Below are 57,671 nucleotides of genomic sequence, written 5' to 3'. Positions count from 1 at the left end.
TTGATTGTACAAGAGGAGTGATGAAGAATTTGTCCGTAATACGAACAGATAAATGGCTAGAGAAGTCATATAACACACCAGAACTGATATTCAAGAAGCTTTCTCCTTACTTTGACCATTTATATCCTAAAGTTATCGCTAACCTCCTAATACAGAATGGAATGTATCAAAAGCCAGAGCCAGAATCGGAAGATTTATTAAAGAAGCTTCAACATAATAAGATCTGGGGAATAGTGAAACAGGAGGAACGATATCTAAAACAGGAATGGGAAGGCCCAAACTTGCCAATATTTATTTTCCCTTCTAATTCTTACAATCGTAAAATTAGGGAACATTATAATGGAAGAACCGGCCTCGCATTTCAAGATAAACTATTTTTATTTATATCTACTAAAACGACAAAAGAAGAAGTAAAAGCCCTATTCACCCATGAATATCATCATGCATGTAGACTATTACACGATCAAAAAAATGATGAAGACTATTCGTTATTAGATGTTATTATTCTAGAAGGATTAGCAGAAAATGCAGTTTATGAAAGATTTGGTAGAGAGCCGTTAGCCCCATGGACTTCCTATTACTCTGATTCAGAATTAGAGGATCTATGGTACAAAGTAATACTTCCAAATAAGGATTTGCCAAAGACCTCTAGGAAGGCTATTCAACTTTTATATGGAAAAAGCAATTATCCAAATATGATTGGGTATTGTGTAGGATATTATTTAGTTAAACAATATATTAGAAAAAATGGTAGATTAAGCAGAGATTTAATCCGTATTCCATCTGAAGAATTTGTACTCGATAACTAACATATAGGCAAATAAAATGTTTACCTAATATCTAGGTATCTATCCCAAACAAAAAGAATGAGCTTTCATATAGTATTAACAAACACTAAATAAACAGTGTTTTTAACTAAGGAGATATCCTTAGATTAATTGAAAAAGTACGTTAGGAGGGATGTAGAATGTCATTCGGATACGGTTGTGGTTATGGCGGCGGTTACGGCTACGGCGGAGGATATGGCTACGGCGGTGGTTTTGCGCTGATTGTCGTACTATTTATTCTTCTAATCATCGTAGGTGCTGCTTGGCTATAATAAAGGAAATACCTTCTGGACTACAATTAGGCGGGGATCTGATCCCCGTCCAGGTAGTTAAGGTTTAGGTTTATAAACGAAAAACTATATTTCTTCTAAGTTTAATGGCCATGAGGTGGGCCAATTGTTCAAATATAGCGAATAAAAGTATCCCTTTCAATAAGGGATATTTTTTTGTTTAGCTAGAAATATATACCACCTCTCCCCCTCAATTTACTAATTCCTCCAATATCATCCACTACATCCATGAAAAAGACAAATCTTCTTGAACTTTTTGTGAAGTATTTCTCAATCCATTGTAATATTTATTACAGCGTAATAAGATATGGTTGCAGCACTTTGTGAATAAAAACACAAATTTGTCCATTTTATGAACAGTTAACTAGCTAGAAAGGAGCAAGAAAAATGAAAATCAAATTGGCATTTATTTCATTTGCTATATTGATCACAACAATATTAGCTGGCTGTGAACCATTATTAGTTCTAGATCCAAAAGGACCACAAGCAGAAACAACAGCTAATGTAATATGGTTATCCATTTTTACTATGGCAGTAATTGTTATTGTAGTTATTGCAATGCTAGTCATCATGCTATTTAAATATCGAGCGAGTAAGCAATCAGAGGATTATGAGCCTCCTCATATTGAAGGAAATCCAATTGTAGAAGGACTTATTATCGGGATTCCCGTATTAATCGTTATTTTCCTTTCTATAGTGTCGGTAAAATCAACCTATGAAGTAGAAAGTGTTCCAGAAGGTTATGAGAATCAAGAACCGATGATTATCTATGCTGCTTCATCTAACTGGAAATGGCATTTCAGCTATCCAGAACAAGATATTGAGACATTAAATTATGTCATTTTACCAACGCATCGTCCAGTTGAATTCCGTTTGTATTCCTATGGACCAATTACAAGCTTCTGGATTCCACAGCTTGCTGGGCAAAAATATGCCATGGCAGATATGGTTACAAAGATTAATATTGTAGCCGAGGTCCCAGGAGATTACCCAGGTCGTAATTCCAACTTTAGTGGAAAAGGATTTGCTGAAAATACATTTACTGCGACGGCGTTATCACCGAGTGAGTTTGATAAATGGGTTGAAGACATCCATTCAACCGCTGAACCTCTAACTGAAGAGAAGTTCGATGAATTATTAGAACCTGGACACCTTGGACAAATGACCTTCACGGGTACTCATTTAGAATTTAATCCAGCTCCTGAAGGTGAGCATGCTGGACATCAACATCATCAAGGTTCCAGTGAAGACCATGATGATCATGAAGAACATGAAAATCATGAAGACCATTCCAATCACTAGAAAAAAAATTGATGAGTTAATTGTATGAAATTAAACAGAAATTCTCGAGAGGAGTTAACATAATGGAATTTTTTGATCGATTTGCCGTCCCCCATCCAAGCCCATTAATCTATGCATCAATGGTTGCAATTGGACTAACACTAATTGCCATTGTTGTTGGTATTACGTACTTTAAAAAATGGGGTTACTTGTGGCGTGAATGGTTAACCACTGTTGACCATAAACGAATCGGTATTATGTACATGATATCCGCATTATTAATGTTATTCCGTGGTGGAGCAGATGCTGTCATGATGCGTCTGCAAACTGCAGTTCCAGATAATACATTTCTAGATGCACAGCACTATAATGAAGTATTTACGACACATGGTGTTGTCATGATTTTCTTCATGGCAATGGCATTTGTTATTGGTTTAATGAACTTCGTTGTACCACTACAAATTGGTGCACGTGACGTTGCATTCCCACGTCTAAATGCGATCAGTTTCTGGTTATATTTTGCGGGAGCAATGCTATTTAACATCTCCTTTGTTGTTGGTGGTTCTCCAGATGCAGGTTGGACGAATTATTTCCCACTTGCAGGCACCGACTATAGTGAATCAGTGGGTGTTAACTATTACATGTGGTCTCTGCAAATTTCAGGTATTGGTACGTTAATGACAGGGATTAACTTTATCGTAACCATTTTGAAAATGAGAGCACCTGGCATGAAACTGATGAAAATGCCAATGTTTACTTGGTCTGCATTAATCACAAACGTTATTATTGTTTTTGCTTTCCCGGTACTAACAATAGCACTATTAATGGGTACCTTTGACCGTCAGTTCGGTACACATTTCTTTGCATCAACAAATGGTGGAATGGATATGCTTTGGGCCAACCTATTCTGGGTATGGGGACACCCTGAAGTATATATCTTGATACTCCCTGCCTTTGGTATTTATAGTGAGATTATTTCTACTTTCTCACAGCGTAATCTTTATGGTTACAAATCAATGGTCGGTTCGATGGTAATTATCTCGTTCCTATCATTCTTAGTTTGGGTTCACCATTTCTTTACCATGGGTCATGGAGCAATGGTAAATAGTATTTTCTCTATTACGACTATGGCTATTGCCGTTCCAACAGGGATAAAAATCTTTAACTGGCTATTAACTATGTGGAAAGGTAAAATTCGTTTCACCGTTCCAATGCTTTATTCTCTAGGGTTTATTCCATTATTCACAATTGGTGGAGTAACTGGTGTTATGCTTGCAATTGCAAGTGCAGACTACCAATATCACAATACGATGTTCCTAGTTGCTCACTTCCATAACGTGATTATTCCTGGTGTCGTATTCGCAATGTTAGCTGGTCTTACCTACTGGTGGCCGAAGATGTTCGGATTTATGCTTAATGAACGAATCGGAAAATGGGGCTTCTGGTTCCTATCTATCGGTTTCTGTTTCGCATTCTTCCCAATGTACATTACAGGACTAGACGGTCAAGCACGTCGTATGTACACATACTCTGAAGCAGCTGGATTTGGTCCATTAAACTTACTTTCCTTCTTTGGTGCAGGATTAATGGCGATTGCATTCGTGCTTATTGTATACAACGTATACTATAGCTTCCGTAACGCACCAAGAAATGTAGGGCAAGATCCATGGAATGCACGTTCACTTGAATGGGCAACTCCTAACCCAGTTCCGGAGTATAACTTTGCTGTAACACCAGTCGTTAACTCATCAGAAGCATTCTGGGATTCGAAGAAAAACGGACATACCTTATTTAAAGATAAAATCACAAAAATTCATATGCCGAATAATAGTGGATTGCCAATCATTATGGCGGGATTATTCTTTATACTTGGATTCTCCTTTGTCTTTAGCATTTGGGTTGGTGTCATTATTGCACTACTAGGAATTCTTGGTACTATGGCCTATCGATCATTCGAAATTGACCATGGTCACTATATTCCTGAAGAAGAAATTAAAGAAACAGAAAATAAATACGGAGGTGCTAAATAATGAAAATCGATCACTCGCAACCTCTTGAATATGGTACGCATCAGAACCAAATGAACATCCTAGGTTTTTGGATATTCTTAGGTGCTGAAATCATGTTATTTGGTACACTGTTTGCATCGTACTTCACTTTAGAAAACGGTGTTGGTAATGGTCCATCTGGTGCAGACATTTTTGAAATAACTCCTGTATTAATGGAAACCATTATTCTATTAACTAGTAGTTTTACAATTGGTCTTGCAACACATGCCATGCGTATAAATCATAAAAAAGCTACCATTACATTCTTAGCTATTACCCTACTACTAGGGTTATCATTCTTAAGTGTTGAAATTTACGAGTTTATTCATTATTACCATGTTGGGGCAACCCTTCAAACAAGTGCATTTACAGCGATTCTATTAACAACATTAGGGACACACGGTGCCCACGTTACGTTCGGTTTATTTTGGGGATTATTCATCCTTCTCCAAATTAAAAAGCGTGGATTCACACCGGAAACAACCAACAAGTCGTTTATCTTTTCCCTTTATTGGCATTTTCTAGATGTAGTTTGGATTTTCATCTTTAGCTTCATCTATTTGAAAGGAATGATGTAAACATGAAAGAATTATTTCCAGCAAAACAAGTGATAGGCTTTGTCTTTTCCTTAATCCTTACTGCTGTTGCGCTAACTGTTTACTTCCTTGACATGTCATTTGAGGTTGGTATGACGATACTATTAATAACAGCATTTACCCAAGCTGCGCTCCAATTAGTCTTCTTTATGCACGCTGGGGAATCTGAAGATAAGAATATGATCTATACCAATGTTTATTATGGAATTGCGATTGCATTAGTTACCATATTTGGGACATTGTTAACATTAATTTGGGGTTATATGTAAGAGAAGTGTTTGAATCCTAAAGCTAAATATTTATAACAGAAAAGAAGCTCTGTCTTATGACAGAGCTTCTTCTTTATTGTGCGGATGGTTCTGCTTATTTTTCTCCACTACTTCTTCCGTAGCAACTAGGAATATCCCCATAATGAAAATAAATACGCCGCCCATTACAACACCTAATCCAATCCCTGTTAACCATGCGTAACCGCTTCCAAAGAACCCATACAGAAAAGAAATGACACCTATTGTAATTAATGCACCACAAAGAATACTAATCGTTCTAACAATTTTCGCAGAATTTATCATAATAAATCCCCCTTCTATCTTATATTATTCACATCGTTCACAAATTTGTCAAATTTATTTCAAATTAAGAGAATCGCCTTTTTTAGTTATTGTTTGTACAAATAGCTCACTCCTTCTTCACAAGTTGTACATATTCTATTGTGAAATTCATTTTATCGAAAAGGAGTGAACTATTTTGATAAATTATTCTATTTCCCAATTGGTTAAACGAAACGAAAGAAAAATAGACCAAACATTACGAGAAACCTTACTAAATTTTTATCAACCATTTCATTCTATCCCTACTATTCTGCACAAGCCACTTGAGAATAACCTGAAGAAATATAAAAATTACTCCGTCGTAATTGAATTTGAGCCCCAATCGTATGAACACGGAATAAAAGATATTAAAACCACCAATTGCAAAAATCTCAAAGAATTTCCTATGATTACTTGCTGTTCAGCAAAAATGTCATTAAACAACCTTGAACAATTACTTGATAATTGTAAAGCAATTAAAAAGGTATATCATGACCGAGAATTCACAGCACTACTAGATGTAGCTACCCCATCAATAGGATCGAGTACACTTCATCAATCAGAATATACCGGGCTTGGTAAGACGATAGCTATTATCGACACCGGTATACATCCACACGATGATATAAAGGATCGTATTACGGGTTTTATAGACCTAATTGGTGGCAAAAAAGAGCCTTATGATGATAACGGACACGGTACCCACTGTGCTGGAGATGCAGCAGGAAATGGCTTATCCTCCATTAATAGAAAGTATGAAGCACCCGCACCCGAAGCTAAACTGGTTGGTGTGAAGGTGCTTGATAAGAGAGGTGCAGGATCTTTATCAACTGTAATTCAGGGCATTCAATGGTGTACGCAAAACAAAGAGCAATACAACATAGATATAATTTCCCTCTCTCTAGGCTCAGAGGCAATTGAATCAGCCAGTGATGATCCAGTAGTGCAGGCAGTTGAAAAAGCTTGGGAAAATGGAATTGTCGTTTGTGCAGCGGCAGGAAACTCCGGTCCCAGAAATGGTACAATAGCTAGTCCAGGAATAAGTCCTGCAGTCATTACCGTTGGTGCAATTAATGACAATAACACGATAGACCGTTCGGACGACACTGTTGCTGAATTTTCAAGTCGAGGACCAACCATCGATAATTTTATAAAACCTGATTTAGTGCTACCAGGTGTTAATATAGTATCACTTAGAGCACCTGGGTCTTATCTGGACCGGGCTAATCGATTTGCTAGAGTTGGTTCAAACTATTTTTCCCTATCTGGTACCTCTATGGCGACACCGATATGTGCTGGGGTCGTTGCGCAATTACTTCAAAAAGAACCCTACCTTACCCCAGATCAAGTAAAGGATAAATTACTCATGGCATGCACTGATATGGGACAACCACCTACTGTTCAAGGATACGGATACTTGAATGCAGTAAATTTACTACATTAACCCTCCTTCTATCTGAACTACTTTAGGTATCTGCAAGGATAAAGATTTAGCAGATACCTATTTTTATTAAAAATTGTTTGTATTTTGCGAAACCTGCGATACAATAATAACGTATAATAGGTAATCGGAGTTTTAAATCTACAGATAGGATGATGCATATGACATTATTTGGAGTTGATATCCAAACCATTTATTTAACAACACTTATCATATCTGGATGTCTAATTGTTCTTTATATCTTTTTTGGGGACGTGTTAGATGCTGTTAGTGAAGGGATACCCTTCCTTAATCCCACTCTTATACTAGCCTTTTTTGTTTTCCTTTCTTCATCTGGTTATGTTCTGGAATTAGTAACATCCATCTCAAGTTTAGTAATACTCCTAATCTCTATAAGCTTCGCATTAATAATGGATGTATTATTAAATTTCTTCGTATTAATTCCTCTTGCATCAGCCGAAGAATCATTAGTTCTAACAGAGGAATCACTTAAAGGACGAGTAGGAAAAATTATTATCTCCATACCAGAAGATGGATTTGGAGAGGTTGTAATTGATGGTAAAGGTGGCATGATTACAAGACCCGCAGCAAGTTATGAAAACACGCCTATCCCAGAAGGAACCGAAGTATTAATACTGAATAGTCAAGAGCGCGTTTTATATGTCGTCCCATATGATTTAGAATCCGAGTTGTCTTAGTCTAATACGGGATATCCGTGTTAAATAATTTTTAGGGGGAACGTTAATGGAAGAATTAGTCAACGGAGTGACGATTATTATTGCAATTGCCGTCTTTCTTGTCATTGCACTTATCGGGGTATTTATTAAGAAGTACCGTACAGCTGGGCCAGATGAAGCACTTATCGTTACTGGTAGTTATTTAGGAAATGGGAAGACGGTACATACAGATGAATCTGGAAACAAAATTAAAATTATTCGTGGTGGCGGTACGTTTGTACTTCCGGTATTCCAACAGGCAGAGCAACTAAGCCTATTATCAAGTAAAATAGATGTTACAACTCCTGAGGTCTATACGGAGCAAGGTGTACCCGTTATGGCTGATGGTACTGCTATTATAAAAATTGGTGGAACTATTAATGAAATCGCTACTGCTGCAGAACAATTCTTAGGTAAGACAAAAGAGGATCGAGAAAATGAAGCCAAAGAAGTTCTAGAAGGACATTTACGTTCCATTCTTGGTTCTATGACTGTAGAAGAAATCTATAAAAACCGTGAAAAATTCTCACAAGAAGTACAACGCGTTGCATCTCAAGATTTAGCTAAGATGGGATTAAACATCGTTTCCTTCACAATCAAAGATGTTCGAGACAAAAATGGATACTTAGAATCATTAGGTAAACCTCGAATCGCACAAGTAAAGCGTGATGCAGACATTGCTACTGCAGATGCAGAGAAAGAAACACGTATAAAACAAGCAGAGGCTTCTAAAGAAGCGAAAAAAGCTGAACTAGAACGTGCAACTGAAATTGCAGAAGCAGAAAAAGAAAATCAATTAAAAACAGCAGAATATCGACGTGAACAAGATATAGCTAAAGCACGTGCTGACCAAGCATATGATTTAGAAACAGCTCGTGCACAACAAGAAGTAACAGAGCAAGAAATGCAAATTAGAATTATCGAACGTCAGAAACAAATTGAACTAGAAGAGAAAGAAATTCTTCGTAGAGAAAAACAATATGATTCAGAAGTTAAGAAAAAAGCAGATGCGGACCGTTATGCAGTTGAGCAGGCAGCAATCGCTGAGAAGGCTAAGCAAATTGCTGCAGCTGATGCTAATCAATATAGAATCGAATCTCAAGCGAAAGCAGATGCGGAAAAAGTTCGTGTGGATGGTTTAGCTAAAGCAGAAGCGCAACGTGCACAAGGTGAGTCAGAAGCAGATGTTATTCGTCTTAAAGGTCTTGCAGAAGCAGAAGCTAAACGAAAGATTGCCGAAGCATTTGAACAATACGGTCAAGCGGCGATTCTTGATATGGTTATCCGTATGCTTCCTGAATATGCGAAAGAGATTGCTAGTCCACTAGGAAACATTGATAAGATTACCGTTGTTGATACTGGTGGAAATGGTAAAGATGGTGGTGCAAACAAAGTTACAGGCTATGCAACAGACTTAATGGCATCATTACAAGAAACCCTTAAAGCATCCTCTGGTATTGATGTTAAGGAACTACTAGAAGGATTAGTCGGCACCAATAAACTGACTATTGCCGATCGAGATGGACTCTCTTTTGAACTAACTGAAACAGATAATCCATCCAAGAAATCCGTAGATAATGTCGAGGAAGAAGTTTCTAATTAGTACAAGGTTTCTCAGAAAGCTTTTAATATTTAAAACTAAGGTTAACCCCGTACAAGTGTTAATGTCGTACGGGGTTATTTTTATAAATACAAAAAAGCTTATTTTATTTACACTCCAAAACTGAATCCTTTAACTTTTATACTCTTGCTGTTTTTCTTCTTCTACCACAACCACATGTTTTCTTTACTCTTTTTCGTTGTGGTTTAGGAGAGGACGTATTCTCTACCTTATTTTGTTTCTTCATTTATAATGGTCCTCCTTCACTTAAAAGTCATTCTGCAAGTCGCTGTACAATGGACTCTATAATACTTGCGGCACCCGCTACCGCAAGTATTAATAATAAGACTTCACTAAATGTTGGCCAAACATATAATAATCCCAGGAGTATTGCTGTACACCAAATACCCGTACACCAATGACAGCTTAGCAACTCGCCAAACCAATTACGTAATCCTTTCCCTTTTATTTCAACATAAGTAATCTCATTTCCATCTGAATCCATTTCTTTTATTTCTTCATGGAACGGTTTGCGTAAGAAACTAGTAATTTTATCAAAAACAATCAATCGGGTTAGTCGAAATGATGCTAATGATAGGATTAAAAAATCTAACCAGCCATTAATCATGTTTTTTATCCTCCTATTTCTTTCTTAATGAGCTGAATTAGGAGAGGATTACTAATAAAGTAGCTTAATATAAAATATTATATTGATTCCTAGTGTAACGTGACACCACTAAACACCTAATTCCAAGGAATAACTAAACTTCAGCCAAATTAAAAGATATTACTCGGTCAGTTTCCGGGTTATAAACTACATTTCCTCTTATCTTCAGTTCCTCTTGAGCACGATGTAGCTCATAATCAAATGTCTCTTTTATTCTATTTGCGGATATTTCGGTTTTACTAACAGCTCGATAATCTGATACATCAAATCCTCGGTATGCCGTTTGCACGAGTTCTAATAAATATTTCCCCCATCTTTCTTCTTCTAGATCAGGAGAGGGAATAATTTCCACATTTAGATTACCTTGATCTAGATTCACACCCAATGTTTCAAAAGCTCGTCGATGTAAATTAATACGATTATTCGGAAATCCTCTTACTTCATCAACGATAGTTGCAATAACCTCTCTACCATTAGCTGGATTTCTAACCTTTAATGCTTCGCCACAGTGATACGGCGAATTTTCCCCTACAGCTACCGTCATATAGTTATTCGTGGACCAAGGAATACCACATTTTGTCACTTGACCACCAGTAGTCCAAGTAGCTTGCCCGTGGATTACCTGTTGACGGTTATACGTTTCAAAATAGTTAAATTCATTAGCTCTAGCTGTAGATTTCGGATAGTACAGATAGGGATACTGTGTGTATTGGTACATATGTGAACTTGGATTCATATATGGATTGTAATAATACATCTCGAATCTCTCCCTCGTGTAATTTATCAATCACGTATGTCTAAACGTCCTGTCATACAATAACCTATAATACAAGGATATGAAACTAAATGGTTGGCCTGTTACATTTATGGGAAATAATAAATTAGAAGGAGGAATTAATATGAGTGAACAAACATTATACATTAAAGAGGCTATAACCAAACGAGGTATAGATAAAGTGGAACAAATTTTAAATCAATTACATGGAGTCGAAAGAGTTTTAGTCGATACAAGTGATGGTGAAGTAAAAGTAGAATTTGATGATAAAGCAATTTCCAAGGAAAGAATTGTCATGACTTTAGTTGAACACGATCTCACAATTTTGCATTAAAAAGAGTGTAGCGTTAAACTGTTACCAGTTTTTGTCGCTACACTCTTTTCTCTTTAGGCTAGTATATCATGCAAATTATGCTTCTCAATATAACGCTTAGCATAAGAACATTCTGGTACAAGCTTAACGCCTTCCTGCTTAGCATAATTTACCATTGCTTCAACAAGTTGGCCTGCTATGCCTTGCCCCCTAAGCTCGTCTGAAACAAACGTATGATCAACAATCAAATTTGAATTGGTGTCTTTTTGAAATGTTATTTCTGCCTTAGGCATATCCTCACTTTCACCAATATATAATTTGCTTTGACCATGTTTTATTTCTTCCATGATTACACCCTTTCACCTATTAGTTTGTTAGGTTTAATTATACGATTATTCATACTCCTTTTCAAAATCAATGGTACTCCTAACCGTATCGATAGGTCTTACTAATTTCTCAATTTCTTCTCGCTTCGACTCAAAGAAAGGTGGAAGGGATAATTTCTCCCCTAATGTTTCGTATGGTTCATCGCCCATAAAGCCTGGGCCATCCGTCGCAAACTCAAACAATATTTGTGGTGCAACATTTACATACAATGAACCGAAGAAGAATCGGTCAACAAAACCTGACGACTGGAAGCCAAAGCTATGAACACGATTCATCCAAGCATCTAACTCCGAACGATCATGGACACGAAAAGCCGTATGGTGAACCGTTCCATAGCCTTGACGAGCTCGAGGAAGTATCGGATTGTATTCCACTACTACTTGGGCACCATTTCCTCCTTCGCCAACTTCAAACAAGTGAAAAGCACCTTCACTACCAATTTCTTTAAATAAAAGTACCTTCTCTAACATTTCTTTAAAATAATCAAAGTTAGCTACTCGAATAAAAATTGGCCCTAAACCAGTAATCGCATATTCTAACGGGATTGGTCCCTTTTGCCAAGGTGTGCCTGATTCTACGCCAACATTATGTTCATCAGAAATTAGCTGATAATGCTGATCATCGAAATCAACAAATGATATATGCTTCTTCCCAAATTGCTCTTGTATTCCTTTATGCTTTACTCCCAAACGGTCAAAACGTTTCACCCAATACGTTAATGCTTCATCTGTTGGTACGCGAAACGATGTTTTATATATTTCATCTGTTCCATGAACACCTTTTGGAATACCAGGGAAATCGAAGAACGTCATATCTGTTCCAGCACTTCCCTTATCATCTGCAAAAAACAGATGATACGTACGAATATCATCTTGGTTAACCGTTTTTTTCACTAAGCGCATACCTAATACATACGTAAAAAACTGATAATTTTCTTCAGCACTACTCGTAATAGCCGTTACATGGTGGATACCTTTTAACTGATTCATTACTATTCCCCCTGTTTATACCTCGAAATAATATAACTTTAATTAAAATATCTTTAATTCAAAATAAATGTACCATACATCATACATCGTGTCAATTAACTGCTTCTCTTTGGTTATTCGTACGCTATGAACGTTTAACTTTTTCAATTAAGTAATGAACAAATTGATCATCCCTTACTAACCAGGCCTCATAATTTCGTTTTAAATAGTTCTCAGCATCGATAAAATTCGAAAAGGATTCAGAGAGTTTTTGATGATTATGTTCTAGAAACCACGAATCATTCTCTTGGTATAAGAGATATAATGACTCCGATTTACTACTATAGAGTGTGCCAAAGGAGTTTCCTTTTACATTATAACGATTTCTTTTGGCATCCTCCCTTAAAGGCTCCAGTTGGAATGTTTCCTCCACAAATGATCGATAGACTGCCTCTGTCATCGTACAACCAGAAGCTTTTGCATGTCCACCACCTCCGTATTCAGATGCAATCTCCGCTACATCAATATGATCATGGATAGTACGAAACCCCATTCTTCGACTACCGATATTTACAATTGCGATGTAATCTAGATGGGGACAGCCTTTTCCTAATTCATTACCAAGTTCTGAATGATAGGATTCAGCAAATACAACTCCTGCATAGTGGTCTCCAACCTTATGCTGGATAAGTTCTCTTCTCTTTCTGCGAATATACCGCTCTATTTTATCGTCTTCCATGACGAGTATCTTCTTTTCAAAATCATCAAAAAAGAAATGTTCATTGTCTTGTAGACGTTCAATCATTTTTTCTTCAAATTCATCTATTGAAACTAAATAAAATAACGCATTTAAACGATGTGCCTCATGGTTTTCATTCTTTTCCCATTCCCATGTATCATATTGCCTTACCAATTCGACAAACTCATCAATTGCTGGCTTCGCTTCAAGGTAGCCTTCCTTTACCAAAAACTCATAGAATAAAGAAGTAGCAGAGTTCAAATTACCATTTTCGTTTTCTACTATGACATGTCCCCAGTTATAAGCATTAAAATGTAATGCTGTTTTATGGTGATCAATTAACCGAAGCTTTCCGCCGCTTTGATAAAACTGTTCTAACCGCTTTTCATTTTCCTCATTAACTGATAGGTCTGTTATAAATAAATAGGTGTCCATATTACCACTATCTAGAAACCAAGCTACTTCCCTATCCAATCCCCCAACTGAGTTAAACCTGACCTGTACTTGTTTACCAAAGGCAAGCTTGGCTAGAATACCGCAACCGACACCATCTAAATCATTATGGGAAAGTAGTTTGTACATTTGTATCACCTCGATGGTAGTATGCTTTAACCTGTTCAAAATTATAGATAGGTTGAGAAAGAATGAAAAAATAGAACAAGGGAAAATTAGTATCAAATGATGTCAGGAGGATAAATGGATGAACTATTATTATCTGAAACCCTTTATCATAAAACTTGTATTGACCACGGCAATACTATGGATTGTTTTAGGATTAATTTATCATGTAAGCCTCATGAACATATTGATTATCAGTATTATGATAAGTACATTGGCATTTTTAGGAGATATTTTCATCTTACCTAACGTCCGTAACTTTTGGGCAACCATTGGTGATTTTGGCTTATCATTTGTTGGCATCTATGTACTGGGACTATGGTTAACCGAAGATAGCACTTTCTTGACTGATGCAGCATTAATCTCAGCAATTGGCATAGCTATTGGTGAGGTTTTCTATCACCGTTATTTAAAGGACAATATATTTCACGCCAAAACCAGATCTTCACCACAAAATATAAGAACGTTTACTGATATGCAAACAGAGTTTAGTAAAGAGTTAGATCATCCTGATGATAAAACTCCATAGTTACATTCTCCTCGTAAGGTTTTATTAAATGATTACAAAGCACATTTCTCCTATCCTTGTCATAAATGTCCACGCTCGTTAAAACGAAATTCCATAGGATAGCATTGAATAAAGATAAAGGAGGGAATGTTAGTATGGGGTATAGTGGAGGCTATGGGAATAACTTTGCGTTAATTGTAGTTCTATTCATTTTATTAATTATTGTAGGTTCTGCCTATGTTGGTGGTGGATACTAAGAAAAAACCTGATACATTGTTTTTAACTGTTCAGGTTACCTGGTTACACAAGAAGGGTGGTTATCAGGCTAAAGCCTATCAACCACCCTTCTATCATAATCAGTTATTAATTTCTTCTAATAATGTTTCTATTTCGGTCATTACTTCTCCAGCTCTTTCCCACTCACCTTGTGAAAGTGCATTTTGATAGGCATCGAATAATTCGGATAGCTCTATTAGCGTATCCTCTGCATTTAGAATAGGATTCGTATCCTCCCCACCCTCAACACTTTCATTAGATTCAGTTGGATCTACTTCCTCATCTGATTCATGATTAGGATCCACTAATTCAAGAATCCGGTCTAAGGCTTTTTCAAAGGTTTCTTCCATCACAATATAATCACCATATGCTACCACCACTTGTTTTACTTCTGGAAGTGATGTTTCATTGGACGATTCAATATAAATCGGTTCCACATAGAGAATCGTATCTTCAATTGGAATGGCTAGTAAATTTCCTCGAATAACCTCTGACCCACCTTGAGACCAAAGATTTAACTGTTGTGATATCACACTGTCTTGATTAATTCTATTTTCAATTTGTTGTGGACCATATACGTTTTTCTGTTTAGGGAAACGATGTACGAATATCTCGCCATAATGCTCCCCATCATTTCGTACTCCCATCCATGCAATCATGTTTTGTCTATTTCTAGGTGTGAATGGCTGCATTAATATGAATTCTTCCATCTCTGTTTCCTCAAGCTTCATCGTGACATAGTATGGATTCATCGTTATATCTTTGTTATAGTACTTCTCTGTCGGAAATTGCCATACATCCTCACGGTTATAAAATACTTCTAAATTGGTCATATGATATGTTCCAAACATCGTCGCTTGTGTTACAAATAACTTTTCAGGATATCGGAAATGTGCCTGAACATCCTCAGGAATTTCTTCCGTAAATAAATCAGGGAATATATTTCGATATGTTTGTAGCAGTGGGTCAGTTGGATCTACTGGATAGTAATTAACTTCTCCACTGTACGCATCTATGACTACTTTTACAGAGTTACGAATATAATTCTCACCACTATTATTATAAGGCTCAGCATATGGATACTGTGCTTCAGTTAGGTATGCTTCAATCATCCAGGCAAGACTACCATCTTCGCGAATGAAAATATATGGATCATCATCATACTCAAAGAAAGGAGCAATTTTATTAACTCGATCAACGATATTACGTGTATGAAGTAATAAACTTTCCTTCGTTATCTGATCAGATACGAGCATACGGAAGTTACCTGTGTCGACTGCAAATAATAAACGATTTAAACCAGTCATCGGTATTCCATTATCTGCTTCATAACGTGATGTGGCATTATCGCCACCTTCAGGATAATCAAATTCTTCCTTTTTACTATTTACAATTACTTCATCATAGGACTCTTCCCCAAAGTAGATTTGTGGCCGACTAATGTCGATAACACCTTGTGGTGGTAAATTATTCAACATATACTCCGGTTGTCCTTGCGGTGTTACTTGATTAACATGGCTCATTACAACGCCATATCCATGGGTATAGCGTAAATTAAGATTTTCCCATGTTTTTGCTTGGTCGGACAGGTCCTCCGTGCGTAATTCTCTTGGACTAATAAATACTTGCTCGTATTTCCCATCCACCATATAACGGTCAATGTCTACATCATTAAAAGTATAATAAGGTCGTATGGTTTGGGTTTGATCGTAAACATCCTGTAACGGTCTAACATCATTAATTCGTACATTATCAATCGTTAGCCGATTCCGCTCAATCATATCAGAATCTAAAGAATCATTAGCTGGGTGTTCTTCTTCCTTGATTTCTGCTAATTGATAGGCAGCTCTTGTATATTCAAGATTATGCGCCAAGTATGGTTCCTCTCGCGAGAACTCATTTGGAGAAACAATAAAGCTTTGTACAATTACACTAGAAGCCTGCCCAACAATAACTAATACGACATAAACTACAACTGGAATAGCCATAGATACAATTTTCCCACGATTCATCGCGATAATCATCCAGATGATGCCAATAATAGCAACTGCTGCTAAAATATAGGATTTAGGAATATTGATTATTTGGTCTGTGTAGCTTAAACCATAAACAGCACTTTCTTGAAAAATATTAACTTGATTGGTTAATAATGTTTCATATGGAGCTAATACATGTAGACCAGCTAGCAATAGACCGATAATGCCTAATGTAACTCCCATATGAATTTGAGCTTTTTTACTTTTGCGATACATTGCAAAAACAGAGTACAATCCCGCTTCTATTAAAAAGAAAAAGATGGCTAAGCCTAATAATAGATTCAAAGCAATTTTCAATACTGGCAAGGTGTACATATAAAATGCAATATCCATGTCAAAATACGGATCGGTTATACCAAAGGATGCTTGATTCAAGAATTTTAATAATGGCTCCCAACCAATCCCCTGTACAAGAGAACTACCCAATAATCCAATTAATAATGAAATACCAAATATAATGGCACTACTCTTCTTCTTTTCTAAAATTATTGGTGGTAGTTTTTCGTTATCTAAATAACTAATATAGGAACTACGAATCCAATAAAATGTAACAACGGATAATACTAGAAAAACAACAAAACCTACCGCAGCAAGTAATAATTTACTACCTAAAATGGATATGAAAACGCTACGGAACCCTTCACTATCCATCCAAATATAATCCGTTAACAATCCGACAGATAAAAAACCAACAATAAGAACGAGAGCAATAACCAATAGAGTAATTGACTTAGCCTTCGATAGCTTTGGTTTCTTTTTTGAAGATTTGTTTTCAAAAACGGTGAAATCCAATGTTGTACCCCCTAATTAATAGTTAAACAAAAATAATAACTTATCCTAATCATATCAGATTATCTGCTATTGCAACTATTAATACGATAAGACACTACTTTTGGTTTCAAAATAATTCTGCTACATAAATTCAATAAACAAGGGATTATCCATTTCGTTTTCCAGTTAGTAGTGGTCCTCATCGTTTCCGGAAAATCCTGATACTAAAGAGAATCCTTGTCATTTCCTAATTAGTAAAATATGATGAATGTAAGCGAAGTATTAAAGGGGGATAATAATCATGCTTACCCATTTTAATCAAGATGGCCGAGCAAAAATGGTCGATATATCCGATAAAGAAGCTAGTTCCCGTGTAGCTGTTGCTCGATCTAGTATACATATGAACCAACTCGTTTATGAAGCAATACAACAACAACAAATTAAAAAAGGTGATGTTCTGTCGGTTGCCCAAGTAGCTGGTATTATGGCAGCCAAACAAACCTCCTCTCTAATTCCTATGTGTCACCCGATTCCAATCAGCGGGGTTAATATTACGTTCGAATGGAATGAATTAGATGATAACTTAGAACTTATTATTCACTCAGAGGTTAAGACAGTTGGTAGTACAGGAGTTGAGATGGAAGCCTTAACTGCTGCTTCGATAGCAGCACTTACCATCTATGATATGTGTAAGGCTATCGATAAAAGCATGACGATTGGTTCGACCTATTTACTGGAAAAAAGTGGTGGAAAGAGCGGAGATTATAAGCGAAGCAACTAGTTAACTTTATTAGATAAGGAGGTGTCCCTCTATAAGACAACCTCCTTACTTTTCATCGATATCCTTCGTCACTTCTTTCAATACGTGTCCAAGTTCAGGTAGGATTAACTTTTCCATTGCAAGTTGGACAGCTTTTGGTGAACCTGGTGTAGAAAAAACAATTCGATTATTCATAACACCAGCTGTAGCTCGAGATAGCATACTAGCAGAACCAATATCTAACTGATAACTTAGCATTCTAAACAGCTCACCAAATCCTGGAATTTCCTTGGTGAAAAGAGGCTGAATTGTTTCAATGGTGACATCTCGATTCGAAATTCCCGTACCGCCATTGATAAGAACCGCTTCCACATCTTGACGTATCGTAACGCCTTTTACCATTTCTTGAATAAGCCTTTTCTCATCTCGAACGATGTCATAATGAGTAATACTGTGCCCTTCTGCTTCTAATAATTGTATGATCAGCTTTCCACTCTTATCCGTTTCCTTCGTACGTGTATCACTCACAGTCATAACGGAGCATTTCACAGAAGCTCTCTCATTCTCTCGATGTTCTTTCAGCATCTAGCTACCTCCTTCTCTTGTCTTTATATACCGTTCTAAATCCTCTTGATAATTAATATTACGAAATGGGTCAGCATCATCAATTTCCACATAAGCTACCTGACTGTTTTGAAATAGTTGCCTCGGAGCAAGCTCATTACAGCGAAGTTGCTCCTTAATTTTCTCCTTTATGGAATAATGAAATATCGATATAAGAGGCTCCATTCTTCCATTTACAATTGGTACAATCGCTTCTTTTCCAGCTCCAATATGTTCAAGAAGAATCTCATATGTTCTCGTATTAATAAATGGTATATCGATTGGAGAAATGAAATACCACTCACTTGTTAGATGCTCCATTCCTGAATAAATACCTGCTAGTGGCCCCTGTCCAGCTATGTCAGGGTTATCTGTAATAATTTTCACACTAGTACCTTCACTAGTGAATTTAGTAATTAATTCACTACTGGAAACGAGAACAATTGATTCCACTAGGGGTTCCATCGCAGCTATCGTATGTTGATAGAAAGGAATCCCATCCTTCTCAGCAAATGCCTTTGGCGAACCGAATCTACTAGATTTTCCACCGGCTACTATAATTCCTGATACGCCTTTTCCCATCATAACCAGCCCTCTCTATAGTTATGATATACCCAAGTACATATGCTATTGGTTTCATCGAAATGAAATATAGAGTAAGGAACGGCAGATGCATTAATTTCAGCTGTGGTTATAATCCCGATGACATTTTGTAGGGATGAAATTAAGGATAACTCTTCTTCATTCTTTAATAGAACTAGCTTGGGAAAAGTTAGTTTTTTAAACCCTTCTAATAGTAAGAACTCTACTCCTAATTGTTGATAAATAAGAAGAATATCTTGAATTTGCCAATCCCCTGAATGTGATACTTGTAATACATCCTCACCTAGTACTCCAGCGACATATGCACCAGCTTGTTTATGCTGTTCACTATCTGTTTTCTCTAAACCAATTGGTAGTCCACCATGTCCATGGTGCTTGAGTGAAGCAATCCTTATTCCTTCGCTTGCTAAGTACGTAATCAATTCCTTTGCAATAGTCGTTTTTCCACTATTTTTATATCCTACAACTTGTAGAATGACCATGCTTATCCCCCACTTACTGGTGGGATAAACGCAACAATATCCCCTGAAGAAACAGTATCTGTTGGCAGTGCATACTCCTCATTAACAGCTGTCATCACATGATCTAGTTGTGGTATAGCGTATTCCATCTTCAATTTTCCCTTTAATTCCGTAATTGTTATCCCAGACTCTTCCATAATCAATCGATCTTTCCCTATAGCTTCTTGCAATTGGGCAAAAAATAGAACTGTAATCATTCTGCTACCTCCTTAGGATGGTTCACCATTTGGATAAGCGTTCTGTTCAAGCTGATCTCCAATCCATGTTTCTCCATCGTCCCAATGTTCTTTCTTCCATATCGGCACAATTTGTTTTATTCTCTCAATCGCAAATTCATTGGCCTCATAGGCTGCTTTTCGATGTGGAGAGGATACTGCTATTACAACCGCTATCTCGGAAATAGTTAGTTTTCCAATCCGATGGGTAATGGCAACCTCTGTATCTGGCCACCTTTCTTGAATTTCTTTCCCTATCTGGGCAAGTTTCTTCACTGCCATCGTTTTATAGGCTTGATACTCTAAAAAAATTGTCCTTCTGCCATCTGTCCACTCACGAACTGTTCCTAGAAAAGTTGTAATAGCACCAGCTTTTCTTCTCGTTACTTTTTCAATAATCTTCTCAACTTGAATTGGTTCCTCGAGAATTTCATACATATCTTCCTTCATTTCGTTTACTCCTTTTAGAATGAATATCTTGTTTTATAAAGCTATCAAACGATACACCTTCTTGATCCTCAAGTAAAATAACGGAGACCTCCATCCCTGCTTCATATCCCCTAGATCCACCTGGAAGCTGAATGAGGATATCAGCCTGCCCCAATGAAGAAACGACATTCGATTTATCCAATCCAATTGGATTTGCTATTAACCTACCATCTTTAAACCCTAAGTGGCCACGAACAAACCTATCAAAAGGATTCGCTTTCTTAAAGTCAGCTCCTAAGATAGCCACTTCCTTCTTTAAAAACGGTGTATTAGTATGTAAAAATTCACGGATAATGGGCCTAGTAAACAATTCAAATCCGACATAACAGGCTGATGGATTGCCAGATAATCCAAATAAAAGCTGGCCATTGTATTCCACTATAGTCGTTACACTCCCTGGACGCATCGCAATTTTATTACATAATACGTTGGCACCTAATTTCTCATAGATTTCGGGAAGATAATCGTAATCCCCAACGGAAACTCCACCAGTAGTAATTAAAAAATCCACCTTATCCAAGGCTTCTGACACCTGGATAAAGCATGTATCAAAATCATCTGAGAACTGGCCAAGATAGATTGGTTCTCCCCCCGCTCTTTTCACTTGAGCATACACCATATAGGCGTTACTATTCCGTATTTTACCAGGTTCAAGAGATTGACCGACCTCTAATAGTTCACTTCCAGTAGCTATGATTCCGACTTTTGGTTTTACACTGACCGGAACTTCTTTGTACCCAAAGGTAGCAAGTAAAGCTACAATCCCCGGATTTATAAAAGTTCCCTTTGATGCCAATACCGTACCTTTTTTTGTATCCTCTCCTGTAAATGAAATATTTTCCCCTGCCTTAGAGCTACGCTTTAAATCAAAATATGCTACTCCATTCACTTCATATTCGGTTGCTAGCTCAAGCATCACAACGGCATCACAGCCCTTAGGAATCATGGCACCAGTCATAATACGAACAGCCTGTTTCTTTCCAACTTCCTCTTGAAATACACTTCCGGCACCTATTTCCCCGATAACTTCAAAAGTTACTGGGTTACTTCTTGAAGCACCCACTGTATCCATTGCACGAACTGCAAAACCATCATATGGTGAGCGGTCAAAAAAAGGCACATCATGGTCAGCAATTAAATCTTGACCAAGAAAATGCCCATAGGAATCTTCAATTGGCACATACTGTACACTTCCAGTTTTTTTATAGTTCATCATTCGTTGGATTGCATCCTGAACCTTGATAGGTTTTCTTCTTTCTACCATGTTGCCCCTCCTATCCCACTAGTTGATAATATATATTTCTTGCCTGTTCAATTGAATTCGTTCCATGAATTAACACTCTACCATCCTTGAATATTACAACCCGAAATGAGTGATAATCGACTGAAAGTAAAAAATCATTTTGATGAACCGTTCCAATTTCGCTTAATCGTCTAGCAAGTTCTTCCATATGTACTTCTCGTTTCGACCGAACTTGAACCGTATTTCTCCCACAAAGAACTTCCATTTTGGTTTGTGACTCATAGGTTAGTTTCGGATATATAGGATTCTCCCCACATGTAGGACAAGTATTTTTCTTTGCACGTTTAATGTCCATGGTGTGAAACATATTATTCCATAAATCAAAGGTTACTAGCTTCGTACGTAGAGATTCATCATCCTCTACTAAGATTTTTAATGCCTCCGCTTGCTGAAGTGCGACAACCATTTGTACAGCCGGGGAGATGACCCCTACTGAATCACAGGTTGCACCTGAAGCTGGTGTTGCATCAAGTAAACATTGTAAGCAAGGTGTTTCTTGAGGTACGATGGTATAACTCATCCCTGTACTACCGACACACGAGCCAAATATCCATGGAATGGTATATTGATGGATTAAATCATTAATAACAAAACGAATATCAAAATTATCCGTAGCATCAATAACTAAGTCCACATCCTCCATCAATGGTGGCAAATTCGAACTCGTACCATCCATGACATACGCATTAATCGTGACGGAAGAATTGATGTTAAGTAAGTGTTCTTTAGCAGCTATCGCTTTCGGTAATTGCTTCAAACAATCTTCCTCAGTAAATAGCTGTTGTCTTTGTAAATTACTTATCTCGACATAATCCCGATCAACGATGGACAGCCTACCTATTCCAGCTCGCACTAAGCTTTCTGCATTCATCGTTCCAAGTGCGCCACATCCAATAATTAACACGTGCTTACTCTGTATCTTTTTTTGACCACTTACTCCGATTGGTTTGTATAATTCCTGGCGCGAATAACGATCCTTCATTGACTTTCCCTCACTTAAGTAAGATAATATCAACCACCGATATAGGACATTTCAATTTTTTCTTTATTTCTTGAGGATTCTTCTGTTCTCTCATCGGAATATCTGTCCGTTCGATTTTGCCAAATTGCTATGATTTGTTTCTCTAATTCCTCATCTGTAGCCCCTGAGCGAATTAGTTCTTTCAAATCGAATCCACTTGCAGCGAACAAGCAAGTATAGACCTTACCATCTGCTGCAATTCGAGCTCTTGTACACGTCGAGCAAAAGGATTCCGAAACCGAAGTAATAAAACCAACCTCTACTTTACTACCTACGTACCGGTAGCGCTTTGCTACTTCCCCTACATATGCAGGGTCGACAGGCTCTAAATCAAAATGGTCTGTTAACTGGTCATAGATTTCTCTTTTTGTCACTACTTTACTAAAATCCCAACCATTCGTACTGCCAACATCCATAAATTCGATAAACCTTAATGAAATACCTTTATTTTTAAAAAACTTAGCCATTGGAATAATCTCCTGATCATTCATACCCTTTTTTACAACCATATTCACTTTTACATCAAGGCCCACTTGTAGAGCCTTTTCCATACCTTGTATTACTCTATTCGTACTTACGCCACTTTCATTAATCAATTGAAATAAATCATTATCAAGAGCATCTAAACTAACATTAACCCGTTTTAAGCCAGCCGCTTTTATCGATACAGCCATTTTCTCTAGTAATGTAGCATTAGTTGTTAAACCAATATCTTGTAACCCTTCAATGGCAGATAATCTAGCTATTAAGTTGGATAGATCTCTACGCAATAATGGTTCTCCACCTGTAATACGAATCTTTTTAACACCTAACTTCACAAATGTCTTCGCTAGTCTCTCAATCTCTTCAAATGTTAGTAAATGACTTTTAGGTAAGAATGGATAGTTTTTCCCAAATATTTCCTTAGGCATACAATATGTACAACGAAAATTACAACGATCTGTTACGGAAATACGCAAATCCTGTATGGGACGACCAAATTTATCCGTAATATTCATGCGTATCGGCCTCCTAATGACCTGTTTTGACTAAAAATGGTGGGATAATAGAAAAAGATCTAACGAAAGCCTTAGCATTCGCTATATTATCCTTAGAAAATTCCAACGGCGTATGGACTGGTGAGCCAAACATTCTCAAAAGAGATAATGGCTCACCAAATTTATGTTTCAAACAATTACCCACCCATGTAGCAATTCAGTAGAAATCCACTTTTATTCTATCTCCACGCCATTCAAGCATGGTATTTGCTATTGCTACTTACTTCTTTAATCCTAGATGGATGTGTATAAACGTTCATTTTATTTTCTCTGGCAAAACCAATTGCTGTAATACCTAGATCATTTGCTAGATTTAATGCTAGATCTGTTGGTGCTGACTTAGACAATAATATTCCAACACCAATCTTGGATATCTTAAGCAGTACTTCCGATGAGATACGACCACTAAATACGATAAGTTTATCTGCTAATGGGATATGATTCTGTAATACACTACCATACACTTTATCTAGTGCATTATGCCTTCCTATATCGGTACGAATCTCTAACAAATCTTCTGGTGTTGCAAGTGCTGCATTGTGAACACCGCCAGTTCTTTTAAATTGTTCAGAACGTTCTTGTAAGTCTTTCATAAGATTATAGCATTGTTCTACAGATAACGATAATGAACTCGTTATCGTTTTAGCAGTTTTGACATCACTTTTAAAGTAAAACTGTCTACTTTTCCCACAACACGAACCAATAAATCGTTTGGAATAATCCTGTTCTCGCAAGTTTATTTGGTTATATAAGTCGACATAGGCAAATCCGCCCACCTGATCTATCGAAAGGTTTTTAATTTCCTTGAATAGGCGAATAATCCCCTCTGAAGCCAGAAATCCTACTACAAGATCTTCTAAATTAGTTGGGGAACAGAGCATTGTTGCAAATTCTTCCCCATTCAAAATAATGGTTAAAGGAAACTCTATAGCAATCTCCTCTTCCACTTCTAACGCCTCTCTACCATGAAAACGAACTATCTCCCAACTATCCTGATTGATATCATTCATCGTCTCACCTTCATTGTGGTTCCATTTCTAATTCTTCTATACGTTTTTCCACGTACTTGGTATCTTTTTGGGCATAGTAGGTTTCCGCTTTCTCCACAATGACTGCAGTATTATATTCTGGTATTCCAGCAAAGCTCTCATAGACACCCTTAGGAATTAAGGAATTTCCTTCAGGCCAATGTACTTCCAAATTACCAGACCGTACTGGGACAAATTTTGCACGTCCAGTAAATGACCCATGCTGATTAAAGACGACAATTGCATCTCCCTCTTGAATACCAAGTTCTTTTCCATCCTTTTTGTTCATTAGTACATCAAATCGATCTGCAGCATTAAACGGATCTTTCTCATGATAAATCATCGAATTAAATTGTTTTCCCCGTCGAGTAGTTACATAAAAATGTCCTTCAGGTTTTCGTAATTCCGGTAATTCAACCGTAATTAAATTCCCTTTTCCATCAGGTGATGGACAGATACCACCTTCACATAACCATGCTCCTCCCCATTGGAACAGATCACCCTTTTTCTTTAGATGTTGAATCCCATCATAGTTTGGTGCTGCCTTAGCAATCTCTTCACGTATTTCAGAGGCATCCTTAAAATCAACTAATTCTTTCCTATCCGGTCTAACTCTTTTTGCTAAATCAATATATATTTCCCATTCTGCTCGCGCTTCTTCAATTCTAGGTCCTTTAATTTCTGGTGAGAAATAGACCATTCTTTCTGTTGAAGTAGATGTTCCTCCACCAGGCTGCTCATACCGCGTCATAGCAGGTAAAACGAGAACAGCCTCTTTGGCATCTAGTAGTGTCGAGGTATTCAAGATAATATCTTGATGCACTCGTAAATCAATATTTTCCAAACTGTCCTTCACAAAATCTGGATCTGGCATCGTTTCTAAGAAATTTCCACCAGACATATAATAGAGCTTTAATTTTCTTTCATGCTGTTCTGGCAATAGTGCATTTTCCAAGGAAACCCCAACAATATCTCCTTGCCATTGTGGGATATCAAATCGCCAAATTTGTTCTATTCGCTTCCTGTTATTTTCATCCAGACCTCCACCTGGTAAGGAGAATGGGTCTGCTCCCATTTCGGAAGAGCCTTGCACCCCAGAGTGCCCACGGATTGGCATTAAGCCACAGTGCTCTCTACCGAGAAAGCCTCTAAGCAATGCTAAATTCGCTACTTGTGATATATTATCTGTACCAAATCGATGCTGCGTAAGGCCCATCGACCAAACAAAAACCGCAGAGCTTGATTTGGCAAGTAACTGAGCTAATTCTAGCATCCTCTCTTTCGAAATACCCGAGGATTTTTCTAATTGCTTCCAATTATAGGATTTTACTTTTGCTTGCAATTCTGCTAAGCCATTTACATGATTGTTTATAAAATTGTGATCAAGGGCTGATCCTGGTTCACGTTCTTCCATTTCAAACCAATGCTTCATTATTCCATGCATAAAGGCGATATCACCACCAATATTAACCTGGTAGAAATCATCTGCAATCTTCGTTCCGAACAGTGCTGATTCTGGAATGGAAGGAACCCAATACCGATCCATTGCCGGCTCATGGTATGGATTAATAATGATGATTTTGGTTCCTTTACGTTTAGCTGCATACATATATTTCGTGGATACAGGCTGATTATTAGCAGCGACAGATCCCCAGAATACGAGGACATCTGTACCAATCCAGTCTTTATAATTACAAGTAGAAGCTCCCACACCAATAGAGCGGCTCAACGCCGTTTTAGATGGTGAATGGCAGATACGTGAAGCATTATCTACATTATTTACTCCTAAAAAACGAGAAACCTTTGCTAACGTGTAATATACTTCATTTGTTATTCCTCTCGAGGTTGTATAAAACGCAGCTTGTTTCGGATTAATCGCTTTCATTTTATCCGCGATCCTATCTAGGGCGTCATCCCATGATATTCGTCTAAAATTTCGGTCCCCCGGCTTACGGATTAATGGATAAGGAATTCTTCCTAGCTTACGAAGTTCTGTACTACTCATCTTTTGCAGTTCTTTTATATCAGCATGTAAAATATCTTCCTTTATTGGCCCCATCGTATTCAGACGAAGTACATTCAATCTTGTCGTACATACATGTGGACCCTTTAATGTTTGATCTTTAAGCCCAGCAACACCTAGTGCACAACCATCACATACACCCTGCGTAAGAATTCGAGTTGCGTATGGTAGGTTATCCTTATTCTCCCACACCACTTTCATCGTATCTCGAATATGATGTGGTTTTACTTTTCCTAATCCAAATGGTACTTTACTTACCCAAAGCTTAGGATCAGGCTTCTTCGATATTTTGATCGGACCAGTATGCTTCGTTTTTCCCAAAACGTTCTCCTCCTTTATAACTGGTTGAGATACACATGTAGGGTCAAACTCCTTATTAGAAGTCGCGACCCTTTTTTGATTGCCAATATGCTATTCCTGTGTTGCTGCAGAGGCATGCTGAACAGTAAGCTTCTCTCTTTCCCCTCGAAGTCGTTTAATATCCAATCGTATCCACAAAGATAGCCCTAACGCTACCGCGAACATAATAGAAAATATAGTCATCGTTAACGTATAACTACCCGTATTATCATAGATAAAGGAAAGCAGAATAGGCCCTACTACACCAGCCATAGCCCATGCGGTTAAAATATAGCCATGAATTGCACCTAGTTGCTTTGTTCCAAATAAATCACCAATATATGCTGGTATCGATGCGAATCCACCGCCATAACACGTTAGTATCGCAAACAAAAGAACTTGGAATAAAATTGCATTAGATGCAAATGGTAAGATGGCAAATGCCACTACTTGAATAACAAAAAAAGCAGTGTATACATTTGGACGACCAATATAATCACTTAATGACGCCCAGCCAATTCGTCCTCCACCATTGAACAAGCCTAATACACCTACCATAGCAGCTGCAGCAATAGCTGTCATTCCGGTAATTTCCTGTGCCATTGGGGATGCTACGGCAAGAATGGCAATTCCACAGGTGACATTAATAAATAACATAAACCATAACATCCAGAATCTTCTTGTTTTGATTGCTTCATTAGCAGTTAACTGGGATAAATCTTCTCTTATCTTAATCTTGGTCTTACCAGATTCTTGTTTTTCCACAAAGCCTGCTGGTGCCCAACCTTCTGGTGGTGGTGCTAAGTATTGAGCAGATGCCGTCATGACAACAAAATAAACCGCTCCAAGAATAAAGAATGTATTCGATATTCCAACTAGACCTATTAACGATTCGATGGCCGGACCACTGAGCATAGCAGCAAATCCAAATCCCATAATAGCTAAACCAGTTGCCAAACCACGCCGATCAGGGAACCACTTAACAAGTGTTGACACTGGTGATATGTACCCAATCCCAAGTCCCATTCCTCCGATAATTCCATAGAAAAGATATAATAAAGGCAATGATTCCAAAAGCGTTGCAACACCTGAACCAGCAACTCCTAACCCAAAGAATATCGCTGCAAGCATACTTGATTTTTTAGGACCGTTTTTTTCTACAAAGCGCCCCATAAATGCTGCCGAAAAGCCTAAGCAGAAAATAGCAATGCTAAAAGCTGTCGAAACTTGTGTCTGACTCCAACCATATTGTTCAATCATTGGATTGGTGAACACACTCCATGCATACGCCGATCCAATGGAAAGGTGAACACCAAGAGCAGATGCTGCGATTAGCCACCTATTTTTGACCTTCTCCATAAACATCCTCCTTTAATAATAGTAAGTTTCATCATTAACAACTAGAAAACTACAGAAAATAAGTTCACTATATAGCGGTTAGTGGCAGATAGGGCTTTTATAATAGCTTTGCAAACAAGACGTAAACGTATTATTTTTTATTATTTTCAATCAATTCTGTTTATTATCCTATCATGAAAGCGTTTGCTAATCAACTATTAATTTTCTGCTTTACCAGACTAAAATAAAAAAGCTTTGCAAGGTGAACCCATTAGCTAGTATATTGATTGATACTAACATAGCGGTTCAGACCGATTGCAAGGCTCTTTATAAAGGATTATCGATAAAAAATGTTAAAACTTTCGCTTCATTTTCATCTACTGGAACAAATAGATGCGGTTTAGAACCTTGGAAGCAGGCACTGTCTCCTTTTTCCATATAATACTTCTTTCCATCATATAAAAGATATATTGCCCCTTCTAGAATAAAGATAAATTCGTCTTGTGAGTGAGTATAGGTATCTTCACGAGCATTTAAATTCTTAGGGGTTACATGAACAATAGTCGGTTCAAATCCAGATAGCGATGAACGATTTGCAAGAAGCTCATAGGAATACCCCATATTTTCATCCCCAAATCTCGGCCTTCTACTGGACTTAGGTAATAAAACCAAGTCTTGTTCATTTTGTTCATCTAATAGCCATGAGAGAGAAACTTCGAGTACTTCACTGATTTTAGAAAGGGTTGCAATGGCAGATGCAGATTGCCCGTTTTCTATTTTCGATAGCATACTTTTTGAAATACCTGCTACATCTGCAACTTGCTGCTGAGTCCATTTTTTCCGCAAGCGCATTTCTTTTATTTTCTTCCCGATTGTTTCCAGATTAATGATCTTTCTCTCCCCTCTTGCTGTTGCAAATCTTTCTTCTATCATAGATTAGAGATAATTTGCTAGTCAAGAGTAGGATAAGGATAGATTTTTATACGTTAGCTAACTTTATCTTCATTAATATTACTTGGTACCTTTGTTTTCGTTACAAAAATATAAATAGACAATAGGATACAGAATAATAAGCTTATATGAAAAATGGTATGTAAAGTATTTGGAACTATCCCATTCATCATAGGAAGAAAAGCATGTGTATTGCCAAACATCGTGGTGTAACCTTCCACTTTCTCTTGAGCCCCTATTCCAGTAAAATATGGAATCCACCAACTCATTAGAGCCCCTGCGAATATACATAATGGGTGGATAACTAGCCAAATTTTAATTAGTAAGGGATATGTTTTACCAGCATACAACAATATTAATGTGATAAATAATGCTATCTGTATGACACCAATTAATGTTACTAAAATGAGTTCATTCGTAGTTTTTTCTTGTTTAATTGCTTCAATATCGTTTAGCGAGCCTAGCGGAACGAAGTCTTGTACAATCATAAAAAGTAAGATAAAACTATAACCCAAGAGTAGTACCTTTTCACTTAGGCGAATATTTCTCATTATCAAATCCCCCCAGAGTCATTTTCCTACATTTTACCACTGATAAAGAAATATAGTTTTAATTATATGTAAAATAAAAAAGGATTGTGATTTAACACCTTAATCACAATCCCCCTATGTTAACCTGTTCCTTCAACATAAGCTAATGATCGACTAGGGAGTTTTTTTCCTAGTTTGTTTTGGATAAAAATAGATGCTTCTTGAACCTTTTTATCCTGTATACCTGTGCTTATCCCTAACCCATGTAATAAATATAGGACATCATTTGTTGCTACATTACCTGCTGCACCAGGAGCATAAGGACAGCCTCCTAGTCCACCAATTGACGTATCAAACCTTGTAATTCCATAATTTAATGCGGTCATGATATTAGCAATCGCCATTCCTCTAGTATCATGGAAATGCATGATTATTTTTTCTTTTGGAAATCGCTTCAGTATTTCATCCAGTAGTAGTTCTACTTGAGAGGGTACTGCTGAACCAATCGTGTCCCCTAGTGAAATATCATTCACACCACTTGTGATTAATTGATCACATACTTGCATAACCTGAGTCGGCGTTATTTTCCCTTCATATGGACATTCAAATACTGTAGAAACATAGCCCGTAACTTTTTTCTTTTCTTTTTTCGCCTCATCAATAACTTGCTTTAGTACAGGATAGGTTTCCGTTATCGATTTGTTGATGTTCTTTACATTATGGGTTTCACTCGCTGACATAAAAACAGACGCTCCGTCTATACCTGCTTCTAATGCATTCTCCAACCCTCTTATGTTTGGGACTAACGCCGAATACACGACAGCAGGATTACGCTTAATCCGCTTCCCTACCTCCTTAGCATCTGCTAAGGCTGGGATCCATTTTGGATTAACAAATGAAGAGTATTCTATTTCTGTTACTCCCGTATTAGAGAGCATATCTATCCATGCCACTTTATCGTCTGTCGTGATAAACTGTTTTTCATTTTGTAGACCATCACGAGGACCCACTTCTTTTAACTGAACAAAATCAGGTCTTTTTCCCACGTATTCCCCTCCTCTTTATTGATGATAAAAGCCTCCTGTTTCCGATTACATGTATATAAGTACAATATGTTAGAAATATAAAATCGTTTTTATTATCTCTTATTCAATATTGTATCCTTTTATTCAACTTTGTTGAATAAAGTTTAACCTACTATAATACATTATGTCAAACCATTATTTTTAAATTTTTTGATTTATAAGTATTATTTCTAGATACTGCTTTTTTCGCTGTGTATTATCTGTATGGCCTTACGTTTTATGTATTCTCACTTAAGAGCTTTTGGCGTTTTAGAACTTTTATACAGTGATACAGATTGATGCCTACCTATCTACATATAACTACATAAGAAGTGACATATATAATCAATTATGCAATTTACATTGAATATAGTATGATAGATAAGGTATGTAATACCTTGTAAGTTCTATAGGGAAAGGAAATAGACATGAGCATAAAAGATGAAGTAGCAAAGCGAAAAACATTTGCAATCATTTCCCACCCAGATGCTGGGAAAACAACATTAACTGAAAAATTATTATTATATGGAAATCTAATTCGTACTGCCGGTACGGTAAAGGGTAAAAAATCTGGTAAATTCGCTACATCTGATTGGATGGAAATCGAAAAACAGCGTGGTATTTCCGTAACCTCCAGTGTAATGAATTTTCCATATAAAGATTTTCAAGTAAATATTCTCGATACACCTGGACACGAAGATTTCAGTGAGGATACGTATCGTACGCTGACGGCTGTCGATAGTGTTGTTATGATTATTGATTCAGTAAAAGGGATTGAACCACAAACAATTAAATTATTTAAAGTATGTAGAATGCGTGGTATTCCTATTTTTACGTTTATTAATAAATTGGACCGTGAAGGTAGAGAACCCTTCGAACTACTAGAAGAGATTGAGGAAGTTCTGGAAATCGAAACATATCCTATGAACTGGCCTGTCGGTATGGGGAAACGTTTCCTTGGTATATTCGATCGAATGAATCAGCAATTTATTAAATTTAATGGTAATGAAGCTGAATCTCACATTCCGTATGGAGAACTTGAGAATGAAGCGAATCAAGCCATGACAACCACTAGCGAATTTGAGGCCGCAAAAGAGGAATTGGCATTATTAGATGAGGCTGGTAACCAATTCTCATTAGAAGCTGTTTTAAACGGAGAGCAAACACCAGTATTTTTCGGAAGTGCACTAGCTCCCTTTGGTGTTCATGACTTTTTTGATACATTTATAAAGCTTGCACCGTCACCCCAAGCTAGAAGGTCAACTGAAGGAATTGTATCCCCGGATAATCCTGATTTCTCTGGATTTATCTTTAAAATTCAAGCGAATATGAACCCTGCACACCGAGACCGGATTGCCTTCGTTCGCGTTTGCTCTGGTAAGTTTGAACGTGGTATGAGTGTGAAGTTATCCCGTACAGGTAAAGTATTTAAGCTATCACAATCGCAACAAATTGTTGCTTCTACCCGAGATACAATCGATGAAGCTTATGCTGGAGATATTATTGGAATCTATGACCCTAATGCCTATCAAATTGGAGATACATTATTAGAAGGAAAGGCAGCTTTTGAATTTGATGAACTTCCAAAGTTTCCACCTGAATTATTTAAAAAAGTAATGGCAAAAAATGTTATGAAATCGAAACAGTTCAAAAAAGGAATTGAGCAGCTTGTACAAGAAGGAGCAATTCAACTATTTAAAGACAAACGAACGGAGTCCTATATTCTCGGAGCAGTCGGTGAATTGCAATACGAAGTATTCAAATACCGTATGGAAAATGAATACAATGTAGAGGTTATGTTTGAATCGATTGGGGAACGGATACCTCGATGGTTAAAGGCAGAACAGGTAAAGGAATCGCTATTTGATGATCGTAATTTACTTGTTCGCGATCGCAACGATAATTATCTCGTCCTATTCCGTAACGAGTTTGCATTGAACTGGTTTAAAGATAATCATAAGGACATTGAGTTAATTGATTTGTTTGAAGTTAATTCGTATGGCCAAGTTAAATAAAATAGTTTTTAGTAGGATAACGATATTCAACTAACAACTTAAATGATATAACGTGCACCTCACACGGCTCCGGAAATAACTCTTGCTAAAGCTGTTAAGCTAGGCTTCTATTTATTTTCGGAGCTGTTATCGTGCATCGTTGTATTTACTCAAGAGTCTCTTTTATTCCACTCTTGATAAAACACTTCTACACTAGGGAAGCGTTTGTTTCGATCCTTTTCCACCGCCTTAATGGCAACCTCATACAGGTCTCTGCCAGCTTCCCATTTATCATATGAACGATTTAATTCTCCACCTAATAGGGAAAAAGCCATCGCTCCCATATTAAAGACGTTTGTGCTACCGTCTATTACAGCACCTAATTCAAATTCTTCTGGGGACATAAATCGAGATGAGCCCCACATCCTCCCCATCGTGTTTATATATGGCTTTTTCTGATATAAATCAATATCACAAATCTTAAGCTGGTAATTCGTGAAATCATATAATATACTTCCATCATAAAAATCAATGGCAACATACCCATGATGTTCAACATGAACGTGAAATTCCAAAATTTTCTTAAAAGCTGTCAGTCGTTTTTCTATAGGCAATTGTTTAAACCGGAAGAATGGTGCATCAGGATGCTCATATTTAAGTGGTGGTGGGAAATTCCAGTGATTGTGTAATACTTCTCCATCAAACCAATCAAATAATAGACAATATCCATCCCCCACTTCCATATGATCCAATAAATTGACTAAAGAAGCATGAGATAGTTCTTGATAAATTCCAACCGATTGTTTAAGATTTTGAACTGCCAATTCTGGAGAAACAGAACCATGAAGAGTCTCCGCTCCTGCGTATTTCAAGAATCGTTTAACTCCTTCGCTTTCTATTCCAAAGCTTATATTACCAGAATCTTGCTGATCAAACACCGTAAAGACTTGGCCAAATCTGTTTAACCAATTAAAGTTATAATCCGCTTTTAGTTGAATGGAAATATCCTGATTTAACTGTTTTTTTATCATATGTACTCCTTCTTTTTCGAACTAATGAATGTAAGCTTTGACATAAAAAGAAAAAAATGAGGTTGTCTTTTGCATTAATTAGATAATTTATAGGAAAGTTCTCCTCTTTCAAATGACCAATTCATTTCTCTTATCACGGTGTATGAAACATGGGGAGGAATACGTTTTAATGCCGTTTCCGAAACGATTAAACGATTTAGATGTAATGTGTTAGCAATTTGGATAATGGAAGCATTATCTCGTTTAAAATTAGGCCCTAAACTATGTAATGCTTGCTCAATCGCATCTTGTTCAGTAGGATAGATAAACGGAAACATAGCTCTTCTTAAAAAAGTACTAGTAATACAGTTCATATATGTTGCTTCTCTATCAACCTTATGAAACAATCTCTCTGTAGTAAAATCGGCAAGACCTACCCCTTGTGCATTTCCATCTGAAGCACTTGATAAATCTAGTACAACTATCCTTTTAATTCTTGGCTCTATTGGTTCTTCTATTCCATCAATCCGTAGTCTTCCGATTATATTCGGATCCATCCCTGTACCACTATAGTTTTTTCCCATCTCTTCGACGATTAATAAATCAATATCCTTAATGGGTAAGGAAGGCATTAGTTCTTTTGCTTTCTTCAATAGTATAGCCTCTTCTTCATGCCAATTATCTACCGAGACCCCCTGGATAATTGCGGTCTGGTCATAACTGTCTTCTACGATAGCAAGCCCCATACGAATAGGAGAATTTTCTAGTGCCACTTTCGAGCCTTCGACAAGATTATATTCCATCCTATCTGCTCCCTGACTATGAAAGAAGCTTGCACCTTTTTGCTTCCCTAAGCCAACCAACACCATCTTACTTAAACCGCTTTCTATCTTGCCACTAAAAGCTGTATGAGGCTTAATTCGATTAATCACTATAATCGCATCTGCCTGATAGGCTAGCTTGTCCATATAGATTGGGAAATCATCATGTATTTCTCCAACTTTAACAACTTCCATAGACGATCGAATTGGCGCTCCAACTGATTCTTCAGTAATCCCAAGATGTTCTAATACCCGAACCTGTCCTTCTGCTGTTGCCCCGCCATGGCTTCCCATGGAAGGAACAATAAAAGGTCGCAGCTTCTTGCTTTGTAAATACAAAACAATTTCTTTTAATATATTGACTATATTATCTATACCACGACTTCCAGCTGTAATAGCTACCTCTGCTCCAGGAGGTAAATCATTTATACTACTATTTTGTTTCATCTCATTCCATATCATATGTTTCAAGTTTTTTAACTTAGAAGATTTAAATGACTGTACAATTTCATATAAAATCATAGTACCATCTCCTAATCGACAGGCTTAATTATCAGTATACATGATATATTCTGTATATTCATCAAAATGCTCCAAAGTAACCACACTTTGGGTAAGAGGCATGAATTTGGGGTATGTTATAGATGGAGGTGTGTATCTTGGATAAAGATTTACGTGAATATCGAACAGGTCAGGGTGTACCGTTATCAGGATCATATATGTGTCAGTCAGGGGCAATGGCAAAATTGAGTAAAGACGAAACATTCCCACAATGTCCTGTAAGTAAAGAGGACACATATTGGAAACATCATCAAGAGAAATAAAAAATGATAAGAAGAACTATTGTCTTTGTTATGACAAAGTTCTTCTTAATTTTGAACCTATAATCATACTAATTCCTTTCCAAGCATAACGTCCCTTGCCCATTTAACCGATTGTTTATATAGATTATTGAAGGTCTTAGCATTAATCCCTAATTTTACTGCTAATGCATCCATTTTGGACCACTCTTCTTTTTCCGCAGCACTAACTAAGTTTATTATAGAAGTTAAAGAGGTTTCTTTCCCTAATAATGTATCTTTAATATCCTGTTCGAGTGGAAGATTCTTTAAGATATGAATTAAAGGTTGCTTATAAATCGTATCTACTAGTGAAAAAAGACCCGTTAAAAATAATCTCGAGCTATCTTTACGGTTACCTAGATGAAGTGCTATTAATTCACTCGCCTTTGCTCTTGTTAAGCTAAGTTTTATGACTTCTTCTGTTAACCGATCTGATTTATCGTATCGCTCCCGAAATGATATGACATAGATCCATTTTCGAAGCTCTATTAGGCCCAGTAAAACGATTGATTGTTTAATAGATTTTATCTCGTACACGAGTCCGATGGCTGGAGAATTAAGTAATCGCAGTAGTTTATAGGACAAAGAGACATCCGACTCAATATATTGTGTAATTTTATCAATATCTGGTTCTCCCTTAGAAAGCTCCGAGATAAGAATGAATAGGTTATGGTTCAGCACAGGTAGGTCTTTCGTCGACAAGATGACAGGTTTACTGAAGAAGTACCCTTGAAAATATGTATAACCATCCTTTACGCACTGTTTGTATTCCTCTCGTGTCTCTACCTTTTCAGCTAGAAAGACAATAGATGTATCCTGAAGACGATTCATGATTCTTAGCTGTTCCGATCTACTTGTTTTTTGAATGTCAATTTTTATAATATCTGCTAAATGAATAAGCTTATAGAAATTCTCATCTTCTTCCCTACATTCAAAGTCATCCAGTGCTATTCTGTACCCTAGTTTTTTTAAACTTTGACAGTTTTCTATAATTTGATCTGTCGGCCTAACCGACTCTAATACTTCTATTACCATGAGTTCAGGCTGTAAAAATGTAGGAACAGTATTTTCTAATAATGTCTCAGTAAAATTAATGAAACACGGTTTTCCTTCTGATAGGTCATTAATACCAAACTGTAAAAAACTATTAATCACCTCAGAGGTGGCATGATCATCATTCCCCGCCAAATATACATTCTTATGTCGGTTATCTCTATATAATAATTCGTATGCAAACACTTCTAGCTCTTTATTTAAAATTGGTTGCCGACCTACATATACTTCCATATTCCCACCTCATAAATCGAAATCCTAGTTGAATAATACCATACCGCTGTCAAAAATAGTCAAAATTTAAGAATATTTCACTTACATTATCAAGTTTACTCTTTTCAAATACTTATGCGTTACTTGAAATTAGTAAACGGTAAGCACCATATCATCAATTGAATAGGTATTCTTTTCTCCTTTCATCCCTTTTTAAAGAAATCTCCTCAACAACCACATCCTCAATTATACATTTTTGTAAATTAATTACAAATTTTTCATAATATCAAGCTTAACTAACTCGGTTATCGTGGAATTCAGTATTAAAAATACTTTTTACAGCATTCGATCTCTACTATCTAATAAATGGTAATCACTTTTTAGGCTAAAGGTCCCTCTTTACAATCGCTTCATAATTGTTTATAGTGTTTTTGTAACATAACTGCATATTATCGTTTGCACTAGGGGAGCTACTTTAAGTGGCTGAGAAGACATTGTCTGACCCTTATAACCCGATCTAGATAATACTAGCGTGGGGAAGTGCGGTTGGCCCTATGTTGTTCTTTTTTGACACTTTTTGAACTGATATACATAACCAAACTGCATTCCCACGGGATGCAGTTTTTTTGTTGCAAAAAATTATGAGGAGGAATTTATGATGAAAAACGTTTGTGGCACAAGTAGGATTGCGGGTTGTCAGTTTACGCTTTTCCCCATGAGCAATCAGTTTGTAGAAATTATACTTACAGCTTTAGAAGAGGTTGATACATCAAAGGTATGGAAGGATACAGATGATGTTAGTACTTGTGTTCGTGGAAGGATTGTCCATATTTTCGATGTAACAAAAGCTATCTTCTTACACGCAGCAAAAACAGGGGAACATGTAGCAATGAGTGGAACTTTTTCAATCGGCTGTCCTGGAGATACTGATGCAGATGTCTACATGGATGAAACAGAAGAACCATTAAACAAAGAACTTAGTGCTTCAATAACGCAACAAGCCGGCTGTAAATTTGCCTTATACCCATTGGGTAGAGAGGACTATATGGATACGATTTATCAACAAATTGATTTATCGAAGTCACGTGGCGTTACAGTAAGCGGAAGCCATTACGCAACACGTCTGGATGGAGATGTACATGCTATTTTCCATACGATGCAGGATGCTTTTCAACAAGCTCAAGAAGAGGTATCTCATGTAACTATGACGTTCACCATTACAGCAAACAGTCCATCCAATAAATAAGGAGTATTGTCATGTCTAAAAAATGGAATTTAAAAGAAATTATTTTAATGTCAATTTTAGGGGTTGTATTTGGGATCATCTATCTCTTGTTCTTTTTTGTAGGTCAAGGAATAACTACCTTACTTACCCCCTTGGGATTAGGTCCTTTAGGATATGAATTTATTTTTGGTATTTGGTTTATTGTATCTATAATAGCTGCCTATATTATTCGAAAGCCTGGTGTTGCACTAACAGCCGAGGTCATTGCAGCTGTTGTAGAAGTATTAATGGGAACTACCGCTGGCCCTACACTTATTCTGTCCGGCTTTATCCAAGGCTTAGGTGCAGAGTTAGCATTTGCTTTAACAGGTTGGCGTAAATATACGTTACCAGTACTTATGCTATCAGGAGTAACTGCGGCTTGTGTAAGCTTTGGCTATCACTTATATGCATCAGGGATTATAGCATTAGAAAGTTGGATTATTATCGCTTCTTTGATCATTCGAATCATTAGTGGTGCCATTCTGGCTGGAATACTTGGCAAATGGATTGGAGATCAACTTGCTAAAACTGGTGTATTAAGAGGCTACGCATTAGGAAAGGAATTACGTGAAAAACGTGAATCACAAGCCATATAACGAAACAATTCAACCGTTAATACAAGTAAATAACTTTAGTCTTTGGTACGAAAATAATGAATCTCCAGTCTTAAACAATTTAACATTTTCTATCTATTCTAATCAGATTGCATTATTAATGGGGACTAGTGGTTCTGGAAAAAGTAGCCTAGCATTATGCTTAAATGGGATATATCCAGAGGCAGTTGAAGGAATTTCTTCTGGTGATATTTATTTTGAAGGAAATCATATAACCAATTATGCCAAGGGAGAATTATCCCAGAATATTGGGATTGTATTCCAAGACCCAGAAAGTCAGTTTTGCATGCTAACTGTTGAAGACGAATTAGCATTTACGTTAGAAAATAGGAAAGTACCTTCAAAGGAAATGCCTGATCGAATTAAAAAAATTCTTCAACTAATGAAGATGGAAAGCTACATGAAAAGAGAACTTCAAGAACTCTCTGGTGGAGAAAAACAAAAAATCGCATTAGCTGCAGTTCTTTTACTAGAACCAAAGCTAATCATTTTAGATGAACCAACTGCAAATCTAGATCCCATTTCTAGTTTAGAGTTTATAAATCTAGTACATCAAATAAAGCAGGAAACGAATACCGCTTTCTTTATCATTGATCATCAATCGGATGATTGGCTTCCTATTATAAACCGCTTATTAGTCTTAGGAAAAAATGGTACCTTGATGGCAAATGGTCAGCCAGATGAAATTTTTCAGGATATGGTAATGGAGCAAGAAGGTATATTTCTACCGAAAAAATACCAAGCACCTTATCCATTTGACAAACGATTAGTCGAACAGAAACAACGCATAATCTATTCTCTTGAACATGTATGTTTTAGTTACAAGGGAAAAGATGTCTTACAAGATATTAATCTTGAATTATTTCAAGGTGAAATGGTTGCGATTGTTGGCCAAAATGGAGCAGGCAAGTCTACCCTACTCCAGTTGATGTCCGGTCTATTAGTTCCTGATTCTGGAGAAGTGACATTTTTTGATAAACCATTAAGAGCATGGAAAGAGAATGAACTAAGAAGTAAAATGGGGTTTGTTTTCCAAAATCCAGAGCATCAATTTATAACTGACACGGTATATGATGAAATATCATTCAGTATGCGACTAAATGGTATAGCGGATGAATTAATAAACCATCGTGTATTAAAGCTTCATGAACAGTTTAATTTGACTCATCTACAACATGCTAATCCTTTTTCGTTAAGTGGTGGACAAAAAAGAAGACTAAGTGTAGCAACGATGCTAGATGAAGAACCTTCCTTACTTCTATTGGATGAACCAACTTTTGGCCAAGATGCTCATAACACACGAGAAATGTTAGCAATTCTCTTACAGCTTTTAGAAAGCGGAACGAGTGTAGTCATGATTACACATGATATGGATCTTGCTGATTTCGCCGATAGGATAATCGTATTGGATCAGCAGAGACTTTGTTTCTCTGGTACACCAGATGAACTATGGATGCAACAGGATATTATTTCGAAAGCAAAACTGCGGTTACCATATCGCATGGAAAAACAATATAGAGTTGGTGAGCAACATGATTTCGTCTATTAATCCGGCTATCAAAGCGATTGCTATATTAATTCCTGGCGTACTACTCGGTTTAATGTATGATGTTATGACTCCACTTCTCTACTTTGTGTTTATTATTAGCATCACATTCTTACTCACGACGATATCCTTCAAGAAGTGGATAAAAATGTTTGCTCCCTTTCTTTTCCTTGTTTTGGGGCTTGCCTGGATGACGATGCTATATACAAGTGGACGTTTCTCTGGTGGTGATGTTTTATTTCATATTTTTATGTTTGAAATTCAAGTCGGTAGTGTCCTCACCGCGATAAGTCTAGCATTACGTTCACTTTGCTTTGTTTCACTATCCCTATTATTTGCGCTTACGACAGATTCTACCAAGTTCATGTTGAGCTTGATGCAACAGTGTAAATTACCCCCTAGAATCACCTATGGCATTCTAGCGGGGTATCGTTTCTTACCTACATTTAAACAAGAATTCGATACGATTAGAAAAGCACATCGGATTCGTGGAGTGGGAAGGGCAACAGGCATAAAGGAAAGATTACATCAGTTCCGTCGCTATATCATTCCCTTACTAGCAAATGGGATTCGTAGAGCTGAACGAGTAGCTATTGCTATGGAGTCCAAAGGATTTACTGGAGACCCCGACCGAACCTACTATCGAGAATTAAAAGTTAAAAAGAGGGATTGGTTATTTCTTTTGATGATGGTAGGCGTATTATTAGGGATAATGGTACTCTCTTACTATCTAGGATACTTCAATATAATGGGGTATAAAATCAAACCATGATGCTTTCATGTAGGCTTTTACGTGTTATTGACAAATAACTATAATAAGATTCTAGAATATAACGAAAAAATTAAATGTAGTTCCGAATGATGTGCGATACTACCTCCAGAAATACGTGTAGACGAGGGCGTGAGGATAGGACCTTCCCAGAGCCCCAGGAATGCACATCGAAATATATTTCCGGAAGGGATTATTAGCTCATCATTCGGTTTTTCTATTATAATAAATAATTTTGTCCCAAACTTATTCCCCGTTTTATTTTTTATTTTCTTTCAATCTAACAAAACGCTCAAGTTTATTCAATTCAAAAAACAGCTCTATAATGCTATTAGCAATTGGAAAAACCTTTGCCCACTTTGTAAATTCTGCTCCTTGTAATTCCTCAATCAAATTATTGATGGTTACCTGCATTGCTGCTTTCGTCTCTTTTTGTAAATCCTTATCTAAAATGATCTTATCCTCATACAAAAGCAATATATTTTCACAATAAGAATTAATCTCTTGAACTAGCTTTTTAATTAAGAACGATTTATTACTAGACATCATTTCTATATCATGAATATTCTTCTCTAATTCCCGAATAAGCGTATGTTTCTTACTTAGTACTTGAATCATATGTTTATAGATAATAATGCTACGGAAAAAGCTTAGCCGCTTCCTAATAAAAAGTCGATTTCTTTCATCCGATATTATCTCATAATAATTTTTAGCATCATGAATTAATTTTTCCGCCTCTTTATCCTCCGCTCTCATTTGTGGTACACTCATCGTCTTATTCGATATGACCCGTAATAAAAAGTTGGTTTGTTCACTTGCCTTTTTAATTAACGAAAACAATATCTTTTTATGATTTGGCGGCATGATTAGTGCGTTAATGATAAATGCAGATACAACGCCAATAGCTACTAAAGAAAGACGTTCGATAATATACATATAACTAATTCCGTTATCTCCACCTAGCATCATCGTAATAATCGTTAAGACGGTCAAGCTTACAGTTTTATTCAGCCCGAGCTTTATATTAATAGCAATAGAAATAATAACAATTGCCCCAACGGATAGTGGATGGTTACCTAATAAAAAATACCCACCTAACGCAAAGACAATCCCAACACTGTTCGAAATAATAACTTCTTTTATATACGTATACGACCTCATAATGGATGGCTGCATCGCTAATACTGCAGCAATACCCGCTACGATTTGTAGTTCTAAGTTTAATAATTCTGTAACAAGTAATGTTAATGCTACTGCTAGACCCGTTTTCACCATACGTGGGCCAATATTAAATTCCATGTTTTGCACCTCAAGTACTTTTTATAAAGATAGACCTATTATAGATACTCCTCCTACAAAATTCAATTACTATTTTTAGTGTTCATTCGACAATAATACTTACATAACATGAAAAAAGGTGTAGAGGCTTCTATACCACTACACCTTCTTTCTTAAGGCTTCAGGAAATTAATTATTTCCTTTTCCTTTATTTGTATCCTTCTTATCTTTACCTTTTCCATTGTTACCTTTCTCTTTATCAGTACCTTTATTCCCTTGGCTATTATCCCCGTCACCTTGTTCTGTTATAAACAGTCTTCCATCTGCTAATTCACGAGTCTCGTTACCATAGCTATCCCTTACCTTAACCTCGATCACAGCACCTTCAGCAAGTACATTACTTGGTACTGTCCAATAACCTACATAATGTCCAGGAGTAGTTTCTACTAATGGGAGTTCAATAGGATTATAAGATGTCACCCCATTTAAATTTGTAAGCGGCATTTGAACGACAAAGGATGCTTTTAATCCAGGCTCACTATCAAACTCAATCTGAACACTTTGGCCAACATGTAAATGTTGATCTTCAGTAGGTGTTAAATTTGTAATCTCTGGCGCTGTAAATTTCGCATAAACTGTAAAGGTTTGAGTAGTTGTATTGCCAGCTTCATCGGTTGCAACTACTTCTATCGTATTTTCGCCTTCATCAAGCATGATTCGTTTTGAGAATTCTCCATCTTCCACAGAAGCAGCTTGTCCATTGACTGTTACCGTAGAAAGATTATCATCATGAACCATTCCCTGTACAGTTAATGTCTCACGATTTGTCTTTTGTCCATCTTCTACATTTAAAACATTCAACTCAGGTGCGATCGTATCTAATGTTACGGTAACAACTTCAGAAGCTGTCGCTTGTTCGCCATTGACATAGGTTACGGCTTGAAGATTATTTTGACCTTCTTCTAATTCAATGTCGAAGCTGAATGATCCATCTTCACCAATTTCTGCTGTGCCTAATTCTGTATCATTATTCAATAAACTTACTGTTGTAGTAGGTGATGCTGTACCTTCTACAGTTACAGTAGCCTCATTAGTGAATGTACCGTCTGCTGGAGAAGTGATTTCTGGTTTTTCTACTCCATATGCGACACGAGCACGAATCATATAATTTCCTTCATCAGCTGGTGACAACGACCATGATCCTCCTACATATTGATAACTTCTTCCAGCATTTGGACCATTCTCATCCGTCGCTAATCCAGGTGCATTAGGATTTGGTGAAGTCTGAATATAAACCATATAGAAGTCACCATCTACTTGGATATTATGTTCTCTTAAGTCAACTACAGTCCACTCGTTTAGGTCACGGATTGCTTCTGCTTCAATTGGCCCTACTAATTTTTCAGCTGGGAGTCCATCAGCACCAGCACTCCATACCTCTACTGCAAAACCAGTTCCTCCAGGGCTTGGCCAATCTGTTCCATGGAATTGGAATACCCCATCTGTAACGATTGCTTGTTCTTGCCCTTCAGGTAGAGACATTTTCACTGCCCAACCATTACCAGCATCATAAAATACACGTGCATTTTCTGCAGTTCCATCATCATAACCAATTTCTCCACCTGGGACAGTAAAGAATGGTTCGAGTGCAATGTCTAATGTTTTATTTTCGTCAAATGTTACTTCCATTTCTTGCCCTTTATAGTCTTGAGCAATAACCTTTAATGTGTAAGTTCCTTCATAAGCTGTAATAGAGAAGTTTCCATTTTCATCTGTTTTAACCGGTTCTACATTAGCATCTTCTACTAAAAGAAGTGTTGCATCTACTATTGGATTACCCGATTGTTCACTTGTAACAGTCCCTGAAACAGTTGCTTTTGGTAATTCCTCCAGTACAAAGTTTGCTGTAGCTGTTTCACTTTCTGTAACTGTCACACTTTGTTCTTCTGCTCGGAATCCATACGTTTCTGCTACCAATGTATACGCTCCAGAAGGTAGTGTCATTTTGTATGTTCCATCTTGTGGATTGGTAGATACAGAGCGACCATTTTCAAGCACAGATACGATAGCTTCAAGTGGTAAACCACTAGTTTGATTATCGCTAGTTTCAACGGATGATTTTACATCAGCTTTAGCTGATTTAGCATTTGTTTTCTTTGATAATTCTTTCTCTAACTTCGCTTCCTTTTCTTTTTCAGCTGCTTCATCTTGCTTTGTGAATTTCTTACTAGCAGGATTATTCTCTAGGTTTAAGGAAGAGTCAGCTATTGCAACATCATCAATATACCAACCTAATCTTTCAACACTAGCGTCTGAATAAGCATAAAACCCAACATAGATAGTTTGGCCTGCATATTCGGATAGGTCGACTTCAGCATCTTGCCATTCCGTTGCACTACCATGGAATTCTGCTAATGTTGTCCAATTAATCATATTTGTTGATACAACTACTTCACCGTAATCCCAAGCTCTTCCTGTAGAAGATTGTTCGAATTCATGCCAGCTCTTAAACTGAAGATAAGCACCTTCATCCGGAACTTGTACTCCTGGCATAATAAGTGTTCCGTCCATTCTTGATGGATACTGTCCGCCAAGATTTGTCGCATACACATTCTCACCAGAAACAGCTTCATTTGGCCCAGAAGTTGGTTCTCCAAGTTCCCAAACATTATTACTTCCAATGAGCGTCCAACCTTGTGGGTTATTTTCAAAGTCTTCAAAGTATCCTACTGTTATTCCATCCGTAAGCGAAATGACGTATTCATCACTTTCTACCGTATTACCAGCATAATCAGAAACCTCCCACTTATAAGTGAAAGAATCCCCAGTAACTTGATTTGCCGGAACAACTACAGAGAAAGTAGCTTCTAAGTTGTTTCCAGATTCTAATTCAGCCTCTAGCGCTTGCCAATCACCATTTTCATCTTGATAATGTAAAGTTGCTCCACCAACAAGCATATTGTCTCGTACAAGCACATCTAGATTTAATGCCATTCCACTATATGCAATATCAGGTGGTGTATGTTCAAATGTTGGAGGTATGGTATCATTGTTATATTGAGATTCATCTGTTAATGCAACTTCATCTATATACCAACCATCTCTCGTAACACTGCCATCAGAATACGTGTAGAAACCAATGTAAACGCGTTGTCCTTGGTAGTCCCTTAAATCAGCTTCAATATTACTCCAACCATCTGATGACCCTACAAATTGTTCTAAGGTAGTCCAATTTTCTAAATCTGTGGAAATGACTAGGTTTCCATAGTCATATGCTGTACCTGAGGAGCTAATTTCAAATTCATGCCAGCTCTTAAATTGTAGGAATGAGTCTCCTTCCGGTACATCGATTGGAGGCATGACTAGGTGTGCATCCATGTTGTTCACGTATGGGCCAGCGACATTAGTTGCGTATACATTCTCTCCGACAAATGCTTCTTCTGGCCCAGAAGTTGGTGCTCCCCACTCCCATGTATTATTGGAACCTAACTTCTGCCAACCTAAAGGATTTTCTTCAAAGTCTTCATAGTATCCATTTGTAATACCGGGTTTCACTTCAACACTATACTCATCTGTAACTACTTCATTATTACCAAAGTCATTAATTATCCAGTTATATTTGAATGTACCTACTTCAAGCATATCACCTGGAACCGTAACGACGTATTCACCAGCTTTATAATTTCCAGATACACGTTCGGCATCAAATAGTTCATCTCCCGCTTGTAGCTGAACAGATGTGATGCTTACGTTATCGCTAACCTGTATCGATAGTTCTAAATCTAGACCAGCATAGGTTTCTGAAGGAACAGTATGCTCAAATTCTGGTGCTTCCGTATCTTCACCATCCATTGTCACTTGCCCCTCTATAGAACCAAGCCCTTCAGCGATGGTGGATACTGCAGCAAACGCGTCTACTATTCCATGTCCATAGCCATGGTTTGGACTTTCTGGATACTGGCTATCTGTTCTAGCAACAGCTGTGTCCATTAATAATTGCTCCATATAATCAACTGAAATACTAGAATCCGCAGACCGCAATAACGCGACTACCCCGGCAACGGCTGGCGTTGCCATAGACGTACCATTATAGCTACTATACCCTCCGCCTGGTACAGAGGAACGAACCGCAACGCCAGGTGCAGAAACTTCTGGCTTAATTTCTCCATATGGCGATGGTCCTCTTAGTGAAAAGTTAGCTAGCATATCATTACTATCTGTAGCACCAACAGCAAACGATTCTGGGTAGTTTGCAGGAGTCGCTACAGAACCAGGACCGCCTGGGTTAAAGAGCGTTGTATTTCCTGCAGCAAATGCTGGGAATATTTCCGCTGCACGCCATGCAATGACAATATCCTGGTAAAATTCATCAATACCAGCGCCACCACCCCAAGAATTGTTAACAACATCTGGAGCTTTAGAAGCATCTCCACCAGGCTCCATAATCCATTGGCCAGCTGCAATTAAATCTCTGTCATATGCACCATCATCCGTGAAAGCTTGTACAGCAATCCATTTTGCACCAGGTGCTACTCCGACTTGGTTTACACCATTTGGTTCGCTTCCTACCATGGTACCCATTGTATGTGTTCCATGACCATCATTATCATACGGAACTGTTTGACCATTTACAGGGTCAAAGAAACTATAGGTATGGTCAACTTCACCTGTTGCAGGATTATATCCACGATATTTCTCCTTTAGTGCTGGATGTTGCCAATCAACACCTGTATCAATGTTTGCAACTACTGTTCCAGTCCCATCAATACCTAGGCCCCAAACTGCTGGAGCATTTACACGATCCACATTCCACTCAATGTTTTGCGGATTCGCTTTTGGAATATCATCAACAGCTAATTCAGTCTCTATCAACTGACGTTTTTCATTTGGTAGTATTTTTTCAACCTCTGGAAAATTAGCAATTTTTTCCGCAACTTCTTTTGTAGCCGTTACCGCTACCGCATTAACGATATAGAATGCTTCGATATCTTCCGCGTGTCCCTTTTGTGCCTCTGTTTCTAGATAACTCACTACATTTTGTTGTGAAGAAATTGCTGTTGCTTTAAGTTCAGAAATAACAGCAGAGCGTTGCACTAATTCTTGATTAAAAGCTGACATTTTAGCGCTTTGTGCTTTTGTACGAGCATCTTTGGCTACCTTCATCGGGTCAGCTTTCTCCTTAAATTTAATTAAAAATGTAACTTTCTCATCTTTTTCGAACGATTTCGCTAAATTACTGTTAATTTTAGCCTCTGCTACTTCCTCCTTATTAACTAAGGAAGTGTGTGGTGAAGTATCTTTATTCTTACTAGCTTCAGCACTTGAAAAAGCTGGAGTAAATAATGAGAAAATCAACAAGACCGTAGCAATAATACTAAATCTTCTCGCCTGCTTTCTTCTTTTCAAAGAATATTCCTCCCCCAAATACTATTTTTAAAACAAAAAACCAAACTTGCCTCCTTTCCTCGAAAAGTAAGAAGATGTCTGGTTGAAAATGCTCTATGTTGTTGTATTCACTATAATGGATTGGGTTTGTCATATTCCGTCGTATTTTGTCGTTGTTTTCCGAATATTTAAAAATGAATAATTATTACTACCTTCTATACTTATTGTTCCATGAAAATAGTCGTATTAACAAATAGGTTAATTACGTTTAAAGCTCTATGATATCAATCTTTGATTCTGAGTAGTTCTATTCCCCCAAACCATAACTTTCCTATACTTGGAAATAAAAATAATCATAAAGTCATACATAGATTTGGATTATTATACATTCAACTATTATTCATTCTATTTCTACATTTATTTTAGAATAACGTATTGCGAAAGTCTTACAAAGGTTTCTGTTACCCAGTAAAAAATGCCCAAAAGAAAAAAGCCCCATAAGGACCTTTATCTTTACAAATTAAATATAATTCCCATTAATGAATAGATAATAATCGTCGAGAACATGATTGTCATATAGATAAGCGAATAGATAAATAACATTTTTGCCCATTTCTCCGAATCTTCTTGTCTATAGGCAACAATACTAATTATTAACCAAATCCCGCCAAGTAATAAACCTACTAACATAAGGCCAATACTTAAAGATCCTAATAGAAAACTTGCTAACATCATAATGATTAAGTAAATATTTGTTTGCAAATAGGTTCTTTTAATACCTTTTACGACAGGTAGCATCGGAACACTCGCTGCTTTATAATCATCACGTCTTCTAATTGCAATGGCATAAAAATGTGGCATTTGCCATAGAATTGCAATTACAAATAATCCAAGAAGAGCCGGATGCGTAATGTCAGGATAAATTGCAGCCCACCCAATTAAAGGTGGCATTGCTCCTGACAAGCTACCAACCTCAGTATTATAGACCGTTCTCCGCTTAGTCCACATCGTATACGGTACTATATATAAAAACAGACCCATAAATCCTAATAGCGCTGATAATAAAGTTGTAAGAGAAAGTGCTAATATTCCTATTACCGCCAATATAATAGCAAGCCATATCGTTGTTTTTATACTAATGGCACCTGTTACCGTCGGTCTTACCTTCGTTCTCTCCATTACCGCATCAATATCACGATCATACACATTATTAAAAGCACCTGCAGCGCCAATAATTAAGGCTGTACCGATAATCGCCAGAATCATCTCAGGAATTTTGTCTGTAATCTTATACTCATACGTGTACATCGCCAATGTTAGACCAGCAAACATCGGAACAAGATTAGATTTAATAATTCCTGTTTTTAAAGTTTTATCCAAAGTAAGTTTTAATTCCTTAAAGTTACTCATACTACTGTTTATATTCCCTTCTATCAATCCCACAAAAACTATAGGACTATATTCCCTTTAACACTTCTACTATTGTAACACTTCTTTCGTTTTTTTTCTTGCAAAATTAGTACTATTTATTGAACGAATAGAATATGAAGGAAAATAATATTTTTCTCTCTAATCTAGTTTAACTTCAAGATTAGGATGGTTAAGGTGATGGAATAGCAGATCTATTTGGGATTTCGTATTTCTAGCTTCCGATAATTCTGGTATTCTATCTGGTGAGAAGAAACTAACTTCACTAGTTTCCACACCTGTTTCAAGTGTCCCACCTTTTATTTCACATTGAATAAATAATTTATATACGTGATAGGCAGAAGGTGGATGGGGATGACATTTTTTATCCAATACTGCTAATAACTTATTAGCCTCTACATCTAAACCTGTTTCTTCTTTTACCTCTTTTACTACAACTTCACGTGGTGATAAACCTACATCTGCCCACCCTCCAGGTAATGCCCATTTATTATCTGTTTTTTCTTTTACCATCAGTAACTGCTGATCACGAAAAATAACTCCCCGAATATCAACCTTTGGCGTTGCATAACCTGTTTCATTAGCAAACAAATTTCTGATGATTTGGTTGTCAGTAAGTGTTTGTGTCGCCAGAATCTCATTACTGATTCTTCTAACTTCTTCAAACCGTTCGATATCATATACATCTTTCGAATACGTTAAACCATTCTGGGCAATTGCTTGAAGCTCCTTTGCCCAAGTTAACCATTTTGGCTCCATTATTCCACCCCTTATTCTACCAGCAGATAAACCTAAAAAATATCTTTTGCATCCTTTGGCAACGCTCGTACCCTGGTTAAATACTTCATCATGTTTTGACCGTCTTTCTCTACATAGTGAAAAGCCTCATGATTTGCTACTTCCTTCGCTAGTACTCGGAATAATTCACATGTAATAAATACCCCATCCCAAGTATTTTCATAATCACCGTCCGTGTACGTACTTCGATACATCTTCCAATATTCATTCGGAAGATACAATTCAAAGTACTTCCCCATTTTACCAGGGGAGATTTCATAATCATGGTTCATTCCAATCCACCAGGAAACTACTTGATTAAGTCTTGGACGAATTACCAGTTCATACATCTGTTTAGCGTACGGTAGCTCCTCTCTCCATAATCCTTTAGCGACATTCTGTATACACCACCAGAAATCATTACAACAACTGAAATACTCCGCTTCAGATGGCTGTGTAATCCAGTAATCCTTATCAGTTGCTGGTGGTATTTCCGGTAACCAACCATCCTTGTCCAGTAAAGAAATTGTAAGACTATCCTCTTGATATGTCGATAACATGAATTCTTTTGTTTGAAGATGTAAATCTATACGGTTTCCGTCTGAAAATAACATCAAATAGCCATAGTTCTGACTTAAATCCACATCAGCTCCAAGTGCTTTATCATTTCTCTCAGGCTCCTGGATCATTAAAAATTCTCCAAATCGATTAATCCAATTCTGATCCATTACAAATGAATTCACGTCAGTTACAACAAAAACAACATCATAGTCTTGAAAAATGTCCGTTGGGGCATTCACATTCGCCCTTGAACCATTCATATATACTGCACGTATCCTTTCGTCTTCCTTTGCTACCTGTAAGATTAATTTGACCATCTCTTGTTCTGTTCTCATTAAATTAACTTCCCCTAATATTATCCATTTTATTTAAATAGTTATACTATTTGCATTATAGTCTACGCACATAGAAAAAGCGACAGAATGCTCTGTCGCTTACAGATTATATTATCCCAAACAAATCTAAAAATACTCGAATCGCTAGTAAAGTAACGACTAACAAAATAAATCCATAGATGATATTCTGTCTAGTATTATTTATCGCCGATCCAAGAACTTCCTTTTTATTACATAAAACGAGAACAATCCCTGCAACTATTGGCAATGCTAGTCCATTTAAGGCCTGAGCCGTAACAATAATCCCAATCGGAACAGCTTCGAACATCATAATAATGATAATGGGTACAAGACTTGTTACAAGCATTATTACCCTACTTCTAGTCGCCTTAAAATCTTCTTCTTTACCAATTGACTCATTCATCAGCATACAAGCTAAGGAAATTTGGTATAGACCAGAAGAGAAGCCAGCTGCCCATAAGCCTAAAGAAAATAATACTGCAGCATATCTACCCAGTAATGGGGTTAGCTGTACTGCCATATCTGCTGCACTTTCTACTTCAATCCCCTGTGTATACATGACAGTACCAGCACATACCAAGATAGCTCCAGTAATTAATGCTGTAGCTGTCATATTTAACCGTAAATCAAATTTGGAAAGTTTTAATTCACGCTTAGTAGAGAGGTTATTCGCATTCTTATATTTGGATTTTGTGAAAGCGGACAAACCAAGGACAATATTCGGCGGCATTGTTGTAGCAAGGAGTGCTAGAACTAACCAATATTCTCCTCCTAAAGTTTGAAAGGAAAAACCAACTGTTACCAGATCTCCTAAGTCTGGTCCTGAGAAAAAAGCGGTAAGGACAAATGCCAGTATCATCAAGGCAATGAGGACCTTATTAATATTCTCTAATATTTTATAAACACCAATCCAAGCTATCACTAGTGCAACCAACGACATCGATAATGCCCATACTGTTAAAGAAATATCTGGAATAAAATAATTTAATGCAAGTGCAGCACCTGTAAAATTACCTGCCTGAAATGCAATTGCACCAATTAAGACGGTTATAAATAAAAATATCGAAACAGGCTTACCGATATAATCTCTAACACCTTCCATAATCGAAATCTTTTTTACAATCGTAATTCTGGTTGCTGGTTCTTGATAAAAATAGGCAAAAATACAAGCAAGTATGATGATCCATAGAGCTTGATAACCATACGAAGAACCGGTTACGGACATCGTTGTTATCGTACCAGGCCCAATAATTCCAGCGACCACAATCGCTGCTGGGCCTAACCCTTTCATATAATCCTTAAAGGAAATACGTTCATCCTTGATCGTATTATTACTATTATTATTTCCATTAACCTTTGCCTTTGACCCAGGCATCAAATTCCCCCTTTAAATTTTATTATGGTTTTACCCATAGTAGATTAATTATTCCAATATAATTGGCATGTAAAATCAATAAAGAATTATCTATCTTTATAGACTACAATTTTTTCATATAACATTCTAACATATAAAAACTGTACCTCCAATTGTGATATTCTACAAATGAAGATACAGTTCTTTCTATAAAACTATTTCTATGTTTACGTAAAATATTCAATCTTGGCTTCTGGAAAATAACGATATATATAACTCCCCAATGTATCCTTAATATCCTCTTGTTCATGATCCGTGTAAACGTATTTTCCTATACCATATTTCCCCCACTTCCACTTACGCTTCGATTCATCAAGCTCTAATTTAGTCATAGGGTAGTTTTGTTGAATTACCCGCTTTGCTGGTTTTGTGAAACGATGCTGAATCATCTCAAACGTCAAATCCCTTCTTGCGTAGGTTGGAAGAACATCATTTAACATTTCAAACATCTCACGGTATCCCTCTTTCCAACCTTCATGTAAGTATATTGGAGCTACTATAAAACCTAATGGGTAACCAGCTTCTGCAATTTTAACTGCCGCTTCGATTCTTTCATTCAACCGTGAAGTTCCTGGCTCAAAATACTTGATAATATAATCATCATTTATACTAAAACGAAAACGAGTTTTTCCGTTATGTTCAGCATCCAGTAAATGGTCTACATGAGAGAACTTTGTAACAAAACGGAGCCTTCCATGTTCTGTCTTACCAAAATATTCTATTGCTCTTTTTAGTGTATGGGTTAAATGATCAACACCAACTATATCTGAAGTGCAGGATGCCTCAAATCTTGTTATCTCTGGTGCTCGTTCACTCATGTATTCCTCGGCTGCCTCGAATATTTCTTCTACATTCACATAAGTACGAATATATGGCTTACTTCCCATAGTTGTTTGCAAATAACAATAATGACAATGCCCCATACATCCTGTAGCAAAAGGAATTGCATATTCCGCAGAAGGTTTAGATGTATCAAACTTTAATGTCTTTCTAACACCAACAACAAGAGTAGACTTCGCAGTTCGATATTTCTGAAAATGATTTTCCCCAGGTAGGTTCCTTATCTGATTGTGGGAGGTTGTTTCTCTAATTTCTATTCCCATATTTTGAAACTTATGCAATAACTCTTTACCAAGTGAATATTCGAGTGCACGTGGCTCGATATAAACTAATTGAGGTACAAAGGGCTTAACCATAGAATTCATCAAACTCCTCTGGCTTTCCGAAGGCTTCTTTATAAGCATGTTCTGCCTCTTCTTCCGTTCTAAAGACAGCGAATTCCTCCGAGAAAGGGTAGTATGTTTCATGTGCAAATAATGCTAGTTCAAAAGGAGAATCAGGGTTGACTACTACTGCAGCTTGTTGAACTTGTGCAACATCTTGTGCATGTGGGTTTCGAATAATAATATAAACTACCTCGCCTGGACTAAAATTTCTTATCAAAGCAATCACCAAACCCTTTCACATAATTATCTTCATTATTCCTCTTCTTCTGGTAATTATGTGAAAAAATATAAATAATGGAGCTCTTTCAAATAAAATAAGAGGTAATATTGCACACGAACTTCCTTCTAGAGATAAGTTTAAAATAACGGATTAGAGGAGAATTTATGGAAATCCATTATAAAATTCTAAAACTGTTTCTAATCATAAAAATTCTTGTTGAATGATTACAGCTATATCTGCTTATAACCGAGGATAAGATTCATTCTACACGTGACCGAAACAGTTAATACAGATGAGGACTATTTTAGATATTAGAGGCTATGTGGGAACTGTATTGCATTGGTATAATGCAATAGAATCATTAGACTTATAAATCTAATGAAGTATATATAAACTAAAAAAAGTTCTTCTCTAAAGAGAAGAACTTTTTTAAGCTAATTATAATTTTGTAACGTTAGCTGCTTGAGGTCCACGGTTACCTTCTGTAATTTCGAAAGATACTTGTTGACCTTCTTCTAGAGTTTTGAAACCGTCGCCTTGAATTGCTGAGAAGTGTACGAATACATCGTCTCCACCTTCAACTTCGATAAATCCAAAACCTTTTTCTGCGTTAAACCATTTTACTGAACCTGTGTTCATTAAGAAAACCTCCATGTGCTTTATGCACGTTATTACTAATTTCAGTTCAAGATGCTAATTCAAGACGAAGATAATGACTAGAAAGTTATTACATATATCTTGTAATCCTAACACGAACATCAATAAGTTAATATTAGTATACCACGTTTCAGATAAAAACTATACCTTTTTTTTATAAAATATCGTAAACATTAAATGGAAACCATTATGTCTAATCTACTTTCTACATTTTCATTGTATTTCCAGTAAGCATACTTACTGAAGAAACTTTATACCAAAACATTATTATTTAAGTGTTACATGCTCTCCATACTTCTACAAGTTTCATTGAGCACTAGCCATCTACTCGTTAACAGTTGTTTCTAATTTGTTCCGCAATACCTTAACAAATCTTTCCGGTTCATCCACTCGAATAGCGACCCTTCTGTATTGTTTTTTAAATCCCATGATTAATACTACTTGGGTCGGTTTTCTTAATTCAAGTATGACTGTAGGAGTTACTTTTTCTAAGTCTTGAGCAATAAAGTCGACCGTCTCTTTCGCTTTCTCTTCATCTAACTCTGCGGTATGATGGATTATTCTTTCTACATTAGACCATTCCAACTCCATACGCTTCATCAAACCTAATGATACATATAACTTTTCATTCGTAACCAGTGTAGGGTTTAACCGAACAGCCTGGATATCTCCTAGTAAAAGAATAACACCATAAATATTAAAAATAAGGAGTACAACAGCAACTACTGGAGAAATATAATATTATGTAACCACCAATGGATCCCAATGGACTCAATCACAATGGCGTGGATAAGCATTATTCGTAGGGCTATAAAACTAGAATTTTGATGTAAAGTAAAAGTTGTTTGGGTCAATTTAGGTTGCTTCCTCCAGCTTGCAAAAGCATAATAAAACATAAGCATTTCAGAACATATTATGTGGATAATGGGGGCGTTATTAACCATTTGCTGTACTGCTTGATGGAAGGAAAATAATACCGGTAATGCGCTTTGTTTTACCAGTTTTATTATTTTGGGAATATAAACGAATAAAGATATCAATATACTTAACTCGATTAGAATTAATACCCCTTCTGCTATAAAACCGATCCATGTAAGAGCTGCAAAAGGTTGTAAGTAATGGAAAGGGATAAGAAACCTAGTAAGAATTAGTCCTATTGCAATCGCACTAACAATATACTTCCAGCTCCACTTCCTAATCCAAGCAATAAAGAGTATTGGGGATACAATAGCTAAGTCAATGATAGAGCCGATTACTACTCCATTTGAATTTTCCGGAATGATCGACACACCGAATGTTGTATGATATAGCAACATATTTGAACTGAGTATTAACACTAACATCATTAGCCAACCATGTCGCAGCAATTCTCGACTAAAAGACATTCGAAAACCTTCCTTCAATATAAAATGAAGATTAAACATGGGGATGATCTAATTATATTTTAACAAAAATTCTAGATATTTAGTATATATAAAGAAAAAACTCATTTTGTTAGCCAAAAAGACTTTCTTTTAAGTAAAAAAACCCGCTTAAAGCGAGTTTCCTTTTATTCAGCATTAATAACTTGGTTAATTAGTTTAATTTTACCGAGAATTTCGGATTCACGATGTGCTAACATAATTAACAAATCACCATGTGTTTCAACATGTCCATAAGGAACTTTAAATTTTACATTTGATTTCCAAAACAAATCATCAAAATTATTGATTCTGATTTGTTGTTCCTCCAACTGTCCAATTAATTCCTCTAATGTCGGGACTTCAACCGACCAATCCGCAACCGCAATATCAGAACTAAATAGCTCATTATAATGGCTTGGTAGTTTTTGAGATGACTTTTTAACGAACAGCAATTTTTCGTTCATTAATAAGGTATTTCCAATATACCAACGAATTGTATTTTCAAAATACTTGGACTTTCGATCTACTAAATCTTCATCTAACTCACGGATGAAGGTGAGTAAAGATGTTCTACTCAGGTTAAATTGCTTTAAAAATGACATACTTGCTCCTCCTATCTAGAATTATTATAAATAAAAAGCTTGTTATATTCAAATAAAAGAGATGTGCCTAATGAACGACACATCTCCACCATATTTATTGAATGGTAACCTTCACTCGTCTTACTCCCCATTTTAGGGCTTCCGCACGAGTTGGAACGAATACATCTATCTTATTTCCTTTAATTGCACTACCAATATCTCCAGCGATAGCATAACCGTAGCCTTCTACATAAACAACAGACCCAAGCGGTATCACTGATGGATCGACTGCAATAACTTTTGTATCCGGTTTAGCAATTAAATCTATCCCCGTATGGGTAGTTCCTGAACACCCTTTACAATTTGCAGTATAGGCTGTTGCTGTTACCGTAAGGGTTTTGTCACTGACTTGATTTAATGTATCTTCATTAGTGCCTTTGTTACTATTTTTTTGCTCACGTTCTGCTCTCTCTTTTTTGGCTTCTTCTTTGGCCTTTGCAGCTGCTTCTGCTTCGGCTCTCGCTTTTGCCTCAGCTTCTGCTTTTGCTTTAGCAGCAGCAATTTGTTCTCGAACTTTTGATTCCATCGAAGCTAAACTATTTTCTTCTGATTTTAAATTTTCAATCTTAGCTAAGAGATCATTTTGTTTCGACTCAAGTGAATTTTTCCTCTGCTCATTTTGTTGCTTTTGTTCTTGTACTTCTGCTAAAGCTTTTTCTTGTTCTAGCTTCAGTTCATTTAAGTGGTCAAGTTTATTTAATGAGAGTAATTGTTTTTCTTCCACTGCTTTCATGTCTGCCTCTAATTGGGCAATTAAATCTGAGTCGGATTTAGTAATTGTATTTACCATCGTAATACGACTAATAAAGTCACTAAAACTTTGAGCTCCGAACAATACTTCCAGATAACTAATATGTCCACCAGACTTTTGATAAGAAGAAATTCTATCTTCTAATAACTTATGTCGTTTAGCTATATTTTCAT

The 57,671-nt window shown here is 36.8% G+C and carries 56 protein-coding genes and 1 riboswitch (1 of these 57 cut by a window edge); of the genes, 19 read left to right on the top strand and 37 right to left on the bottom strand.

Annotated elements, in window-relative coordinates; all coding sequences use genetic code 11:
- Nucleotides 1–29 precede the first annotated feature (29 nt).
- The 6 genes from ACSKT4_RS00890 to qoxD all read left to right on the top strand — a co-directional run bounded on the left by ACSKT4_RS00890 (nucleotide 30) and on the right by qoxD (nucleotide 5,311).
- Complete coding sequence (locus ACSKT4_RS00890) at nucleotides 30–809, top strand: DUF2268 domain-containing putative Zn-dependent protease (RefSeq protein WP_186870132.1); 780 nt, start codon at nucleotides 30–32, stop codon at nucleotides 807–809.
- Nucleotides 810–967: 158 nt separating this feature from the next.
- Entirely contained in the window at nucleotides 968–1,099 is a 132-nt protein-coding gene (locus ACSKT4_RS00885) for a YjcZ family sporulation protein (protein ID WP_186870131.1), read from the top strand.
- A 405-nt stretch (nucleotides 1,100–1,504) separates the two neighbouring features.
- Nucleotides 1,505–2,419: a cytochrome aa3 quinol oxidase subunit II gene (gene qoxA, locus ACSKT4_RS00880; protein WP_211741600.1), complete on the top strand. Its 915-nt coding sequence runs from the start codon at nucleotides 1,505–1,507 to the stop codon at nucleotides 2,417–2,419.
- A 62-nt stretch (nucleotides 2,420–2,481) separates the two neighbouring features.
- Nucleotides 2,482–4,428 carry a cytochrome aa3 quinol oxidase subunit I gene (gene qoxB, locus ACSKT4_RS00875; protein ID WP_186870129.1) on the top strand — a complete coding sequence of 649 codons (1,947 nt, stop codon included), beginning with the start codon at nucleotides 2,482–2,484 and terminating at the stop codon, nucleotides 4,426–4,428.
- Complete coding sequence (locus ACSKT4_RS00870) at nucleotides 4,428–5,024, top strand: cytochrome (ubi)quinol oxidase subunit III (protein WP_186870128.1); 597 nt, start codon at nucleotides 4,428–4,430, stop codon at nucleotides 5,022–5,024. Before qoxB ends, ACSKT4_RS00870 begins: the two co-directional genes overlap by 1 nt.
- A gap of 2 nt (nucleotides 5,025–5,026) precedes the next feature.
- Nucleotides 5,027–5,311, top strand: coding sequence for a cytochrome aa3 quinol oxidase subunit IV (gene qoxD, locus ACSKT4_RS00865; protein WP_186870127.1), 285 nt, complete (start codon nucleotides 5,027–5,029; stop codon nucleotides 5,309–5,311).
- Between the two features lie 54 nt (nucleotides 5,312–5,365).
- Here the strand turns inward: qoxD and ACSKT4_RS00860 are convergent, their stop codons facing one another.
- Nucleotides 5,366–5,614: a hypothetical protein gene (locus ACSKT4_RS00860; protein WP_211741601.1), complete on the bottom strand. Its 249-nt coding sequence runs from the start codon at nucleotides 5,612–5,614 to the stop codon at nucleotides 5,366–5,368.
- Nucleotides 5,615–5,789: 175 nt separating this feature from the next.
- On the opposite strand from ACSKT4_RS00860, the gene ACSKT4_RS00855 reads away from it, so the two are divergent.
- From ACSKT4_RS00855 to ACSKT4_RS00845, 3 genes are all read left to right on the top strand, one after another.
- The gene (locus ACSKT4_RS00855) at nucleotides 5,790–7,076 is read left to right on the top strand and encodes a S8 family peptidase (protein ID WP_211741602.1); all 1,287 of its coding nucleotides are present in this window, start codon (nucleotides 5,790–5,792) and stop codon (nucleotides 7,074–7,076) included.
- A gap of 158 nt (nucleotides 7,077–7,234) precedes the next feature.
- A complete protein-coding gene (locus ACSKT4_RS00850; RefSeq protein ID WP_186870124.1) occupies nucleotides 7,235–7,771 on the top strand; it encodes an NfeD family membrane protein in 537 nt (178 codons plus the stop codon).
- Nucleotides 7,772–7,817: 46 nt separating this feature from the next.
- Entirely contained in the window at nucleotides 7,818–9,392 is a 1,575-nt protein-coding gene (locus ACSKT4_RS00845) for a flotillin family protein (RefSeq protein ID WP_186870123.1), read from the top strand.
- A 271-nt stretch (nucleotides 9,393–9,663) separates the two neighbouring features.
- Here the strand turns inward: ACSKT4_RS00845 and ACSKT4_RS00840 are convergent, their stop codons facing one another.
- Together ACSKT4_RS00840 and ACSKT4_RS00835 are read right to left on the bottom strand one after the other, a co-directional pair.
- The gene (locus tag ACSKT4_RS00840; protein WP_186870122.1) at nucleotides 9,664–10,017 is read right to left on the bottom strand and encodes a DUF1360 domain-containing protein; all 354 of its coding nucleotides are present in this window, start codon (nucleotides 10,015–10,017) and stop codon (nucleotides 9,664–9,666) included.
- Between the two features lie 133 nt (nucleotides 10,018–10,150).
- Nucleotides 10,151–10,792, bottom strand: a complete 642-nt coding sequence (locus ACSKT4_RS00835; RefSeq protein WP_465822647.1) for a DUF3889 domain-containing protein — start codon at nucleotides 10,790–10,792, stop codon at nucleotides 10,151–10,153.
- 163 nt (nucleotides 10,793–10,955) lie between these two features.
- Between ACSKT4_RS00835 and ACSKT4_RS00830 the strand changes: the two genes are divergently transcribed.
- Nucleotides 10,956–11,165 (top strand): hypothetical protein, encoded by a 210-nt coding sequence (locus tag ACSKT4_RS00830; protein WP_186870121.1) that lies wholly within the window; start codon nucleotides 10,956–10,958, stop codon nucleotides 11,163–11,165.
- Between the two features lie 53 nt (nucleotides 11,166–11,218).
- On the opposite strand, the gene ACSKT4_RS00825 is transcribed toward ACSKT4_RS00830, so the two are convergent.
- The 3 genes from ACSKT4_RS00825 to ACSKT4_RS00815 form a co-directional block, all read right to left on the bottom strand.
- Nucleotides 11,219–11,491, bottom strand: coding sequence for a GNAT family N-acetyltransferase (locus ACSKT4_RS00825; RefSeq protein ID WP_211741603.1), 273 nt, complete (start codon nucleotides 11,489–11,491; stop codon nucleotides 11,219–11,221).
- 45 nt (nucleotides 11,492–11,536) lie between these two features.
- Nucleotides 11,537–12,520 carry a ring-cleaving dioxygenase gene (locus ACSKT4_RS00820; RefSeq protein WP_186870119.1) on the bottom strand — a complete coding sequence of 328 codons (984 nt, stop codon included), beginning with the start codon at nucleotides 12,518–12,520 and terminating at the stop codon, nucleotides 11,537–11,539.
- A 124-nt stretch (nucleotides 12,521–12,644) separates the two neighbouring features.
- Nucleotides 12,645–13,820, bottom strand: coding sequence for a DHH family phosphoesterase (locus ACSKT4_RS00815; protein WP_211741604.1), 1,176 nt, complete (start codon nucleotides 13,818–13,820; stop codon nucleotides 12,645–12,647).
- A gap of 118 nt (nucleotides 13,821–13,938) precedes the next feature.
- On the opposite strand from ACSKT4_RS00815, the gene ACSKT4_RS00810 reads away from it, so the two are divergent.
- Together ACSKT4_RS00810 and ACSKT4_RS00805 are read left to right on the top strand one after the other, a co-directional pair.
- A complete protein-coding gene (locus ACSKT4_RS00810) occupies nucleotides 13,939–14,385 on the top strand; it encodes a DUF2512 family protein (protein WP_186870117.1) in 447 nt (148 codons plus the stop codon).
- 134 nt (nucleotides 14,386–14,519) lie between these two features.
- The gene (locus tag ACSKT4_RS00805) at nucleotides 14,520–14,621 is read left to right on the top strand and encodes a YjcZ family sporulation protein (protein ID WP_186870116.1); all 102 of its coding nucleotides are present in this window, start codon (nucleotides 14,520–14,522) and stop codon (nucleotides 14,619–14,621) included.
- Between the two features lie 99 nt (nucleotides 14,622–14,720).
- Here ACSKT4_RS00805 and ACSKT4_RS00800 read toward each other — a convergent pair whose 3' ends face one another.
- On the bottom strand, nucleotides 14,721–17,468 hold the full coding sequence (locus ACSKT4_RS00800) for a UPF0182 family membrane protein (RefSeq protein WP_186870115.1): 2,748 nt from the start codon (nucleotides 17,466–17,468) through the stop codon (nucleotides 14,721–14,723).
- A 274-nt stretch (nucleotides 17,469–17,742) separates the two neighbouring features.
- On the opposite strand from ACSKT4_RS00800, the gene moaC reads away from it, so the two are divergent.
- Nucleotides 17,743–18,228 (top strand): cyclic pyranopterin monophosphate synthase MoaC, encoded by a 486-nt coding sequence (gene moaC, locus ACSKT4_RS00795; protein ID WP_186870161.1) that lies wholly within the window; start codon nucleotides 17,743–17,745, stop codon nucleotides 18,226–18,228.
- A 45-nt stretch (nucleotides 18,229–18,273) separates the two neighbouring features.
- Here moaC and ACSKT4_RS00790 read toward each other — a convergent pair whose 3' ends face one another.
- The 14 genes from ACSKT4_RS00790 to ACSKT4_RS00725 form a co-directional block, all read right to left on the bottom strand.
- Entirely contained in the window at nucleotides 18,274–18,792 is a 519-nt protein-coding gene (locus ACSKT4_RS00790) for a MogA/MoaB family molybdenum cofactor biosynthesis protein (protein ID WP_211741606.1), read from the bottom strand.
- Nucleotides 18,793–19,392: a molybdenum cofactor guanylyltransferase gene (gene mobA / locus ACSKT4_RS00785; RefSeq protein ID WP_186870113.1), complete on the bottom strand. Its 600-nt coding sequence runs from the start codon at nucleotides 19,390–19,392 to the stop codon at nucleotides 18,793–18,795. It abuts the gene before it with no gap.
- Nucleotides 19,392–19,895 carry a molybdopterin-guanine dinucleotide biosynthesis protein B gene (mobB, locus tag ACSKT4_RS00780; protein WP_465822646.1) on the bottom strand — a complete coding sequence of 168 codons (504 nt, stop codon included), beginning with the start codon at nucleotides 19,893–19,895 and terminating at the stop codon, nucleotides 19,392–19,394. Before mobB ends, mobA begins: the two co-directional genes overlap by 1 nt.
- Nucleotides 19,896–19,897: 2 nt before the next feature.
- A complete protein-coding gene (gene moaD / locus ACSKT4_RS00775) occupies nucleotides 19,898–20,131 on the bottom strand; it encodes a molybdopterin converting factor subunit 1 (RefSeq protein WP_186870111.1) in 234 nt (77 codons plus the stop codon).
- 12 nt (nucleotides 20,132–20,143) lie between these two features.
- Nucleotides 20,144–20,599, bottom strand: a complete 456-nt coding sequence (locus tag ACSKT4_RS00770) for a molybdenum cofactor biosynthesis protein MoaE (RefSeq protein ID WP_186870110.1) — start codon at nucleotides 20,597–20,599, stop codon at nucleotides 20,144–20,146.
- Nucleotides 20,580–21,902 (bottom strand): molybdopterin molybdotransferase MoeA, encoded by a 1,323-nt coding sequence (locus tag ACSKT4_RS00765; protein ID WP_186870109.1) that lies wholly within the window; start codon nucleotides 21,900–21,902, stop codon nucleotides 20,580–20,582. The genes ACSKT4_RS00770 and ACSKT4_RS00765 overlap by 20 nt, the downstream gene beginning before the upstream one ends.
- 10 nt (nucleotides 21,903–21,912) lie before the next feature.
- On the bottom strand, nucleotides 21,913–22,923 hold the full coding sequence (locus ACSKT4_RS00760) for a MoeB/ThiF family adenylyltransferase (RefSeq protein WP_186870108.1): 1,011 nt from the start codon (nucleotides 22,921–22,923) through the stop codon (nucleotides 21,913–21,915).
- 29 nt (nucleotides 22,924–22,952) lie between these two features.
- Nucleotides 22,953–23,966, bottom strand: a complete 1,014-nt coding sequence (gene moaA, locus ACSKT4_RS00755) for a GTP 3',8-cyclase MoaA (RefSeq protein WP_343221455.1) — start codon at nucleotides 23,964–23,966, stop codon at nucleotides 22,953–22,955.
- 227 nt (nucleotides 23,967–24,193) lie between these two features.
- Nucleotides 24,194–25,009, bottom strand: a complete 816-nt coding sequence (gene fdhD, locus ACSKT4_RS00750) for a formate dehydrogenase accessory sulfurtransferase FdhD (RefSeq protein WP_465822644.1) — start codon at nucleotides 25,007–25,009, stop codon at nucleotides 24,194–24,196.
- A 10-nt stretch (nucleotides 25,010–25,019) separates the two neighbouring features.
- Complete coding sequence (locus ACSKT4_RS00745; protein WP_465822643.1) at nucleotides 25,020–27,371, bottom strand: FdhF/YdeP family oxidoreductase; 2,352 nt, start codon at nucleotides 27,369–27,371, stop codon at nucleotides 25,020–25,022.
- A 90-nt stretch (nucleotides 27,372–27,461) separates the two neighbouring features.
- Complete coding sequence (locus ACSKT4_RS00740; RefSeq protein ID WP_186870104.1) at nucleotides 27,462–28,748, bottom strand: L-lactate MFS transporter; 1,287 nt, start codon at nucleotides 28,746–28,748, stop codon at nucleotides 27,462–27,464.
- Between the two features lie 306 nt (nucleotides 28,749–29,054).
- On the bottom strand, nucleotides 29,055–29,660 hold the full coding sequence (locus ACSKT4_RS00735; protein ID WP_186870103.1) for a helix-turn-helix domain-containing protein: 606 nt from the start codon (nucleotides 29,658–29,660) through the stop codon (nucleotides 29,055–29,057).
- Nucleotides 29,661–29,713: 53 nt separating this feature from the next.
- Nucleotides 29,714–30,229, bottom strand: a complete 516-nt coding sequence (locus tag ACSKT4_RS00730; RefSeq protein WP_465822642.1) for a hypothetical protein — start codon at nucleotides 30,227–30,229, stop codon at nucleotides 29,714–29,716.
- Nucleotides 30,230–30,348: 119 nt separating this feature from the next.
- Nucleotides 30,349–31,254, bottom strand: coding sequence for a hydroxymethylglutaryl-CoA lyase (locus ACSKT4_RS00725; RefSeq protein WP_186870102.1), 906 nt, complete (start codon nucleotides 31,252–31,254; stop codon nucleotides 30,349–30,351).
- 446 nt (nucleotides 31,255–31,700) lie between these two features.
- Between ACSKT4_RS00725 and ACSKT4_RS00720 the strand changes: the two genes are divergently transcribed.
- Nucleotides 31,701–33,287, top strand: coding sequence for a peptide chain release factor 3 (locus ACSKT4_RS00720; protein WP_211741609.1), 1,587 nt, complete (start codon nucleotides 31,701–31,703; stop codon nucleotides 33,285–33,287).
- A gap of 149 nt (nucleotides 33,288–33,436) precedes the next feature.
- Here ACSKT4_RS00720 and ACSKT4_RS00715 read toward each other — a convergent pair whose 3' ends face one another.
- Both ACSKT4_RS00715 and ACSKT4_RS00710 read right to left on the bottom strand, forming a co-directional pair.
- Nucleotides 33,437–34,297 (bottom strand): protein kinase family protein, encoded by an 861-nt coding sequence (locus tag ACSKT4_RS00715; protein WP_211741610.1) that lies wholly within the window; start codon nucleotides 34,295–34,297, stop codon nucleotides 33,437–33,439.
- 74 nt (nucleotides 34,298–34,371) lie between these two features.
- Nucleotides 34,372–35,619: a nickel pincer cofactor-dependent isomerase, group 22 gene (locus tag ACSKT4_RS00710; protein WP_465822641.1), complete on the bottom strand. Its 1,248-nt coding sequence runs from the start codon at nucleotides 35,617–35,619 to the stop codon at nucleotides 34,372–34,374.
- Nucleotides 35,620–35,756: 137 nt separating this feature from the next.
- Here ACSKT4_RS00710 and ACSKT4_RS00705 point away from each other — a divergent pair, with 137 nt between their 5' ends.
- Entirely contained in the window at nucleotides 35,757–35,921 is a 165-nt protein-coding gene (locus ACSKT4_RS00705) for a hypothetical protein (RefSeq protein ID WP_186870098.1), read from the top strand.
- A gap of 63 nt (nucleotides 35,922–35,984) precedes the next feature.
- Here ACSKT4_RS00705 and ACSKT4_RS00700 read toward each other — a convergent pair whose 3' ends face one another.
- The gene (locus ACSKT4_RS00700; RefSeq protein ID WP_186870097.1) at nucleotides 35,985–37,226 is read right to left on the bottom strand and encodes an EAL and HDOD domain-containing protein; all 1,242 of its coding nucleotides are present in this window, start codon (nucleotides 37,224–37,226) and stop codon (nucleotides 35,985–35,987) included.
- Nucleotides 37,227–37,658: 432 nt separating this feature from the next.
- Nucleotides 37,659–37,761, top strand: a riboswitch (TPP riboswitch).
- A gap of 99 nt (nucleotides 37,762–37,860) precedes the next feature.
- Here ACSKT4_RS00700 and ACSKT4_RS00695 point away from each other — a divergent pair.
- Genes ACSKT4_RS00695 through ACSKT4_RS00680 form a run of 4 tightly spaced genes read left to right on the top strand, consistent with a single transcriptional unit; the run spans nucleotide 37,861 to nucleotide 41,404 of the window.
- On the top strand, nucleotides 37,861–38,451 hold the full coding sequence (locus tag ACSKT4_RS00695) for a Ykof family thiamine-binding protein (RefSeq protein WP_246521435.1): 591 nt from the start codon (nucleotides 37,861–37,863) through the stop codon (nucleotides 38,449–38,451).
- Nucleotides 38,452–38,462: 11 nt separating this feature from the next.
- Nucleotides 38,463–39,068 carry an ECF transporter S component gene (locus ACSKT4_RS00690; protein WP_186870095.1) on the top strand — a complete coding sequence of 202 codons (606 nt, stop codon included), beginning with the start codon at nucleotides 38,463–38,465 and terminating at the stop codon, nucleotides 39,066–39,068.
- Nucleotides 39,040–40,635: an ABC transporter ATP-binding protein gene (locus ACSKT4_RS00685; protein ID WP_465822639.1), complete on the top strand. Its 1,596-nt coding sequence runs from the start codon at nucleotides 39,040–39,042 to the stop codon at nucleotides 40,633–40,635. The genes ACSKT4_RS00690 and ACSKT4_RS00685 overlap by 29 nt, the downstream gene beginning before the upstream one ends.
- Complete coding sequence (locus tag ACSKT4_RS00680) at nucleotides 40,619–41,404, top strand: energy-coupling factor transporter transmembrane component T family protein (RefSeq protein WP_465822638.1); 786 nt, start codon at nucleotides 40,619–40,621, stop codon at nucleotides 41,402–41,404. Before ACSKT4_RS00685 ends, ACSKT4_RS00680 begins: the two co-directional genes overlap by 17 nt.
- Before the next feature lie 255 nt (nucleotides 41,405–41,659).
- On the opposite strand, the gene ACSKT4_RS00675 is transcribed toward ACSKT4_RS00680, so the two are convergent.
- The 13 genes from ACSKT4_RS00675 to ACSKT4_RS00615 form a co-directional block, all read right to left on the bottom strand.
- Nucleotides 41,660–42,700, bottom strand: a complete 1,041-nt coding sequence (locus tag ACSKT4_RS00675) for an FUSC family protein (protein WP_186870092.1) — start codon at nucleotides 42,698–42,700, stop codon at nucleotides 41,660–41,662.
- A gap of 168 nt (nucleotides 42,701–42,868) precedes the next feature.
- Nucleotides 42,869–48,085 (bottom strand): S8 family serine peptidase, encoded by a 5,217-nt coding sequence (locus ACSKT4_RS00670; protein ID WP_465822637.1) that lies wholly within the window; start codon nucleotides 48,083–48,085, stop codon nucleotides 42,869–42,871.
- A gap of 492 nt (nucleotides 48,086–48,577) precedes the next feature.
- Complete coding sequence (gene cyoE / locus ACSKT4_RS00665; protein ID WP_186870091.1) at nucleotides 48,578–49,474, bottom strand: heme o synthase; 897 nt, start codon at nucleotides 49,472–49,474, stop codon at nucleotides 48,578–48,580.
- 159 nt (nucleotides 49,475–49,633) lie between these two features.
- Nucleotides 49,634–50,251, bottom strand: coding sequence for an NUDIX hydrolase (locus ACSKT4_RS00660; protein ID WP_186870090.1), 618 nt, complete (start codon nucleotides 50,249–50,251; stop codon nucleotides 49,634–49,636).
- A 32-nt stretch (nucleotides 50,252–50,283) separates the two neighbouring features.
- Entirely contained in the window at nucleotides 50,284–51,165 is an 882-nt protein-coding gene (locus ACSKT4_RS00655) for an aminoglycoside 6-adenylyltransferase (protein ID WP_465822636.1), read from the bottom strand.
- A 106-nt stretch (nucleotides 51,166–51,271) separates the two neighbouring features.
- Complete coding sequence (locus ACSKT4_RS00650; RefSeq protein WP_343457244.1) at nucleotides 51,272–52,561, bottom strand: Nramp family divalent metal transporter; 1,290 nt, start codon at nucleotides 52,559–52,561, stop codon at nucleotides 51,272–51,274.
- Nucleotides 52,562–52,767: 206 nt separating this feature from the next.
- Nucleotides 52,768–53,796, bottom strand: coding sequence for a spore photoproduct lyase (splB, locus tag ACSKT4_RS00645; protein ID WP_186870158.1), 1,029 nt, complete (start codon nucleotides 53,794–53,796; stop codon nucleotides 52,768–52,770).
- Nucleotides 53,789–54,052: a transcriptional regulator SplA domain-containing protein gene (locus ACSKT4_RS00640; RefSeq protein ID WP_425516488.1), complete on the bottom strand. Its 264-nt coding sequence runs from the start codon at nucleotides 54,050–54,052 to the stop codon at nucleotides 53,789–53,791. Before ACSKT4_RS00640 ends, splB begins: the two co-directional genes overlap by 8 nt.
- Nucleotides 54,053–54,484: 432 nt before the next feature.
- Nucleotides 54,485–54,685, bottom strand: a complete 201-nt coding sequence (gene cspD, locus ACSKT4_RS00635; RefSeq protein WP_186870086.1) for a cold-shock protein CspD — start codon at nucleotides 54,683–54,685, stop codon at nucleotides 54,485–54,487.
- A 342-nt stretch (nucleotides 54,686–55,027) separates the two neighbouring features.
- Nucleotides 55,028–55,294, bottom strand: coding sequence for a hypothetical protein (locus tag ACSKT4_RS00630; protein WP_465822634.1), 267 nt, complete (start codon nucleotides 55,292–55,294; stop codon nucleotides 55,028–55,030).
- Nucleotides 55,295–55,425: 131 nt separating this feature from the next.
- Nucleotides 55,426–56,088: a hypothetical protein gene (locus ACSKT4_RS00625; protein WP_465822633.1), complete on the bottom strand. Its 663-nt coding sequence runs from the start codon at nucleotides 56,086–56,088 to the stop codon at nucleotides 55,426–55,428.
- A 164-nt stretch (nucleotides 56,089–56,252) separates the two neighbouring features.
- Nucleotides 56,253–56,708, bottom strand: coding sequence for a DinB family protein (locus tag ACSKT4_RS00620; RefSeq protein WP_186870084.1), 456 nt, complete (start codon nucleotides 56,706–56,708; stop codon nucleotides 56,253–56,255).
- Between the two features lie 94 nt (nucleotides 56,709–56,802).
- Nucleotides 56,803–57,671, bottom strand: the 3' portion of a protein-coding gene (locus tag ACSKT4_RS00615) for a PcsB-like coiled-coil domain-containing protein (RefSeq protein ID WP_465822631.1). It continues 316 nt past the right edge of the window; 869 of the gene's 1,185 nt are visible here — the last part of the coding sequence; the start codon falls outside the window, past its right edge; it ends in the stop codon at nucleotides 56,803–56,805.

Source organism: Ornithinibacillus liuyingii (genome assembly GCF_055550225.1).
The sequence above is the reverse complement of the archived record's forward strand: the minus strand, read 5'-3'. Positions and strand labels throughout refer to the sequence as shown.

Excerpts from the sequence above, each read along its gene's own strand:
- ACSKT4_RS00885 (WP_186870131.1), top strand. The coding sequence starts at position 968 with ATGTCATTCGGATACGGTTGTGGTTATGGCGGCGGTTACGGCTACGGC.
- qoxA (WP_211741600.1), top strand. The coding sequence starts at position 1,505 with ATGAAAATCAAATTGGCATTTATTTCATTTGCTATATTGATCACAACA.
- qoxB (WP_186870129.1), top strand. The coding sequence starts at position 2,482 with ATGGAATTTTTTGATCGATTTGCCGTCCCCCATCCAAGCCCATTAATC.
- ACSKT4_RS00870 (WP_186870128.1), top strand. The coding sequence starts at position 4,428 with ATGAAAATCGATCACTCGCAACCTCTTGAATATGGTACGCATCAGAAC.
- qoxD (WP_186870127.1), top strand. The coding sequence starts at position 5,027 with ATGAAAGAATTATTTCCAGCAAAACAAGTGATAGGCTTTGTCTTTTCC.
- ACSKT4_RS00860 (WP_211741601.1), bottom strand. The coding sequence starts at position 5,614 with ATGATAAATTCTGCGAAAATTGTTAGAACGATTAGTATTCTTTGTGGT.
- ACSKT4_RS00850 (WP_186870124.1), top strand. The coding sequence starts at position 7,235 with ATGACATTATTTGGAGTTGATATCCAAACCATTTATTTAACAACACTT.
- ACSKT4_RS00845 (WP_186870123.1), top strand. The coding sequence starts at position 7,818 with ATGGAAGAATTAGTCAACGGAGTGACGATTATTATTGCAATTGCCGTC.
- ACSKT4_RS00840 (WP_186870122.1), bottom strand. The coding sequence starts at position 10,017 with ATGATTAATGGCTGGTTAGATTTTTTAATCCTATCATTAGCATCATTT.
- ACSKT4_RS00835 (WP_465822647.1), bottom strand. The coding sequence starts at position 10,792 with ATGAATCCAAGTTCACATATGTACCAATACACACAGTATCCCTATCTG.
- ACSKT4_RS00830 (WP_186870121.1), top strand. The coding sequence starts at position 10,956 with ATGAGTGAACAAACATTATACATTAAAGAGGCTATAACCAAACGAGGT.
- ACSKT4_RS00825 (WP_211741603.1), bottom strand. The coding sequence starts at position 11,491 with ATGGAAGAAATAAAACATGGTCAAAGCAAATTATATATTGGTGAAAGT.
- ACSKT4_RS00820 (WP_186870119.1), bottom strand. The coding sequence starts at position 12,520 with ATGAATCAGTTAAAAGGTATCCACCATGTAACGGCTATTACGAGTAGT.
- ACSKT4_RS00815 (WP_211741604.1), bottom strand. The coding sequence starts at position 13,820 with ATGTACAAACTACTTTCCCATAATGATTTAGATGGTGTCGGTTGCGGT.
- ACSKT4_RS00810 (WP_186870117.1), top strand. The coding sequence starts at position 13,939 with ATGAACTATTATTATCTGAAACCCTTTATCATAAAACTTGTATTGACC.
- ACSKT4_RS00805 (WP_186870116.1), top strand. The coding sequence starts at position 14,520 with ATGGGGTATAGTGGAGGCTATGGGAATAACTTTGCGTTAATTGTAGTT.
- ACSKT4_RS00790 (WP_211741606.1), bottom strand. The coding sequence starts at position 18,792 with ATGCTGAAAGAACATCGAGAGAATGAGAGAGCTTCTGTGAAATGCTCC.
- mobA (WP_186870113.1), bottom strand. The coding sequence starts at position 19,392 with ATGGGAAAAGGCGTATCAGGAATTATAGTAGCCGGTGGAAAATCTAGT.
- mobB (WP_465822646.1), bottom strand. The coding sequence starts at position 19,895 with ATGGTCATTCTACAAGTTGTAGGATATAAAAATAGTGGAAAAACGACT.
- moaD (WP_186870111.1), bottom strand. The coding sequence starts at position 20,131 with ATGATTACAGTTCTATTTTTTGCCCAATTGCAAGAAGCTATAGGGAAA.
- ACSKT4_RS00770 (WP_186870110.1), bottom strand. The coding sequence starts at position 20,599 with ATGAAGGAAGATATGTATGAAATTCTCGAGGAACCAATTCAAGTTGAG.
- ACSKT4_RS00765 (WP_186870109.1), bottom strand. The coding sequence starts at position 21,902 with ATGGTAGAAAGAAGAAAACCTATCAAGGTTCAGGATGCAATCCAACGA.
- ACSKT4_RS00760 (WP_186870108.1), bottom strand. The coding sequence starts at position 22,923 with ATGAAGGATCGTTATTCGCGCCAGGAATTATACAAACCAATCGGAGTA.
- fdhD (WP_465822644.1), bottom strand. The coding sequence starts at position 25,009 with ATGAATGATATCAATCAGGATAGTTGGGAGATAGTTCGTTTTCATGGT.
- ACSKT4_RS00740 (WP_186870104.1), bottom strand. The coding sequence starts at position 28,748 with ATGGAGAAGGTCAAAAATAGGTGGCTAATCGCAGCATCTGCTCTTGGT.
- ACSKT4_RS00735 (WP_186870103.1), bottom strand. The coding sequence starts at position 29,660 with ATGATAGAAGAAAGATTTGCAACAGCAAGAGGGGAGAGAAAGATCATT.
- ACSKT4_RS00730 (WP_465822642.1), bottom strand. The coding sequence starts at position 30,229 with ATGAGAAATATTCGCCTAAGTGAAAAGGTACTACTCTTGGGTTATAGT.
- ACSKT4_RS00720 (WP_211741609.1), top strand. The coding sequence starts at position 31,701 with ATGAGCATAAAAGATGAAGTAGCAAAGCGAAAAACATTTGCAATCATT.
- ACSKT4_RS00715 (WP_211741610.1), bottom strand. The coding sequence starts at position 34,297 with ATGATAAAAAAACAGTTAAATCAGGATATTTCCATTCAACTAAAAGCG.
- ACSKT4_RS00710 (WP_465822641.1), bottom strand. The coding sequence starts at position 35,619 with ATGATTTTATATGAAATTGTACAGTCATTTAAATCTTCTAAGTTAAAA.
- ACSKT4_RS00700 (WP_186870097.1), bottom strand. The coding sequence starts at position 37,226 with ATGGAAGTATATGTAGGTCGGCAACCAATTTTAAATAAAGAGCTAGAA.
- ACSKT4_RS00695 (WP_246521435.1), top strand. The coding sequence starts at position 37,861 with ATGATGAAAAACGTTTGTGGCACAAGTAGGATTGCGGGTTGTCAGTTT.
- ACSKT4_RS00690 (WP_186870095.1), top strand. The coding sequence starts at position 38,463 with ATGTCTAAAAAATGGAATTTAAAAGAAATTATTTTAATGTCAATTTTA.
- ACSKT4_RS00680 (WP_465822638.1), top strand. The coding sequence starts at position 40,619 with ATGATTTCGTCTATTAATCCGGCTATCAAAGCGATTGCTATATTAATT.
- ACSKT4_RS00675 (WP_186870092.1), bottom strand. The coding sequence starts at position 42,700 with ATGGAATTTAATATTGGCCCACGTATGGTGAAAACGGGTCTAGCAGTA.
- cyoE (WP_186870091.1), bottom strand. The coding sequence starts at position 49,474 with ATGAGTAACTTTAAGGAATTAAAACTTACTTTGGATAAAACTTTAAAA.
- ACSKT4_RS00660 (WP_186870090.1), bottom strand. The coding sequence starts at position 50,251 with ATGGAGCCAAAATGGTTAACTTGGGCAAAGGAGCTTCAAGCAATTGCC.
- ACSKT4_RS00655 (WP_465822636.1), bottom strand. The coding sequence starts at position 51,165 with ATGAGAACAGAACAAGAGATGGTCAAATTAATCTTACAGGTAGCAAAG.
- ACSKT4_RS00650 (WP_343457244.1), bottom strand. The coding sequence starts at position 52,561 with ATGCCTGGGTCAAAGGCAAAGGTTAATGGAAATAATAATAGTAATAAT.
- splB (WP_186870158.1), bottom strand. The coding sequence starts at position 53,796 with ATGGTTAAGCCCTTTGTACCTCAATTAGTTTATATCGAGCCACGTGCA.
- cspD (WP_186870086.1), bottom strand. The coding sequence starts at position 54,685 with ATGAACACAGGTTCAGTAAAATGGTTTAACGCAGAAAAAGGTTTTGGA.
- ACSKT4_RS00630 (WP_465822634.1), bottom strand. The coding sequence starts at position 55,294 with ATGGAGTTGGAATGGTCTAATGTAGAAAGAATAATCCATCATACCGCA.
- ACSKT4_RS00625 (WP_465822633.1), bottom strand. The coding sequence starts at position 56,088 with ATGTCTTTTAGTCGAGAATTGCTGCGACATGGTTGGCTAATGATGTTA.
- ACSKT4_RS00620 (WP_186870084.1), bottom strand. The coding sequence starts at position 56,708 with ATGTCATTTTTAAAGCAATTTAACCTGAGTAGAACATCTTTACTCACC.